General features: G+C 70.8%; 59 protein-coding genes, 1 pseudogene and 1 riboswitch (1 of these 61 only partly in view). Of the genes and pseudogenes, 33 read left to right on the top strand and 27 right to left on the bottom strand.

What is annotated here, in order from left to right:
- Both ACWIHT_RS44165 and ACWIHT_RS44170 read left to right on the top strand, forming a co-directional pair.
- Positions 1-629, top strand: a 629-nt coding sequence (locus ACWIHT_RS44165; protein WP_456174289.1) for a helix-turn-helix domain-containing protein, incomplete at its 5' end; no start/stop codon positions are given.
- Positions 630-687: 58 nt separating this feature from the next.
- Positions 688-927: pseudogene (locus ACWIHT_RS44170) on the top strand (hypothetical protein); the annotation flags it as partial.
- A gap of 25 nt (positions 928-952) precedes the next feature.
- Here the strand turns inward: ACWIHT_RS44170 and ACWIHT_RS44175 are convergent.
- Both ACWIHT_RS44175 and ACWIHT_RS44180 read right to left on the bottom strand, forming a co-directional pair.
- Entirely contained in the window at positions 953-1,522 is a 570-nt protein-coding gene (locus ACWIHT_RS44175) for a Uma2 family endonuclease (RefSeq protein WP_456174291.1), read from the bottom strand.
- A 37-nt stretch (positions 1,523-1,559) separates the two neighbouring features.
- Positions 1,560-2,486, bottom strand: a complete 927-nt coding sequence (locus ACWIHT_RS44180; RefSeq protein ID WP_456174292.1) for a DUF3027 domain-containing protein — start codon at positions 2,484-2,486, stop codon at positions 1,560-1,562.
- Positions 2,487-2,939: 453 nt separating this feature from the next.
- Between ACWIHT_RS44180 and ACWIHT_RS44185 the strand changes: the two genes are divergently transcribed.
- From ACWIHT_RS44185 to ACWIHT_RS44200, 4 genes are all read left to right on the top strand, one after another.
- Positions 2,940-4,364 carry an MFS transporter gene (locus ACWIHT_RS44185; protein ID WP_456174293.1) on the top strand — a complete coding sequence of 475 codons (1,425 nt, stop codon included), beginning with the start codon at positions 2,940-2,942 and terminating at the stop codon, positions 4,362-4,364.
- 73 nt (positions 4,365-4,437) lie between these two features.
- Positions 4,438-4,902, top strand: a complete 465-nt coding sequence (locus ACWIHT_RS44190; protein WP_399115490.1) for a DUF2771 domain-containing protein — start codon at positions 4,438-4,440, stop codon at positions 4,900-4,902.
- Positions 4,872-5,552, top strand: a complete 681-nt coding sequence (locus ACWIHT_RS44195; protein ID WP_456174383.1) for a futalosine hydrolase — start codon at positions 4,872-4,874, stop codon at positions 5,550-5,552. Before ACWIHT_RS44190 ends, ACWIHT_RS44195 begins: the two co-directional genes overlap by 31 nt.
- Entirely contained in the window at positions 5,549-6,403 is an 855-nt protein-coding gene (locus tag ACWIHT_RS44200) for a 1,4-dihydroxy-6-naphthoate synthase (protein WP_456174294.1), read from the top strand. The genes ACWIHT_RS44195 and ACWIHT_RS44200 overlap by 4 nt, the downstream gene beginning before the upstream one ends.
- Positions 6,404-6,597: 194 nt before the next feature.
- Here ACWIHT_RS44200 and ACWIHT_RS44205 read toward each other — a convergent pair whose 3' ends face one another.
- Entirely contained in the window at positions 6,598-6,981 is a 384-nt protein-coding gene (locus ACWIHT_RS44205) for a cold-shock protein (RefSeq protein ID WP_019072514.1), read from the bottom strand.
- Positions 6,982-7,119: 138 nt separating this feature from the next.
- Between ACWIHT_RS44205 and ACWIHT_RS44210 the strand changes: the two genes are divergently transcribed.
- Positions 7,120-7,368, top strand: a complete 249-nt coding sequence (locus ACWIHT_RS44210) for an SUR7/PalI family protein (protein WP_026179132.1) — start codon at positions 7,120-7,122, stop codon at positions 7,366-7,368.
- On the opposite strand, the gene ACWIHT_RS44215 is transcribed toward ACWIHT_RS44210, so the two are convergent.
- A complete protein-coding gene (locus tag ACWIHT_RS44215; protein WP_456174296.1) occupies positions 7,347-7,997 on the bottom strand; it encodes an HAD family hydrolase in 651 nt (216 codons plus the stop codon). The genes ACWIHT_RS44210 and ACWIHT_RS44215 overlap by 22 nt on opposite strands.
- A 63-nt stretch (positions 7,998-8,060) precedes the next feature.
- Complete coding sequence (locus tag ACWIHT_RS44220; RefSeq protein WP_456174297.1) at positions 8,061-9,056, bottom strand: hypothetical protein; 996 nt, start codon at positions 9,054-9,056, stop codon at positions 8,061-8,063.
- Between the two features lie 130 nt (positions 9,057-9,186).
- Here ACWIHT_RS44220 and ACWIHT_RS44225 point away from each other — a divergent pair, with 130 nt between their 5' ends.
- The gene (locus ACWIHT_RS44225; protein ID WP_456174298.1) at positions 9,187-11,865 is read left to right on the top strand and encodes a helicase-associated domain-containing protein; all 2,679 of its coding nucleotides are present in this window, start codon (positions 9,187-9,189) and stop codon (positions 11,863-11,865) included.
- A gap of 91 nt (positions 11,866-11,956) precedes the next feature.
- Here ACWIHT_RS44225 and ACWIHT_RS44230 read toward each other — a convergent pair whose 3' ends face one another.
- Positions 11,957-12,439, bottom strand: coding sequence for an NUDIX hydrolase (locus tag ACWIHT_RS44230; RefSeq protein ID WP_456174300.1), 483 nt, complete (start codon positions 12,437-12,439; stop codon positions 11,957-11,959).
- 86 nt (positions 12,440-12,525) lie between these two features.
- Here ACWIHT_RS44230 and ACWIHT_RS44235 point away from each other — a divergent pair, with 86 nt between their 5' ends.
- The gene (locus ACWIHT_RS44235; RefSeq protein ID WP_456174301.1) at positions 12,526-14,169 is read left to right on the top strand and encodes a DNA repair helicase XPB; all 1,644 of its coding nucleotides are present in this window, start codon (positions 12,526-12,528) and stop codon (positions 14,167-14,169) included.
- Positions 14,170-14,187: 18 nt separating this feature from the next.
- Here ACWIHT_RS44235 and ACWIHT_RS44240 read toward each other — a convergent pair whose 3' ends face one another.
- Entirely contained in the window at positions 14,188-14,370 is a 183-nt protein-coding gene (locus ACWIHT_RS44240) for a hypothetical protein (RefSeq protein ID WP_456174302.1), read from the bottom strand.
- Between the two features lie 265 nt (positions 14,371-14,635).
- Here ACWIHT_RS44240 and ACWIHT_RS44245 point away from each other — a divergent pair, with 265 nt between their 5' ends.
- Positions 14,636-16,723, top strand: a complete 2,088-nt coding sequence (locus ACWIHT_RS44245) for a HelD family protein (protein WP_456174303.1) — start codon at positions 14,636-14,638, stop codon at positions 16,721-16,723.
- A 13-nt stretch (positions 16,724-16,736) separates the two neighbouring features.
- Here ACWIHT_RS44245 and ACWIHT_RS44250 read toward each other — a convergent pair whose 3' ends face one another.
- Together ACWIHT_RS44250 and ACWIHT_RS44255 are read right to left on the bottom strand one after the other, a co-directional pair.
- Positions 16,737-17,429, bottom strand: a complete 693-nt coding sequence (locus ACWIHT_RS44250) for a copper homeostasis protein CutC (protein ID WP_456174305.1) — start codon at positions 17,427-17,429, stop codon at positions 16,737-16,739.
- 130 nt (positions 17,430-17,559) lie between these two features.
- Positions 17,560-18,243, bottom strand: coding sequence for a maleylpyruvate isomerase family mycothiol-dependent enzyme (locus ACWIHT_RS44255; protein ID WP_456174306.1), 684 nt, complete (start codon positions 18,241-18,243; stop codon positions 17,560-17,562).
- Positions 18,244-18,287: 44 nt separating this feature from the next.
- On the opposite strand from ACWIHT_RS44255, the gene ACWIHT_RS44260 reads away from it, so the two are divergent.
- The gene (locus tag ACWIHT_RS44260; protein ID WP_456174308.1) at positions 18,288-18,950 is read left to right on the top strand and encodes an HD domain-containing protein; all 663 of its coding nucleotides are present in this window, start codon (positions 18,288-18,290) and stop codon (positions 18,948-18,950) included.
- Here the strand turns inward: ACWIHT_RS44260 and ACWIHT_RS44265 are convergent.
- From ACWIHT_RS44265 to ACWIHT_RS44275, 3 genes are all read right to left on the bottom strand, one after another.
- Positions 18,850-20,601, bottom strand: a complete 1,752-nt coding sequence (locus ACWIHT_RS44265) for a prolyl oligopeptidase family serine peptidase (RefSeq protein ID WP_456174309.1) — start codon at positions 20,599-20,601, stop codon at positions 18,850-18,852. The two genes, ACWIHT_RS44260 and ACWIHT_RS44265, sit on opposite strands and share 101 nt — an antisense overlap.
- Before the next feature lie 202 nt (positions 20,602-20,803).
- On the bottom strand, positions 20,804-22,156 hold the full coding sequence (locus ACWIHT_RS44270) for an MATE family efflux transporter (protein WP_456174311.1): 1,353 nt from the start codon (positions 22,154-22,156) through the stop codon (positions 20,804-20,806).
- The gene (locus tag ACWIHT_RS44275; protein ID WP_456174312.1) at positions 22,153-23,190 is read right to left on the bottom strand and encodes a SagB/ThcOx family dehydrogenase; all 1,038 of its coding nucleotides are present in this window, start codon (positions 23,188-23,190) and stop codon (positions 22,153-22,155) included. Before ACWIHT_RS44275 ends, ACWIHT_RS44270 begins: the two co-directional genes overlap by 4 nt.
- A gap of 320 nt (positions 23,191-23,510) precedes the next feature.
- Between ACWIHT_RS44275 and ACWIHT_RS44280 the strand changes: the two genes are divergently transcribed.
- A complete protein-coding gene (locus ACWIHT_RS44280; protein WP_456174314.1) occupies positions 23,511-24,578 on the top strand; it encodes a GNAT family N-acetyltransferase in 1,068 nt (355 codons plus the stop codon).
- 45 nt (positions 24,579-24,623) lie between these two features.
- Here ACWIHT_RS44280 and ACWIHT_RS44285 read toward each other — a convergent pair whose 3' ends face one another.
- On the bottom strand, positions 24,624-24,890 hold the full coding sequence (locus tag ACWIHT_RS44285) for a DUF4031 domain-containing protein (RefSeq protein WP_456174315.1): 267 nt from the start codon (positions 24,888-24,890) through the stop codon (positions 24,624-24,626).
- Complete coding sequence (locus ACWIHT_RS44290) at positions 24,887-25,264, bottom strand: hypothetical protein (RefSeq protein ID WP_456174317.1); 378 nt, start codon at positions 25,262-25,264, stop codon at positions 24,887-24,889. Before ACWIHT_RS44290 ends, ACWIHT_RS44285 begins: the two co-directional genes overlap by 4 nt.
- A 55-nt stretch (positions 25,265-25,319) precedes the next feature.
- Here ACWIHT_RS44290 and ACWIHT_RS44295 point away from each other — a divergent pair, with 55 nt between their 5' ends.
- The 5 genes from ACWIHT_RS44295 (at position 25,320) to ACWIHT_RS44315 (ending at position 29,883) form a co-directional block, all read left to right on the top strand.
- A complete protein-coding gene (locus ACWIHT_RS44295) occupies positions 25,320-26,240 on the top strand; it encodes a MurR/RpiR family transcriptional regulator (protein ID WP_456174318.1) in 921 nt (306 codons plus the stop codon).
- A 124-nt stretch (positions 26,241-26,364) separates the two neighbouring features.
- A complete protein-coding gene (murQ, locus tag ACWIHT_RS44300; protein WP_456174319.1) occupies positions 26,365-27,300 on the top strand; it encodes an N-acetylmuramic acid 6-phosphate etherase in 936 nt (311 codons plus the stop codon).
- 16 nt (positions 27,301-27,316) lie between these two features.
- The gene (locus ACWIHT_RS44305; RefSeq protein ID WP_456174321.1) at positions 27,317-28,687 is read left to right on the top strand and encodes a PTS transporter subunit EIIC; all 1,371 of its coding nucleotides are present in this window, start codon (positions 27,317-27,319) and stop codon (positions 28,685-28,687) included.
- A 14-nt stretch (positions 28,688-28,701) separates the two neighbouring features.
- Positions 28,702-28,935 carry a hypothetical protein gene (locus ACWIHT_RS44310; protein WP_456174384.1) on the top strand — a complete coding sequence of 78 codons (234 nt, stop codon included), beginning with the start codon at positions 28,702-28,704 and terminating at the stop codon, positions 28,933-28,935.
- Between the two features lie 168 nt (positions 28,936-29,103).
- Positions 29,104-29,883 carry a hypothetical protein gene (locus tag ACWIHT_RS44315; RefSeq protein WP_456174322.1) on the top strand — a complete coding sequence of 260 codons (780 nt, stop codon included), beginning with the start codon at positions 29,104-29,106 and terminating at the stop codon, positions 29,881-29,883.
- Here ACWIHT_RS44315 and ACWIHT_RS44320 read toward each other — a convergent pair.
- Positions 29,880-30,272 carry a hypothetical protein gene (locus tag ACWIHT_RS44320; protein ID WP_456174324.1) on the bottom strand — a complete coding sequence of 131 codons (393 nt, stop codon included), beginning with the start codon at positions 30,270-30,272 and terminating at the stop codon, positions 29,880-29,882. The two genes, ACWIHT_RS44315 and ACWIHT_RS44320, sit on opposite strands and share 4 nt — an antisense overlap.
- Positions 30,273-30,384: 112 nt before the next feature.
- Here ACWIHT_RS44320 and ACWIHT_RS44325 point away from each other — a divergent pair, with 112 nt between their 5' ends.
- The 6 genes from ACWIHT_RS44325 (at position 30,385) to ACWIHT_RS44350 (ending at position 33,285) form a co-directional block, all read left to right on the top strand.
- Positions 30,385-31,224 (top strand): helix-turn-helix domain-containing protein, encoded by an 840-nt coding sequence (locus tag ACWIHT_RS44325; RefSeq protein WP_456174325.1) that lies wholly within the window; start codon positions 30,385-30,387, stop codon positions 31,222-31,224.
- Positions 31,208-31,471: a DUF397 domain-containing protein gene (locus tag ACWIHT_RS44330; protein ID WP_456174327.1), complete on the top strand. Its 264-nt coding sequence runs from the start codon at positions 31,208-31,210 to the stop codon at positions 31,469-31,471. The genes ACWIHT_RS44325 and ACWIHT_RS44330 overlap by 17 nt, the downstream gene beginning before the upstream one ends.
- A gap of 78 nt (positions 31,472-31,549) precedes the next feature.
- Positions 31,550-31,927: a type II toxin-antitoxin system RelE/ParE family toxin gene (locus ACWIHT_RS44335; protein WP_200716051.1), complete on the top strand. Its 378-nt coding sequence runs from the start codon at positions 31,550-31,552 to the stop codon at positions 31,925-31,927.
- The gene (locus ACWIHT_RS44340; protein ID WP_200716052.1) at positions 31,924-32,259 is read left to right on the top strand and encodes a helix-turn-helix domain-containing protein; all 336 of its coding nucleotides are present in this window, start codon (positions 31,924-31,926) and stop codon (positions 32,257-32,259) included. Before ACWIHT_RS44335 ends, ACWIHT_RS44340 begins: the two co-directional genes overlap by 4 nt.
- A 70-nt stretch (positions 32,260-32,329) precedes the next feature.
- The gene (locus ACWIHT_RS44345) at positions 32,330-32,896 is read left to right on the top strand and encodes a hypothetical protein (protein WP_456174329.1); all 567 of its coding nucleotides are present in this window, start codon (positions 32,330-32,332) and stop codon (positions 32,894-32,896) included.
- 14 nt (positions 32,897-32,910) lie between these two features.
- The gene (locus ACWIHT_RS44350) at positions 32,911-33,285 is read left to right on the top strand and encodes a hypothetical protein (protein WP_456174331.1); all 375 of its coding nucleotides are present in this window, start codon (positions 32,911-32,913) and stop codon (positions 33,283-33,285) included.
- Here ACWIHT_RS44350 and ACWIHT_RS44355 read toward each other — a convergent pair.
- Entirely contained in the window at positions 33,282-34,184 is a 903-nt protein-coding gene (locus tag ACWIHT_RS44355) for a metallophosphoesterase (protein WP_456174333.1), read from the bottom strand. The genes ACWIHT_RS44350 and ACWIHT_RS44355 overlap by 4 nt on opposite strands.
- A gap of 64 nt (positions 34,185-34,248) precedes the next feature.
- Here ACWIHT_RS44355 and ACWIHT_RS44360 point away from each other — a divergent pair, with 64 nt between their 5' ends.
- Entirely contained in the window at positions 34,249-34,635 is a 387-nt protein-coding gene (locus ACWIHT_RS44360) for a hypothetical protein (protein ID WP_456174335.1), read from the top strand.
- Positions 34,636-34,820: 185 nt separating this feature from the next.
- On the opposite strand, the gene ACWIHT_RS44365 is transcribed toward ACWIHT_RS44360, so the two are convergent.
- The 5 genes from ACWIHT_RS44365 to thrC all read right to left on the bottom strand — a co-directional run bounded on the left by ACWIHT_RS44365 (position 34,821) and on the right by thrC (position 40,418).
- Positions 34,821-35,951, bottom strand: a complete 1,131-nt coding sequence (locus ACWIHT_RS44365) for an NADH:flavin oxidoreductase (RefSeq protein WP_456174336.1) — start codon at positions 35,949-35,951, stop codon at positions 34,821-34,823.
- Between the two features lie 214 nt (positions 35,952-36,165).
- Positions 36,166-37,788, bottom strand: a complete 1,623-nt coding sequence (gene groL / locus ACWIHT_RS44370; protein ID WP_456174338.1) for a chaperonin GroEL — start codon at positions 37,786-37,788, stop codon at positions 36,166-36,168.
- Positions 37,789-38,116: 328 nt separating this feature from the next.
- The gene (locus ACWIHT_RS44375; RefSeq protein ID WP_019057200.1) at positions 38,117-38,323 is read right to left on the bottom strand and encodes a cold-shock protein; all 207 of its coding nucleotides are present in this window, start codon (positions 38,321-38,323) and stop codon (positions 38,117-38,119) included.
- 431 nt (positions 38,324-38,754) lie between these two features.
- Positions 38,755-39,030, bottom strand: coding sequence for a MoaD/ThiS family protein (locus tag ACWIHT_RS44380; RefSeq protein ID WP_318017077.1), 276 nt, complete (start codon positions 39,028-39,030; stop codon positions 38,755-38,757).
- Positions 39,031-39,080: 50 nt separating this feature from the next.
- Positions 39,081-40,418: a threonine synthase gene (thrC, locus tag ACWIHT_RS44385; RefSeq protein ID WP_456174340.1), complete on the bottom strand. Its 1,338-nt coding sequence runs from the start codon at positions 40,416-40,418 to the stop codon at positions 39,081-39,083.
- A gap of 15 nt (positions 40,419-40,433) precedes the next feature.
- Positions 40,434-40,588: riboswitch (SAM riboswitch) on the bottom strand.
- A gap of 182 nt (positions 40,589-40,770) precedes the next feature.
- On the opposite strand from thrC, the gene ACWIHT_RS44390 reads away from it, so the two are divergent.
- Positions 40,771-41,715: a glucosyl-3-phosphoglycerate synthase gene (locus ACWIHT_RS44390; protein ID WP_456174342.1), complete on the top strand. Its 945-nt coding sequence runs from the start codon at positions 40,771-40,773 to the stop codon at positions 41,713-41,715.
- 96 nt (positions 41,716-41,811) lie between these two features.
- A complete protein-coding gene (locus tag ACWIHT_RS44395; RefSeq protein WP_456174344.1) occupies positions 41,812-43,311 on the top strand; it encodes an alpha,alpha-trehalose-phosphate synthase (UDP-forming) in 1,500 nt (499 codons plus the stop codon).
- 168 nt (positions 43,312-43,479) lie between these two features.
- Here ACWIHT_RS44395 and otsB read toward each other — a convergent pair whose 3' ends face one another.
- The 3 genes from otsB to ACWIHT_RS44410 form a co-directional block, all read right to left on the bottom strand.
- The gene (gene otsB, locus ACWIHT_RS44400; RefSeq protein WP_456174346.1) at positions 43,480-44,367 is read right to left on the bottom strand and encodes a trehalose-phosphatase; all 888 of its coding nucleotides are present in this window, start codon (positions 44,365-44,367) and stop codon (positions 43,480-43,482) included.
- Between the two features lie 62 nt (positions 44,368-44,429).
- The gene (locus ACWIHT_RS44405) at positions 44,430-44,693 is read right to left on the bottom strand and encodes a DUF3263 domain-containing protein (protein WP_456174348.1); all 264 of its coding nucleotides are present in this window, start codon (positions 44,691-44,693) and stop codon (positions 44,430-44,432) included.
- Between the two features lie 55 nt (positions 44,694-44,748).
- Entirely contained in the window at positions 44,749-46,017 is a 1,269-nt protein-coding gene (locus tag ACWIHT_RS44410) for an extracellular solute-binding protein (protein WP_456174349.1), read from the bottom strand.
- A gap of 111 nt (positions 46,018-46,128) precedes the next feature.
- On the opposite strand from ACWIHT_RS44410, the gene ACWIHT_RS44415 reads away from it, so the two are divergent.
- The 3 genes from ACWIHT_RS44415 (at position 46,129) to ACWIHT_RS44425 (ending at position 49,337) form a co-directional block, all read left to right on the top strand.
- A complete protein-coding gene (locus ACWIHT_RS44415) occupies positions 46,129-47,073 on the top strand; it encodes an ROK family protein (protein WP_456174350.1) in 945 nt (314 codons plus the stop codon).
- Positions 47,073-48,284, top strand: coding sequence for an N-acetylglucosamine-6-phosphate deacetylase (gene nagA / locus ACWIHT_RS44420; protein ID WP_456174351.1), 1,212 nt, complete (start codon positions 47,073-47,075; stop codon positions 48,282-48,284). Before ACWIHT_RS44415 ends, nagA begins: the two co-directional genes overlap by 1 nt.
- A 120-nt stretch (positions 48,285-48,404) precedes the next feature.
- Complete coding sequence (locus ACWIHT_RS44425; RefSeq protein WP_456174352.1) at positions 48,405-49,337, top strand: 1-phosphofructokinase family hexose kinase; 933 nt, start codon at positions 48,405-48,407, stop codon at positions 49,335-49,337.
- Position 49,338: 1 nt separating this feature from the next.
- Here ACWIHT_RS44425 and ACWIHT_RS44430 read toward each other — a convergent pair whose 3' ends face one another.
- Both ACWIHT_RS44430 and cdgB read right to left on the bottom strand, forming a co-directional pair.
- Entirely contained in the window at positions 49,339-50,292 is a 954-nt protein-coding gene (locus tag ACWIHT_RS44430) for a carbohydrate-binding protein (protein ID WP_456174354.1), read from the bottom strand.
- A 164-nt stretch (positions 50,293-50,456) separates the two neighbouring features.
- Complete coding sequence (cdgB, locus tag ACWIHT_RS44435) at positions 50,457-52,115, bottom strand: diguanylate cyclase CdgB (RefSeq protein ID WP_456174356.1); 1,659 nt, start codon at positions 52,113-52,115, stop codon at positions 50,457-50,459.
- Positions 52,116-52,420: 305 nt separating this feature from the next.
- Here cdgB and ACWIHT_RS44440 point away from each other — a divergent pair, with 305 nt between their 5' ends.
- Positions 52,421-52,993 (top strand): flavin reductase family protein, encoded by a 573-nt coding sequence (locus ACWIHT_RS44440; RefSeq protein ID WP_456174357.1) that lies wholly within the window; start codon positions 52,421-52,423, stop codon positions 52,991-52,993.
- A gap of 48 nt (positions 52,994-53,041) precedes the next feature.
- Positions 53,042-53,527 carry a GNAT family N-acetyltransferase gene (locus ACWIHT_RS44445; protein ID WP_456174358.1) on the top strand — a complete coding sequence of 162 codons (486 nt, stop codon included), beginning with the start codon at positions 53,042-53,044 and terminating at the stop codon, positions 53,525-53,527.
- Positions 53,528-53,539: 12 nt separating this feature from the next.
- Here ACWIHT_RS44445 and arfB read toward each other — a convergent pair whose 3' ends face one another.
- A complete protein-coding gene (gene arfB / locus ACWIHT_RS44450; protein ID WP_456174359.1) occupies positions 53,540-53,977 on the bottom strand; it encodes an alternative ribosome rescue aminoacyl-tRNA hydrolase ArfB in 438 nt (145 codons plus the stop codon).
- A 176-nt stretch (positions 53,978-54,153) separates the two neighbouring features.
- Here arfB and ACWIHT_RS44455 point away from each other — a divergent pair, with 176 nt between their 5' ends.
- Together ACWIHT_RS44455 and ACWIHT_RS44460 are read left to right on the top strand one after the other, a co-directional pair.
- Positions 54,154-54,729: a TerD family protein gene (locus ACWIHT_RS44455; RefSeq protein ID WP_456174360.1), complete on the top strand. Its 576-nt coding sequence runs from the start codon at positions 54,154-54,156 to the stop codon at positions 54,727-54,729.
- 174 nt (positions 54,730-54,903) lie between these two features.
- Positions 54,904-54,996, top strand: the 5' end (the start) of a protein-coding gene (locus ACWIHT_RS44460) for a DUF1266 domain-containing protein (RefSeq protein ID WP_456174361.1). The gene runs 1,170 nt beyond the window's last position; only the first 93 of its 1,263 coding nucleotides appear in the window; it begins with the start codon at positions 54,904-54,906; its stop codon lies beyond the right edge, outside the window.

The raw sequence follows: 54,996 nt of genomic DNA on the forward strand, positions 1-54,996 counted from the left end.
CCACCCGCTTCCCCGAGGGCAAAACCCGAATCGCCGCCGCCCTACGCGAGCTGGAGACCCACGGCTACCTCCGCCGCGAACGCCACCGCATCCCCGACGGCCGCATCATCACCCGCACCATCTCGTGCAACCAGCCCGGCAGCGGACGTAGGGACCACAAAGAGTCCCAACCCCACACGCGGCCCAAAGCAGCCAAGGCCACCGCACCCCACCCCCGCAAAGCGCTGCCGCCCGTACCACGCCCCGCCTACCCCTCCCCCACCCTCATCCAACGAGCCACGGACCTCCTCACAGACCTCCGCCGCCACGACCCCCGCCTGCTCCTGTCGACCTGCGACACAACCCACCTCGCGCCGGGTGTCGCAGCCTGGCTTGAACGAGACGTCACCCCCACCGCCGTACGCCACACCCTCACCACAGACCTCCCACCCGAAGCCCTACGCCGCCCCGCAGCCCTCCTGGCCCACCGCCTGACGACCCAACTCCCGCCCCCACCACCGTTCCGCACCCCCGCCCCACCACCGCCGGTCCGCCACCCCCTCCAGAACTGCGACAACTGCGACCGAGCCTTCCGCTCCCCCACCCCAGGCCACTGCCACGACTGCCGAACCACCGTTGCCACCGCCTGAGAAAGCCGACCACGGGCACGAGTTGATCCCCCGTCCCGAGCTGACTCCCGATGCCGAGATGCAAGCCATGAAGGACGACGACGCCTTCGCCAAGGCGGTCGAGTGGCGATCCCTCAGCCCGGGGCAGAGTTGGGTCCTGATCTGGGTCAGGGACATCGAGATCGCCCGCCGCCCGGACCTGTCCAGCCGCTACGTCCAGGCGAAGAGCAACCTGGAACACGAGGATCCGGTCGTGGCGAGGGAAGCCCTGGGTGAGCTGAGCACGGTCCGCGACGAAGCGATGAAGGCCGTTCACGGGTCGGCATCCCCGTCGGCCCCGCTCGTCAGCGAGCGTCCGGCTCCGGCTCCGGCTCCGGCTCCGGAACGGGGAGTTCGTCTAGGTCGAGGGTGAAAGTGCGACCGTCGGCCAAGGGGATGGGGAGTTTGCCGGTGCCGTACTTGTGGGTGTGTGCCGCGATGTAACCCGTGCCGGTCGGCTGGGTGTGGAGGACGACTTCCCGCGCGTGGGGGTCGACGACCAGGTAGATGGGGATGCCGTAGCGGCCGTACTTGGCCGTGCAGTCGTCGTAGTCCTTGCGGACGGACGAGGTCGAGACGACCTCGGAGATCAGCAGGACGTCTTCGAAGCTGTAGCGCTTGCCTTCCCGGCGGGCGTCATCGCGGAGAATGGCCAGGTCGGGGGCGGAGTACTCGTCGGCGGGGAAGTCGATGTACACGTCGGAGGGGGTCTTCGCGTGACGCCCCAGGGACACGACCGTGTCGTACTGCATCGACTTGATCGTGCTGGAGTGCTCGAAACTCCGCGGCGTCAAAATGATCTTCCCGTCGATTCCGAAGAAAACCACATGCCCCTCGGGGAACTCGGTACGCGCAATCGTCGAGTCGATGCTCATGGCGCTGCTTCTTCCCATCCGCCGCCAGAATACGGCCCTACGAATGCCCCAGTTCCGCCGAATCCTCGTCCACGCCCACCGGAACCGAGCCCGAGTCCGCCGCAGGCCGCAGCGGGAACGGGTCGACCACCGTCTCGTCGATCACCGGGGCCGGGGGCTGGGGCGGTTTGGGCATGACGGCTGCTTCCGAGTGGCCGCCGCAGCCGTAGGACAGGGACACGACGTGGCCGTCGGCCGGGGAGAATTCGTTGGCGCAGACGCCGAAGGCTTGGCCCAGGGAGCCGCCGACGGCGACCAGGAAGCCGCAGCTGACGCACGCCGCGGGGGCCGCCTGGGCCATGGGGGTCTTGGGGCCGTAGCCGTCCTCCCAGCGGTCGGCGGCGACGTGCAGGCCGTAGCGGGAGAGGACCCGGGCTCGGCGGATGCCGAGTTCTTCGGCGACCGCGGCGATCGAGCCTCGGGTGGGGGCGACGGGCAGAGCGGAGGGCGCGCCCGCCGTCACCTCCGCGTCCTCCGCCTCGACCAGTTCCGCCATCTCCTCGGAGACCGCGGAGTTCGGCGGGGGCTCGTCCTCGCCGGTGTAGCCGGGCTCCAGGCGCAGGTCCTCCGCGTCCGTGGGGAGCAGGTCGCCGGGGCCCATGTCGCCGGGGCGGAGGCGTTCGCTCCACGGGACCCATTCGGGGGCGAGGAGGGAGTCCGGGCCGGGGAGCAGGACGACCTCGTCGAGCGTCACCAGCTTCGCCCGGGACGCCCTCGCCACCGTCACGGCCCAGCGCCAGCCCCGGTAGCCGAACTCCTTGCACTCGAAGAAGTGCGTGACCACACGGTCGCCCTCGGATTCGAAGCCCGCGTGTTCGCCGACCACGCCGGGCGCGGCGGCCTCCTCGGCTGCGGCACGGGCGAGGTCGACGGCCTCGGCGCACAGGCGGTCAGGGGTGCGGCTTCGCGTGGTCGCTGCGCTCACAGGTATCGCTTCTCTCCTACGCCGTCTCACGGGTGCGCCTGTTGCGGCGAAGGGAGCGGACGGAGCGGCTGAAAGACATGTACCAGGCCCTTGGGGGCACTGGTGGAGGGCCGCGTCGACGTCCGCGCCCGATCGCGCTCGGGCACGCCTACGCCATCCATTCTGCGGGATGGCCGAGAGGCGCGCGGCCGAGAACAATCGCCACGGCGCGCTACGCACGCTACCTTCTCCCGGGCCATGCGCCCACACCGACGGCCCCTCGGGCGGTGCGCGGCGATCAAACAGTGACCTGCGGACGCCTCTGCGGGTGGCTGTGGATACCTGCGCGGCCCCGCCCCAAGACCCGTGCACGCTCACGCAAAGAGCTGTGCAACGGCAGTGAATCCACCCCCACAGGCCGCCATACGTGCGGTAACGGCACTACTCGCGCCGTTCTCGGGGCACTATGACGGGGTGGCAGCCGCGAGGTCGCCCCAAGGTGCCACCGGTGTCGGTGGAGCCAAGGGGAACATCCGAGGTGGCGGTTCGGGCCGGGTCGGCGGTTCCGTCCGCGCGATGGGGCGTGCCCTGCACTTCCCCGTCACCGGTACCGCCCGGGGCATCCGCAAGGCGACCCACGCGCACGGCGCGGGCGAGTCGGGCCTCGGCCGGCTGATCGAGCTGCACGCGGTGAACGGTGCCGGCGATGTCATGATCACCGTCGCCCTCGCGTCGACCGTCTTCTTCTCCGTACCGACCGATGAGGCGCGGGGCCGCGTCGCCCTGTATCTCGCGATCACGATGGCGCCGTTCACCGTTCTCGCGCCGGTGATCGGGCCCCTTCTCGACAAGCTTCCGCACGGGCGCCGCGCCGCGATGGCCGCCGCGATGCTGGCCCGCGCGCTCCTCGCGCTGATCATCTCCGGCGCGGTCGCCAGCGGCAGCCTGGAGCTGTATCCGGCCGCCCTGGGCGCCCTGGTCGCCTCGAAGGCGTACGGCGTCGTCAGAAGCGCCGTGGTGCCCCGGCTGCTGCCACCCCGTATCTCCCTGGTGAAGGCGAATTCGCGCGTCACCCTCGCCGGGCTCCTCGCCACCGGCGTGGCCGCCCCGATCGCCGGCGGGCTGCACGCCATCGGCGACCCCTGGCCGCTCTACGGCGCCTTCGTGATCTTCGTCGCGGGCACGGTGCTGTGTTTCTTCCTCGACCCCAAGGTCGACTCCGCCAAGGGCGAGGACACCGCGCTGCTCGCGGCCGACGAGAACCATCTGCACGGCCCGCATCCCAAGGAGGTCAAGCGTCCTGGGCTGCGCACGGTCGGTATCGCCGTCACCCACGCGCTCGGCGCCAACGCGGCGCTGCGCTGGCTCTCCGGCTTCCTGACCTTCTTCCTCGCGTTCCTGCTGCGCGAGCATCCGATGACCGGGCAGAGCGCGGCCGTGTCGCTGGGCATAGTCGCGGTGTCGGCGGGCGTCGGCAACGCGCTCGGTACGGCGGTCGGGTCCTGGCTGCGGCAGCGGGCGCCGGAGATCATCATCGTGACCGTGGTCGCGCTGGTGCTGGGGGCGGCGATCACGGCCGCGATCTTCTTCGGTGCCGTCCTGGTGGCGTGTCTCGCCGCCATGGCCGGGTTCTGCCAGGCGCTGGCCAAGCTGTCCCTGGACGCGCTGATCCAGCGGGACGTGCCCGAACTGGTGCGGACCTCGGCGTTCGCGCGCTCGGAGACGATGCTCCAGATGGCCTGGGTGTTCGGCGGCGCGATCGGCATCGTGATGCCGCTGAACGGCGCCCTCGGCTTCACCCTCGCCGCCGCGGTCATCGCCCTGGGCTGGCTGACCACCCTGCGCGGGCTGCTCGCATCGGCACGTCACGGGACCGGCGGACGCCCGCGAGTGGCCTAACCCGCGCCACCCGGTCCGGCACGCCGTACCCCACGTGGGGGGAGGAGTGGACGGGCCCGATAGCCTTCGCCCCATGACCATGCAATCCGCTGTGCGACGCCGCCGCGCCGTCGCCGCCGCCGGCGCCGTTTCCGCCGGACTGCTCGTCCTGTCGGCGTGCGACAAGCCGACGCCGATCTCGACGATCACCGTCGGGAGGAACTCGGTCCACACGGAGGCCACCTGCTACAACGACGGCGACGCGGTGAAGACCGCGGACCTGGCGAAGTGCCTCAAGGCCTCCACGTCGATCTCGGTCGACCCGGACGAGACCGTGCGCTTCGGTGTCGACCCGAAGATCGCCGACAACGGGTGGACGATCCTGATGAACGGTCAGCCGCTGACCGACTCCAGCAAGAAGACCTACCGGACGATCCCGGGCAGCGTCTTCTTCAACACCCAGTACGGCGCGACCGGCAACTCCACCGTCGTCTCCATCAAGGAGGGCGACAAGACGGTCAAGGGCATCTGGTCCTTCAAGTTCAAGAAGGACTCCTGACCACGTCGTCCCCACGCGTCCTCGTCGCCACCGCCGTCCCGGCCGAACGGGACGCGGTGGCACGGGCGTTGACCGGTGACCGGATCACCGTCCTCGCCGTCGGGGTGGGTCCGGCCGCCGCTGCCGCCGCCACCGCGACCGCCCTCGCCCACGCCTCGTACGACCTCGTCGTATCGGCCGGGATCGGCGGCGGTTTCCAGCCCGAGGCACCCGTCGGGTCCCTGGTGGTCGCCGACGAGATCACCGTCGCCGACCTCGGCGCGGAGACCGCCGACGGGTTCCTCCCGGTCACCGACCTCGGCTTCGGCGCCATCACCCACCGTCCGCCGGCCGCACTCGTACGGGCGCTGGCGACCGCGACCGGCGCCCGCGTCGGCACCGTACTGACCGTGTCCACGGTGACCGGTACGGCCGCCCGCGCCGCGGAACTCCGCGCCCGCCACCCGCGGGCCCTCGCGGAGGCGATGGAGGGCTTCGGCGTGGCCGAGGCGGCCGTCGCGCACGGCGTCCCCGTCCTGGAACTGCGCGCGGTCTCCAACCCCGTCGGCCCGCGCGACCGCGCCGCCTGGCGCATCGGCGACGCGCTCGCGGCCCTGACCGAGGGATTCGGGAAGTGCGCGCCCGTACTGGAGAGTTGGGAACAGGTATGACCTCATCGACCGAGCCTCTGCGCATCGCCTACTCCCCCTGCCCCAACGACACCTTCGTCTTCGACGCCCTCGCCCACGGCCGGGTACCGGGCGCGCCCGCGCTCGACGTGACCTTCGCGGACATCGACATCACCAACGGCATGGCCGAACGCGGTGAGTTGGACGTGCTGAAGGTGTCGTACGCCGTGCTGCCGTACGTGCTCGACGAGTACGCGCTGCTGCCGTGCGGGGGTGCGCTGGGGCGGGGGTGCGGGCCGCTGGTCCTCACCCGGGGCTCCGGCGTGGACCTGACCGGCCGTACGGTCGCCGTGCCGAGCGAGCGGTCGACCGCGTATCTGCTGTTCCGGCTCTGGGCGGCGGACACGGTTCCGGGCGGGGTGGGCGAGATCGTCGTCATGCCGTTCCACGAGATCATGCCGGCCGTGCGGGACGGGAAGGTCGACGCGGGGCTCGTCATCCACGAGGCGCGCTTCACGTACCAGAACTACGGGCTGCACAAGCTCGCGGACATGGGCGAGCACTGGGAGGCGACCACCGGTCTGCCGATCCCGTTGGGCGCGATCATCGCCAAACGGGCCCTGGGCGGCGAGCAGTTGAACCTCCTCGCCGACTCGATCCGGACGTCCGTGCGCGCCGCCTGGGACGACCCGGAGGCCTCCCGCCCGTACGTCATGGCACACGCCCAGGAGATGGACCCGTCTGTCGCCGACCAGCACATCGGCCTGTACGTCAACGAGTTCACCGCCGACCTCGGCGAGGACGGATACGCGGCGATCCGGGGGCTGTTGACGCGCGCGGCGGCCGAAGGGCTGGTGCCCGCCCTCGGCCCCGAGGCGCTGTCATTCCCCTGAACCCCCCGCCACCGGCCGCCGGACGGAGTCCGGCACAGCCGCCCGCAGCCCGCGCAGCGGCGCAAGGACGGCAGAAGGAGGGGCCGCGGCGATCCGGGGGCCGTTGACACGCGCGGCGGCCGAGGGGCTGGTGCCGCCCCTCGGGCCGGACGCGCTTGAATTCCCGTCGGTGTAGTGGCTAGTCGGTGCAGTGGCTATACGTCCAACTGGTCGGCCACCGCGCGCAGTAGGCCCGCGATCTTGCCGCCGGAGGCCTTGTCGGGGTAGCGGCCCTTCTCCAGCATCGGGGTGATGTTTTCGAGGAGGGTCGTCAAATCCTGGACGATGGAGGCCAGTTCGTCCGGCTTCTTGCGCTGGGCCGCCGCGACCGAGGGGGTCGGGTCGAGCAGCGTGACCGAAAGTGCCTGGTCGCCGCGCTGACCGGCGACGACCCCGAACTCCACGCGTTGTCCGGGCTTCAGGGCGTCAACTCCGGCCGGCAGTACCGAGGAATGGACGAAGACGTCGCCGCCGTCGTCGCGGGAGAGAAAGCCGAAGCCCTTCTCACTGTTGAACCACTTGACCTTGCCGGTGGGCACGTCTGTCCTCGTCCTCGTACTCGTCGGAAAACTGCTCGGAAAACGCTGGGGAACTGCCGGTACCAAGGCTAATGGTCTTCAGGCCGGTGACAAGACGTCGCCGGACTGTTCCTGTGCGCAGGGAACTACCCTGGTCGAGTGCGTGACAAAACCCAAACGAATTCCGCCGTGGCCGGTGACCGACTGATCCGTGCCGGTGCCATCGTCTTCTTCGTCGGCGCGGTGGCCACACTCGTCACCGTGGTACCGCTGCTGCTCCATACGACGCCTTTTCCGACGTACATGTACCTCTTGAGCATGCTCATGGGCGTCGGATTCCTGCTCGCCGCGGCCGGTGTGCTCCAGTCCGTGGCCGCCGGGCGCCGTCAGGCGCGCGTCACGAGGTAGTCCGAAAGCCACCGGGGGAACTCGGTGAGATCGCCGAGCACGACATCCGCACCGGCCGTCCGCAACTCCTCCGCATCGCACGGCCCGGTCGTGACCGCGACCGACAGGGCGTCGGCACCGCGGGCGCCGCGCACGTCCCCGACGTGGTCGCCGACGTAGACGCTCGCGCCCTCCTCGCGCAGCGCCTCCGCCTTCCGCTCGGCCCACAGGTCGCCGATCACCGCGTCGGCGTCGATGCCGAGGTGCGCGAGGTGCAGCTTCGCGTTGGGCTCGTACTTCGCGGTGACGACGACCGCCCGCCCACCGGCCGCCCGCACGGCCGCTATCGCCTCACGGGCGCCGGGCATCGCCGGGGTCGCGGCGATGGCGATCGACGGGTACATCCCGCGGTACAGGTCGGACATCGCGGGCACCTGGTCCGCCGGGAACCAGTTGATCAACTCGTCGGCCAGCGGCGGCCCGAGCCGGGTGATCGCCAGATCGGCGTCGATGTACGTCCCCGTCCGCTCCGCCAGCGCCAGGTAGCAGGCGTGGATGCCGGGCCGGGAGTCGATGAGGGTCATGTCGAGGTCGAAGCCGACGGTCGGGGCGGGCGAGGAGTAAGAAGTCAAAGAAGTCATATGGGCCATTGTGCCCAGTCCCTACGACGACCCCACCGGACCCTCGATCGCCCCACCGGGCCCTCGATCGCCCTACCGCTGCCGTTGCGACCGCCACACCAGGTACAGCGCCGACGCCACCGCCGCGCCGCGCACCACCCACGGCCAGGTCTCGGAGATCGCGTCGTTCATGTGGCCCTGCGCGATGGGGGTGCCCCAGCGGCCCTCGTTGCGGCCCCAGAGCCAGACGATCCCGGCCGCGACGGCCGCCGTCGGCAGACCGATCACCGCCGCCTTCGTCTCGGCGTCGGTCAGCCGCTTGGAGGCGTACGCGATGAGCCAACCCAGCAGCAGCGCGAACCAGTTGCCGAGTACGGCGCCCACGACGAGCAGCGTGGCGGCGATCAGGAGGAGGGGGTTGGACCAGCCTCCGGTGGGGAGGCGGGGGACGACTCGGCGTCGGCGGGCGGGGGCTTCCGGTGCCTGCTCGACGGCCGGTGCGGTCGCCGGTTCCGGTTTCGTCGGGGGTGCCTCCGGAGGCTCTTTCGGCGGGGGCTTGAGCAGTTCCGGGATCTCCACCCCGCCGGTGAATCCGGGCACGCTGTCGCCGAGCGCGAACCCGTTGCCGTTGCCATTGCCGTTGCCCTCCACCCGCCACCAGTCGGGTTGCAGCACGCTGTTGCCGAGTTCGGCCGCGCTCGCGAGGTGCGGCGGGGCGGCGGAGTCGTCGGGTTGCGGTGCGGGGGCGGCCTTGGTGGGGCGCGGACGCGGTACGACCCGGCGCAGACCCTTGGGCCGTAGATCGTCCTCGTGGTCGCGCTGTACGGGGACGGAGGTGGACGGCGCCCGGGGGACACCGGCGCCGGTACCGGCCGCGGCGACGACCTCGTCCGGGGTGCCGAGGCCCTTCAGGATGCGCTGGACGGCGGCGGGTGTGTCGGCGGTGGCTCCGGCGCGGCGCCGGTCGATCTCGTTGCGCAGCTCCGACACCAGCCGCATGCGGGTGACCGAGGGCAGCTGGCGTTGCTGCGCGACGTCACCGACGCGGCTCAGATACTCGTAGACGACCTGGTCGCTCTCGATACCCACGAAGTCCCCTCCGGGGCGGGTGCGTTGGATACCCCGTGGTGACAGACGTTACCGCCAGCGGGCCCGGTGCCGGGAACCTCACGTCGTGCACGCTCCCCCACGGTCACACCCACCCGCTACCGTGGGTCGGATGAGCACTCCGGCCACGCCGCCCCGTTCGCTCGCGGAGGCACTCCGAACCAGGGACGACGCCTCCCTGGCCGCGCTGCTGCGCAGCCGCCCCGACCTCATCACGCCCGTGCCCACCGATCTCACCCAGCTCGCGACCAGGGCCGGAACGCGCGCTTCGGTGGTGCGGGCGCTGGAGCGGCTGGACCGTTTCACGTTGCAGACGGCGCAGGCGCTGGCCGTGGCGGCGGACCCGGCGCCGTACGACGAGCTGCTGGGGCTGATGGCGGGCGACGCGCGTGATCCGGCGGTGGTGAACGCGCTGCCGCGCGCTGTCGCGGCGCTGCGCGAGCAGGCGTTGGTGTGGGGTGGGGAGGACCGGCTGCGGCTGGTGCGGACGGCGCGTGAGCTGCTGGCGCCGGCGCCGCAGCATCCGTCGCCGACCGGTCTCGGTCCTACGGTCGCGGAGGCCACGGCGGGGATGTCGCCGGGCCGGATCCAGGAGATCGTGACGGCGGCGGGCCTGCCCTCCACGCACGACCCGGTGTCGGCGGTGGCCGCGCTCACCAAACTGTTCACGGCCCGGCGGCGGATGAAGACGCTGCTGGCCGGTGCCCCCGAGGACTCGCTGGAGGTGCTGAACCGGCTGGTGTGGGGGCCGCCGTACGGGCAGGTGACCGCCGATCCGGCGGCCCGGCTGCGCTGGCTCATCGACCGGGGGCTGTTGCTGCCGACGGCGCCCGGCACGGTCGTACTGCCGCGTGAGGTGGCCCTGTATCTGCGGGCCGGGCGGGCGCACCGGGAGACGGAGCCGGTGGCGCCGCCGGTGGAGGCGAAGGCGACGCACCGTCCACAGGTGGTGGACGCGGCGGCGGCCGGGCAGGCGTACACGGCGCTGGCGACGGTCGAGGAGTTGCTGAAGGACTGGGACGAGGGTGGGCCGACGGTGCTGCGGGCCGGTGGCCTCAGCATCCGCGACCTGAAACGGACCGCCGTCGCGCTGGACCTGGCCGAGCCGGTCGCCGCGTTCTGGGTCGAACTCGCCTACGCCGCGGGCCTGTTGGCGTCCGACGGCGAGGCGGACGAACGGTATGCGGCGACCCCGGCGTACGACGAGTGGCTGGAGCGGCCCGCCGCGCAGCGCTGGACGCATCTCGCGGAGACCTGGCTGACGGCGACCCGGACGTCCGGGCTGGTCGGCGGCCGGGACGCGAAGGAGCGCACGCTGTCGGCGCTGGGCCCCGGCCTGGACCGCTCGGCCGCCCCGGAGGTACGGCACCGGGTGCTCATGCTGCTCGCCGCGCTTCCGGAGGGCGCCTCACCGGCCACGGAGTCGGTGCTGGCCCGGCTGCGCTGGGAACGGCCGCCGCGGGGCACGGGCGGTGCGGCGCCCCAGTCCGACGACGACCTGCGCAGCCGCCTGGCCCGCTGGACCCTGGACGAGGCCGAGTTGCTGGGGGTGACGGGGCGGGGGGCCCTGTCGGGGCAGGGGCGGGCGTTGCTGGGGGCGGCGAAGGGGACGGTGGCGGGGGGACGGGCGGCGAAGGGCGCGGTGGCGGATGACGCGGCCGCGAAGGGCACGGCGGCGGGTGCCGGGCGGGCGACGGGCGGCGGCGGGTCCGGTCACGCGGCCCCCTCCGCTTCCGCGGACTTCTCCGCCTCGCGTGCCGGTGCGGGTGCCGGTGCCGGTGCCGGTGACAAGCTCCCCGTCCACCACCGCGCGCCCGCCCTCCCCGAACCGTTCTCCCCCGCCGAGCAGGCCGTGGCGAGTGCCGCCGCCGCCCGGCTGCTCGCTCCGCTGCTGCCCGAGCCCTTGGACCACGTCCTGTTGCAGGCGGATCTGACGGCGGTGGCCCCCGGCCCGTTGCAACGGCCGCTGGCCGATGTGCTGGACGTGCTCGCCGACGTGGAGTCGAAGGGCGGTGCGACGGTCTACCGCTTCACACCGGGCTCAGTGCGCCGCGCCCTGGACGCGGGCCGCTCGGCCTCCGACCTGCACGACTTCCTCACCGCGCACTCCCGTACGCCCGTCCCGCAGCCCCTCGCCTATCTGATCGACGACGTGGCCCGCAGACACGGCCATCTGCGGATCGGCGCGGCCTCGGCGTATGTGCGCTGCGACGACGACGCGGTGCTCAGCGAGATCCTCGCGGACAAGCGCTCGGCGGGCCTGCGGCTGCGCCGGCTGGCGCCGACCGTGCTGGCGGCGCAGGCGGATCCGGCGGCGCTCCTGGACGGGCTGCGCGCGATGGGCTTCGCACCGGCCGCCGAGTCCGCCGAGGGCGACGTCGTCATCACCCGCGCCCATGCCCACCGCACCCCGCCCCGCACGGCTCCGGAACCCGTGCCGGACGGTCCGCCGACCCCGGACACGACCCTCCTGTCGGCGGCGATCCGCGCGATCAGGGCGGGCGACCGCGCCTCCACCACCCCGCTGAAACCGTCGGCGACCCCGGCCCCGAACGGTGAACTCCCCCGCACCGGTTCCGCCGAGACCCTCGCCACCATGCAGGCCGCCGTCCTCACCGGCACCGCCCTCTGGATCGGCTACGTCAACGCCGAGGGCTCCGCCAGCCAGCGCGTCATCGCGCCCATCCGCGTGGAGGGCGGCTTCGTCACGGCGTACGACCACACGGCGGACGAGGTACGGACGTATCCGCTGCACCGGGTGACGGGGGTCGCGGAACTGGCGGAGGGGTAGGGGGGTGTGGGGGTACGTCTGAAAAAGTGTGTCACTTTCGCCCACAAGTGTCACACTTTTTCAACTGGGTCCCTGCCCCGGCCGCCTCGCCTCAGCCCAGATACCGGTCCAGTGCCTCGACGGAGTCCGCGACGAACGTCGGCCACCGGGCCATCTCCCGCAACTCGCCCTCCGCGACCCACGCGTGCCAGGCGATCTCGTCCGGGTCGGGGGTGATGTCCGTACGGACGACCGCCTCGTGGACGCCCATCCAGTACGGGCTGATCGCGCCCTCGCACAGGTACTTGAAGGCGAACCGGACCGGCGCCACCACCCCGAGTTCCTCCGTGAGTTCACGAGCCGCCGCCTCCTCGTAGGACTCCCCGACCTCCGCGGCGCCACCGACCAGGAAGTTGTACTGCCCCGGGAACCGGGACATGTCCGCCGCCCGCCGATGGACCAGGACCCGGCCCTCCGCGTCCCGGCAGACAGTCGTCGCGACCCGGTGCAGCCAGCGGTGCGCGATGGCCTCGCCCCGGTCCACGGTCCCGACCACCCGGTCCTGTTCGTCCACCCGTTCCACCAGTTCTCCCATGGCCCCCAGCCTCACAGAGCCGCCTGTGATCATCGGCCGGTAGTGCACACTTGACGTTTGGCCGTGCGGAAGGGATGTGTACGTACGTGAATGGCCCCCTCATCGTCCAGTCCGACAAGACCCTGCTTCTTGAGGTCGATCACGAGCGAGCCGACGACTGTCGGCGCGCCATCGCGCCGTTCGCCGAGCTGGAGCGGGCGCCCGAGCACATCCACACCTACCGGGTGACACCGCTGGGGCTGTGGAACGCGCGGGCCGCCGGGCACGACGCCGAGCAGGTCGTGGACGCGCTGGTCGAGTACAGCCGGTACCCCGTGCCGCACGCGCTGCTGGTCGACATCGCCGAGACCATGGACCGCTACGGCAGGCTCACCCTGTCCAAGCACCCCGCGCACGGGCTCGTCCTCACCACCACCGACCGGCCGGTGCTGGAGGAGATCCTGCGTTCGAAGCGGATCGCCCCGCTGGTCGGCGCCCGGCTCGACCCCGACACCGTGGCCGTGCACCCCTCCGAGCGCGGGCAGATCAAGCAGGTGCTGCTGAAGCTGGGCTGGCCGGCCGAGGACCTCGCCGGGTACGTCGACGGCGAGGCGCACCCGATCGAGCTGGACGAGAACGGCTGGGCGCTGCGGCCCTACCAGAAGCAGGCCGTGGAGAACTTCTGGCACGGCGGCAGCGGTGTCGTCGTGCTGCCCTGCGGGGCCGGGAAGACCCTCGTCGGCGCGGGGGCGATGGCGCAGGCCAAGTCGACCACGCTCATCCTCGTCACCAACACCGTCTCCGCCCGGCAGTGGAAGCACGAGCTGATCAAGCGGACCTCCCTGACGGAGGAGGAGATCGGCGAGTACAGCGGGACCCGGAAGGAGATCCGGCCCGTCACCATCGCGACCTACCAGGTGCTGACGACCAGGCGGAAGGGCATCTATCCCCACCTGGAACTCTTCGACTCCCGCGACTGGGGCCTGATCCTCTACGACGAGGTGCACCTCCTGCCCGCGCCCGTCTTCAAGTTCACCGCCGACCTCCAGGCCCGGCGCCGCCTCGGTCTGACGGCGACCCTCGTCCGCGAGGACGGCCGTGAGTCGGACGTGTTCTCCCTCATCGGGCCGAAGCGGTTCGACGCGCCCTGGAAGGAGATCGAGGCGCAGGGCTACATCGCGCCCGCCGACTGTGTGGAGGTGCGCGTCAACCTCACGGAATCCGAGCGGCTCGCGTACGCCACCGCGGAGACCGAGGAGAAGTACCGCTTCTGTGCGACGACCGCGACGAAGCGGAAGGTCACGGAGGCGATCGTGCGCCGGTTCGCGGGCCAGCAGATCCTCGTCATCGGGCAGTACATCGACCAACTCGACGAGCTGGGCGAGCACTTGAACGCGCCGGTGATCAAGGGCGAGACGTCCAACGCGCAGCGCGAGAAGCTCTTCGGCGCCTTCCGCGAGGGCGAGATCAGCGTCCTCGTCGTCTCCAAGGTCGCCAACTTCTCCATCGACCTGCCCGAGGCGACCGTGGCCATCCAGGTCTCCGGCACCTTCGGCTCCCGCCAGGAGGAGGCCCAGCGCCTCGGCCGCGTCCTGCGACCCAAGGCGGACGGTCACAAGGCCCACTTCTACTCGGTCGTCGCCCGCGACACGATCGACCAGGACTTCGCCGCCCACCGCCAGCGCTTCCTGGCGGAACAGGGTTACGCGTACCGGATCATGGACGCGGACGAGATCCTCGCGGAGAACTGAACCCCGGCACGACCTACGTCACTTACGGCGTATGCCCGCTTCCTCACCGTACTCACCGAGGACGACCACGCTGAACGCGGCGCCCGCGAACACTTTTATGGCGCGAAGGGCATTGCCCAGGCGATGGGGGCGGGTGCCGCCGGTGACCGGTGTGGCACCGGACGGGCGGACGGGGACCGGGTGGATGGTTGCTGCGCTCATGAATCCATGGTGCGTCTTGGGACATAAGGTCGGCATCGGTCCAGAGAGCCAACCTCGAAGCCGCCCGCGTACGCCTCCGGGCTGACCCGTTCCCCCGCCGGGTGGAGGGGTCGTCCCCTAGGGGACGGAAACTCATTCGCCCCCGCCACTCCCCCTGACCTAGAATCTCCGCTCTTGCCCGCCTCCCCGCAGGGAGTGCCACCGCCCGGACGGAAACCGGCCGGTATCCCACTCAGGTCTTCTCAGGTCTTCCGGAGGCACCCCCTTGTCCACGCCCGCCACCGACCCCCTCGACGACCCCGCCACCGACCCCGTCGGCGACCCCCTCGGCAACCCTCTCGCCCGCGAGCGCACCCACCTCGCCTCCTCCCGTTCCGCCCTGCGCGCCATGCGCGAGGACGTCGAGTCCCTCGACATCAAGGACGTCACGGCGAACTGGGTCAACGCCGAGGTCCTGGCCCGCCAGATCGACGAGCGCATCAAGGCACTGGCCGACCTCAGCGACACCCCGCTGTTCTTCGGCCGCCTCAACTACCTGCACGCTCCCGGCGCCGAGCAGGCGGAGGGCGCGGAGGGAGAGCAGTTCTACATCGGGCGTCGGCATGTGCACGACGGTGACGGCGACCCGATGGTGATCGACTGGCGGGCGCCGGTCTCGCAGCCGTTCTACCGGGCGTCGAAGAAGGACCCGCAGGACATCTCGCTGCGCCGCCGTTTCGGCTACACGGGCGGCGACCTCACGGCGTACGAGGACGAGCACCTCATGGACCCGGCCGAGGCCGCCGCCACCAGCAAACTGCTCCAGCAGGAGATCGAACGGCCCCGCGTCGGCCCGATGCGCGACATCGTCGCCACCATCCAGCCCGAGCAGGACGAGATCGTCCGCAGCGGGCTGGGCGGCACGGTGTGCGTACAGGGCGGACCCGGCACCGGGAAGACCGCCGTCGGCCTGCACCGCGTCGCCTACCTCCTCTACGCCCACCGCGAGCGGCTGGCCCGCACCGGCACCCTCGTCATCGGACCGAACAAGTCCTTCCTCCACTACATCGAGCAAGTCCTGCCCGCACTGGGTGAGTTGACGGTCCGTCAGGGCACGGTGGACGACCTGGTCGCCCATGTCGAGGTGCGCGGCACGGACGAGGCACCGGCCGCCGTCATCAAGGGCGACGCGCGGATGGCGGAGGTCCTCCGCAGGGCCGTCTACTCGCACGTGAGCATCCCGACCGAGCCGGTGATGGTGGTGCGCGGCTCGCGCCGCTGGCGGGTTCCGGCGTACGAACTCGAAGCCATCGTGCGGGAGTTGCTCGACCGCGACATCCGCTACGGCGCGGCCCGCGAGGCCCTCCCGCAGCGCATCGCGCACGCCGTGCTGGTGCAGATGGAGCGGTCCGGGGAGGCGCCGGACGACCGGGTGCAGGACGCCGTGGCGCGCAACGCGGCGGTGAAGGCGGCCGTAAAGGCGGTGTGGCCGCCGGTCGAACCGGAGAAGCTGGTGCTGCGGCTGCTCACGGACGCGGAGTTCCTCGCCGCCCACGCGGACGGGATCCTGGACGAGGACGAGCAGAAGACGATCATCTGGAAGAAGCCCGTCCGAAGCGTGAAGGCCGCCAAGTGGGCCGCCGCGGACGCCGTGTTGATCGACGAGGCGACCGACATCGTCCAGCGGACGCACTCGCTCGGGCATGTGGTGCTCGACGAGGCGCAGGACCTCTCCCCGATGCAGTACCGGGCGGTGGGCCGCCGCTGCACGACCGGTTCCGCGACCGTCCTCGGGGACCTGGCGCAGGGCACCACGCCCTGGGCGACGCGGAGTTGGGACGAGGCGCTGGCCCATCTCGGCAAGTCGGACGGTGTGATCGAGGAGTTGACGGCCGGTTTCCGCGTACCGACGGACGTCATCACCTACGCCTCCCGCCTCCTCCCCCATATCGCGCCGGGTCTGACCCCGGTCGCCTCGGTCCGTGAGAACCCCGGCTTCTTCGACCTCCGCGAGACCGAGGGAACGGCGCAAGTCGTCGCCGCCTGCGAGGAGTTGCTGCGCAACGAGGGCTCGACGGGCCTGATCGCGGCGGACGCCCGCGTCCCCGAACTGGCGCGGGCCCTGACGGCGGCGGGCATCGGCTACATCGACCCGGGCGAGGAGACGACCGCGGCCACCCGTCTGACCCTGGTCCCGGCGTCACTCGCGAAGGGCCTGGAGTACGACTACGTGGTCCTCGACGAGCCGCGGGCCGTGGTCGACGGCGAACCGGACGAACGCACCGGCCTGCGCCGCCTGTACGTCGCCCTGACCCGAGCGGTATCGGGCCTGATCGTGACACACACGGCCCCGTTGCCGCCCCAACTCGCCTGAGCGGAGAGGCCGTTCAGGCTCGGTCCAGTACGGACCGCCACTCCCCCACCGCCGCCGCCGAAACCGGCCGCCCCCAGCCCTCCGGCCGGGCGGCCCCGCCGATGTGGAAGGCGTCGACCCCGGCGGCGCGCAGGGTGGGTACGTGGTCGAGGCGCAGGCCGCCGCCGACGAGGACGCGCTGTTCGTAGCCGGGTTCGCCGTGCAGGGCCGCCTCGCGGAGCAGTGCGGGGAGGCCGTCGTCGACGCCGTCGGCCGAACCGGCGGTGAGGTAGGTGTCGAGGCCGGGCAGGTCGGCGAGCTGCTTGCGGAGGGCGTCGCGGTCGGCGGCGCGGTCGATCGCGCGGTGGAACGTCCAGGCGCAGCCGTCCAGTTCGGCGACGACGCGTTCCACCGCGTCCAGGTCGACCCCGCCGTCCGGGTCGAGGAACCCGAGCACGAACTGGTCGGCGCCGGCGGCCCGCAGCTCGCCCGCGACCCGTACCAGCCGGTGCACGTCGCCCGCGGCGAAGCCGTCCGCGAGGCGGATCATCACGCGCAGGTCGACGTCCACGGCGGCGCGGATCGCGGCGAAGGTCTCGACCGGCGGGGTGAGTCCGTCGGCCGCGATGTCGGTGACCACTTCGAGGCGGTCCGCGCCTCCGGCCTGGGCGGCGATCGCGTCCTCGGCGCCGAGGGCGATCACCTCCAGGACTGCACGCGTGCTCATAGGACCCCTTCCGTCGTGTTCCCTGGAGCGGCTACAGGTCTAGTCCAATCTCAGGGTACGCGGGCGGGTCGGGGGCCGCGAGATCACCCCCGTGAACGGCGAACACATGACGGAAAACAGCGCCTTACGGCTACGCGCCGAAGAGGTTCAGCTCCGCGGGCTCCGCCCCCGCCAGCTCGTACGCCGTCCCGTCCGGCACCGGACGCCCCGCGTACAGCCGTACGAGCGTGGGCGCGTCGCCGATGTACCGGGCCGGGGTGCGCTCGCCCGACACATCGCCCAGCCGCAGCGGATCGTCCAGGTCGTCGAGGTCGGCGTGGAGCGGCAGATGGCCTCTCTGACGGGTCACAAAGCCGAGAAGGGTTAGAGCGGACCCCAGCCTTTCGCCCCCATAGGCCCCGGGCTCGCCGAGCGTGTCCCGTACGTCACCGGCGTGCACCCACTCGCCGAGCGCGACCGCGTCCAGCGCCCCGCCCGCGCGGGCGATCACCGCACCGGCCTCGGTCATCCCGCGCTCCAGTTCGTCGAGGACCCGCGCGTTGCTCCAGTCGGCGCGCTCGGCGATGTCCCGGTCGTTGGCCTCAGGCGAGAACACCCCCTCCTCGAACCGGCGCTCCACCACCCGCATCAGCGCGGAGGAGCAGTGCGCGAGCACGTCCCGCACGGTCCACCCCGGACACGCGGCGGTCGCCAGCGCGAAATCCTCCTCGGCACGGGAACGCAGCAGCGGAATCAGCACGTCACGCTCCCCGGCGAGCAGCCGTCCGGGCAGTTCGGGATCGCGTACGTCGTGTGTCGTATCGGCGTAAGTCATGGTCCCCACGCTAGGGGCGGGGCCACAGGAGGAAAATAAGCACCATGGCCGATCTCGACGCGCTTCGCGCCCGCTGGACCCGCGCTCTCGAAGGAGCCCGGGCGCCGGGCGGCGGACCCGACCCGCTGCCGTACGCGGACAATCTCCTCGCCCGCTGGCAGGAGCCGCAACGCCACTACCACACGCTCACCCACCTCACGGCGGTCCTGGACCACATCGACGTGCTGGCGGAGTACGCCGACGACCCGGACGTCGTACGGCTCGCGGCCTGGTTCCATGACGCGGTCTATCTTCCCGACCGTTCCGAGAACGAGGACCGGTCGGCGCGGCTGGCCGAGCGTGCGCTGCGCGAGGCCGGGGTGCCGGACGCGAGGACGGCCGAGGTCGCCCGCCTGGTCCGCCTCACCGTCACGCACGCCCCCGCCGCCGACGACCGCGACGGCATGGTCCTGTGCGACGCGGACCTGGCGATCCTGGCCGCACCGCCGTCGGCGTACGCCGCGTACACGGCCGCCGTCCGCGAGGAGTACCACTTCGTCCCCAACGACGCGTTCAGGGAGGGCCGTTCGGCGATCCTGCGCCAACTCCTGTCCCTGCCACGGCTGTTCAGGACTCCGCACGGGGTGGCCGAGTGGGAGGCGACGGCACGCTACAACCTGACGGGAGAACTGGCGCTGCTGGGCTCGGCGGACCCAAGTGCCGGGTGAGGAAAGCGAGTAGGGCCTCCCGGAGGACTTCCTGCCCGGCCGCGCTGCGTACGGCGTGCCCGTCGTCCGCGAGGACCACCTCCTCCACCTCCCCGCCCGCCGCGCGCCTGGCCCGGACGAACTCCTCGATACCGGCCGCGTCGATACGAGGGTCATGCGCGCCGCGCACCACGAGCGCCGGACCGCGCATGTCCGCGACCCGGTGCAGCGGCGACCGGCGCCTCAACTCCCCATCCCCCAACCGGCTCCAGCCGATCTGCTTGTCCCACAGGGCGCGCATCCGCCGCCAGTAGGGCCCGTCCGCCCACTCGGAGGAGACAAGATCGACCAGCGGATTCACGGCGACGGCACAGCGGAAACGGGAGTCGGTGAGGGCGAGCAGGGAGGCGTAGCCGCCGTAGGAACCCCCGTACGCGGCAACGCGGTTCGGATCACACCACCCCCGCTCGGCCACGGCGTCCACCGCGTCGTGGAGATCCTGCTGCATCCGCCCGCCCCACTCGCCGTCACCGAGATCACGGAAGGCGCGCCCATAGCCGCTGGAACCGCGGTAGTTGACCCGCAGCACGGCCATTCCGGCGGCGGCGAGCCAGGCCGCCTCCGGGTCGTGCCGCCACCGGTCACGGGCCCACGGCCCGCCGTGCACACGCAGGACCAGGGGCGGGGCGACGGCGTCCGGGGGGAGGGTGAGGTAGGCGGTGAGGGGCTGCCCGTCGGAGGCGGTCAGGGTGAGATCGATGGTGCGCGGCCCGTCGGAGCCGGAGTCGGGCTGGAGCGCTACGGCCGTCCGCGCCGCCCGGTCGTAGACGTAGTGGCGGACCGGTCGGGCGGGATCGTGGGCGGCGAGGAGCCAGCGGGTGTCGGCGCTGTCGTGGCCGAGGAGTTCGAGGTCGCCGGGGATACCGGTGGCGGTGAGATCACGGGCGTAGGCCGGGTCGGCGCAGGTGTACCGGCGGCGGGCCGCGTGGTGGAGGGCGGCGCGGGGGGTGCCGTCCGGGGCGAGCCAGGCGGTGGTGAGGTCGTACGGGGGTGCGGCGAGGAGGGTGCGGGGGTGCCCGGTGCGGGGGTGGAGGGCGGCGAGCCGGACGGCGTCCGCCCGGTACGCGGTGAGGAGCAGTATCTCGCCGGAGGCGGGGTGCATGCCGAGGAGCCGGGTGTCCGCGGCGTCGTCGACGGGAAGGTCGACGACCGGCTGCCAGTCGTGGCCGTCGGTCGTCGTGAGCAGCCGCAGGGTGCCGTCGGGGCGGCCCACCAGGCAGGCCCGGCAGGCGAGTTGATCGTCGAAGGCCCAGTCGCGGGTACCGTCCGGGCAGTGGGCGAGGGGGTGGGCGGGGCCGGTGGAGGGGTCGAGGGGGAGGTACCAGGGGTGCAGCGCGCGGTCACCGCGCCGACGGACGGCGGTGACCATCGCGTGCGGGCGGGCGGGTGAGGTCCACAGCCCGCGCACCTGGAGAGTCCCCTCGGGGGCCAGGGGCAGCAGCGCGCCGTCCGACAGCCGCAGGGCGTACGGGATGAAGCGTTCGCGGCCGGTGCGCTCGGTGATGAGCAGCAAGTGGCGGCCGTCCGGGGCCCATTGGAGGGCGTGGACGCTGCCGTCCGCGTCGAGGTACGCCACGTGGCGCCCGTCCGGGGAGAGAACCGGGGAGATCATGGTCGCGGCCGCCTAAGGGCTCGGGGGTTCTGTTGTGTGGCGACTGCGGGCAGTCCGTGGTTGCCCGCGCAGTTCCCCGCGCCCCTTCGAAACGCACGCTCACTTCCAGGGGCGCGGGGCTCTGTCGATGTGCGGCTCCGCCGCGTGGGCGCGACCAGCCACAACGCACCCGCACTCGCCACACAACGGAACCCCCGGGCCACTAGGCGCACATCAGCCGCCGAACCGCCCACTCCGTCACCCCCGCCCGAACCACCCAGTACCCCAACACCCCACCGAACGCCCCCGTCAGCCCCCACCCCCCACGCACCGCCAGCCACGCCAGGGGAAGTTGGACCGCCCAGGACGCGACCGTGTTCGCGACCATGTCCGCCCGCGTGTTCCGCAGCGCGCGCAACGCCGCCGTGTTGCTGACCGTCACCGCGACCAGCGGCAGGCTCGCCGCGACCACGAGCGTCGCTCCGACGGCCGCGGCGACGACGGCCGGATCGTCGGTGAACAGCCGCAGCACCGGCCGTACGGCAACCGCCAGCGCACCCGCCGCCACCGTGAGCGCGCCGGTGACCAGCAGCCGGTTGGCCCGCCAGTGGACACGGACCGCGTCCGGACAACCCCCGCCCGCCGCCCGGGACATGAGCACCCCCGCCGCCGACGAGAACGCGTTGGACAGCATGAAGACCAGCAGCACCAGCTGGAACACCACGCGGGAGGCGGCGAGTTCAGTGAGCGACAGCAGTCCGATCGCGGCGAAGAACGCGAAGGACGCCAGATAGTCGACGCCCATCGACACCATCGCGGGCCACGCCAACTCCCAGCTCCCCCGCACCGCTTGGCGGTCCAACGGCGTCCCCCGCCACGTGCCGAGCCAGTCCCACAGCCCCGCCCTCCGCAGCAGAACGACCTGAAGGACACCCGCGCAGAGCAGGGAGAGCGTGACTCCGAGGCCGTTCCCGGCGGCGCCCAACGCGGGCAGTGGCCCGACGCCGTAGGTCAGCGCCCAGCTCACCGCCACATTGACCGGCATGGTGACGCAGTTGGTGAGCAGGGTGAGCAGGGTCCGCCCGGCCGCCTGGAGGGTGATCGTGCCGAGCGCGGAGAGGACCGCGAGCGGGAGACCGAAAGCCCGGGCGCGGAGATAGGCCGCACCGGCCGCGACAGCCACCGGATCGTGCACGGTGAGCGCGACCAACGGCCGAGCCGCACACGCCAGCACCACCGCGGCCACCACCGCCAGCGCCCCGACCGGACGCAACGAGGCATGCAACGCCCGTACGGCGAGAGCCCGTTCACCGGCGCCGAGGTACCGAGCACACAACACCTGATAGCCCGTCACCCCGGCCGGCAGCACCCCCGACACCAGCTCTACGACGACGATCGCCCCGGCGACCCCGGCCAGCGCGGCCGAGCCGTAGTGCCCGGTCAGCGCGAGGCCGATCAGGTCACCGGCCCGCGACACGGCGGTGGCGAGCACCGCGGGCAGCGCCAACTCCAGGAGCGGGCGGGCCTGTTCGCGGGCCCAGGAGACCGGGGCCCGCGTGTCCGGTGCGGCGCTCATCCCACCCGCGTCCGGCTGCCGTGCCGCGGATCGGGACCCATGGTCAGCGTGTAGATCGTCGCCTGGCGGACGGGGTCGAGTCCGAGCAGTTCCTCGATCAGACCGTCCCGTACCGCCGGTGTGACCAACGTGCCCAGCCCGTGTGTGTCGGCGAGCAGCAGCAGCCGTTGCGCTAGGTGACCGGACTCGATGTACAGGTTGCGCAGGGCGCGTTCGTGCCGGTACCGGAACTGGTACTGCTCGAAGTCCGCGACCATGACCAGCGTGAACGCGGCGGTCAGCGGCCAGGGGGAGCCGTAGAACACGTCCCGCATGGCGCCGCGGTGGTCGCCGGGGCGGATCTCGGTCAACTCCGGTTCGGCGGGGGCGAGATCGAGATGCCAGGCGCCGGGGTCGATGCCGTCGACGTTGTACGCCAGGACGTAGAAGTCGAAGGCGGTGCCGAAGGAGCGGAGGAGTTCGCGTGGGTCGTCCTCGCCGGTACGGCGCTGGTTGGCGGCGACGGTGGCGAGGCCGGTGCGCAGGACGTGGGAGAGCGCGCCGGCCGGGGTGGGCCGGGGCAGATAGCTGCGCACCGAGCGGCGGCTGAGCAGCGCGGTACCGAGGCCACGGTCGGGGTCGCCGGGCACCGGGGCGGGCAGCGGCACGCGGCGGCCCTCCGGCCGTATCCGGGGCGGCAGTTGGGCGCCGCACCCGTATTCGGCGAGGACCTCCCGGCGGGTGTCGACGGCGTCGGGGCCGGAGTCGGCGTAGGGCAGGTCGCGGGAGAGGAGGTGGTATTCGAGGGAGGGCCGCCAGCGGCGCCGGTGCCAGAACTCGACCGGTTCCGGGGCGGGTTGGTCGGCGGCCCCGGCGTCGGCCAGCCAGGCGGCGAGGGCGCCGGAGCCGTCCGGCGGGGTGCCCGCGGCGATCGTACGGGCCAGGGTGCGCCGGTCGACGTAGCCGCGGCGGCGGCCGGCCAGGTCCTGGACGTGCACACCGTCACGCGGACCGAGCCCGCCGCCGATGCGCAGCAGGGGCGGAAGAGTGGACATGGGGAGGCTGCTCCTTTCAGGGACGGGACGAACTCAACCTGGCGGCACGGCAAGGCGGTTCAGCCTGACGGCACGGCAGGGCGGTTCAACCCGGCGGCACGGCACGGCGGTTTCTCCATGGGGAACCTCCTGGATTTGGATCTTCCCGCGCTCTCTCCTGACCTCGCCCCCATGCCCGTCGCTGGGAGGGGAAAGGCTGGCGCATGGCGGCCGAATACTCGGTGAAGCCAAAGCGCCTGAATGATCAAATCGCCGTCATATGCCGTTGGTGAATGCTTTAATCGCGGCGGGTCGTGGTCGTGGCCCGTATGCTCCCCGGCATGGGGACCACGGGCGCACCACAACTGGAAGAGGCCGTAGCGAGCTGTATCGCGCTGCTGAGCACGGCGACGGACCGGGACTGGGACGGCGTGCGGGCCGACCGTCTGGAGTGGAGCTGCCGGTACACGGCCGAGCACATCGCCGGTGATCTCATCGCGTACGCGGGCCAGTTGGCCGGTCGCGCACAGCACGCCTACGTCCCCTTCGACATCACCCTCGACGAAGGCACCGACAACTCCGGTGTCCTGGACGTGATCGGGGCGACCGGCGCCCTGCTCGCCGCCGCCGTCCGCATCACCCCGCGCGAGGTGCGCGCCTTCCACCCGTACCCGTTCCGCAGCGCCAACCGCGAGGGCTTCGCCGCGATGGGCACCGCGGAAGTGTTGCTGCACACCCAGGACATCGCCCAGGCCCTGGAACTGGACTACCAACCGGCCCGGAAACTCCCCGAGTTCGTCCTCACCCGGATCTTCCCGCACGTCCGCCCCGGCGCCGACCCCTGGCGCACCCTGCTCTGGGCGACCGGCCGCGGCGACCTCCCCGCCCGCGCCCCCGTCACCGAGTGGCGCTGGCACAACAACCTCGTCCTCCCCACCGAACGCCTCACCCTGGACGGCGTCCACCCGGCGGCCGCCGCCGACCTGGCCGCGGGCGGCGAAGGCGGCTTCGAGTGGCTCGACGGCGGCCCCTTCGAGGGCACCCGGGAGGCCGCGACCTTCATGACGAAGGCGTACCAAGCAGGCCTACACCGGCCGGAGTTCGGGGTGTTCGCCCTGGTCCGCCACGAGGACGGCCGCGCGATCGGCGGTATGGGCTTCCACGCCGTACCCGACGAGGAGGGCCGCACCGAGGTCGGCTACGACCTGGTGGAGGGCGCGCGCGGACAGGGCTACGCGACGGAGGCGCTGCGCGCGCTGACCGGCTGGGCCCTGGCACGGGACGACGTACGCACGGTCCTCGCGACCGTCGAACGCGACAACCTGGCCTCCCAGGCGGTGGTTTCCCGCGTGGGCTTCAAGCAAGTGGGCGAGGACGTCGACGAGTTGAGCTACGAGTTGGGCGACTGACCTACGGACGAGGCGACCGACCCGCCCAACGGGGTTCCAACTGGGCTACAGTTCCCGCCCCTTGGGCCTGCGCAGCCCCGCCGCCGTCAGCAGCCGCACCACCTCCCGGCTCCTGACCTCCACCGCCCCGGCGGCCACCGCGTCCGCGTAACGATGCGACGGGATGTCGTAGTGATCCCGCTCGAAGGCCCGGCGCGGCACGCCCAACTCATCGGCGAACAGGTGGAGTTCGTCGTAGGAGACATCGCTGACGAGGTGGGACCAGAGGCGGCCGTGACCCGGCCAGGTCGGCGGGTCGATGTACACGGTCACAGGGAACCCAGGTTTCCCACCGCCGCGACCTTCACACCCGCCTGGTGGCAGACCCAGTGCGGGTCGGGTCCCAGCTCCGGTTCGACCTCCAGGGCGTGCGGGTCCCCGGCCGAGCAGACCGGGCAGAGCGGCCAGCGGCCGTACGCCTCCAGCAGCGCGTCCTGCACGTCCTGCGCGACCAGCCCGGCCACGTAGTCGACGCCCTCCGGCCACTGCTCCACCCACCACCGCCGCTGGACGACGGACTCCTCCACCATCGACACCACGTCCGCCGCGACGACCTCGCGCGCGGCGAGGTCGGCGAGCACGAGCGCGCGAGCGGCGTGCAGCGCCTGCTCCAGGGGACTGACGGGGTCGCTGGTCGGTTCTTCCATGCACCCATTGTGCGCACTCTTGACCACAACCCGGATCCGAAAATATCTTTCAGGAGTGACCCAGGACGTGAAAGAAATTTTCGGAAGCGCCTCCGGGAGCACCGGGAGCACACCACCCGCGGCCCTGGCCGCCAAGGTGCGCACCCTCGTCCCCTCCATGACCCGCTCCATGCAGCGCGTCGCCGAGACCGTCGCCGCCGACCCGGCGGGCTGCGCGGCCCTCACCGTCACCGGCCTCGCCGAACGCACCGGCACCAGCGAGGCCACCGTCGTCCGCACCGCCCGCATCCTCGGCTACCCCGGCTACCGCGATCTGCGCCTGGCCCTCGCCGGGCTCGCCGCGCAGCAGCAGTCCGGGCGGGCGCCCGCCCTCACCACCGACATCGCGGTCGACGACCCGATCGCCGACGTCGTCGCGAAACTCGCCTACGACGAGCAGCAGACCCTCGCCGACACGGCCGCCGGCCTCGACACCGTGCAGCTCGGCGCGGCCGTCAGCGCGCTCGCGGGCGCCCGCCGCACCGACGTCTACGGCGTCGGCGCGTCCGGGCTCGTCGCCCAGGACCTCACCCAGAAACTCCTGCGCATAGGGCTCATAGCCCACGCCCACAGCGACCCGCACCTCGCCGTCACGAACGCCGTGCAGCTGAAGGCCGGTGACGTGGCCATCGCGATCACCCACTCCGGTTCCACAGGTGACGTCATCGAACCGCTGCGCGTCGCCTTCGAGCACGGGGCCACGACCGTGGCGATCACCGGGCGCCCGGACGGCGCGGTGACGCAGTACGCCGATCACATTCTTACGACGTCCACGGCTCGGGAGAGTGAGCTTCGCCCGGCGGCGATGTCGTCCCGGACCAGTCAGTTGCTGGTGGTGGACTGTTTGTTCATCGGGGTGGCGCAGCGGACGTATGAACAGGCTGCGCCCGCGTTGTCGGCGTCCTACGAGGCGTTGGCGCACCGACATAGGCGTTAGAGGCGCGTCGTTTTCTGCGGGTGCGTTGTGGCTGGTCGCGCCCACGCGGCGGAGCCGCACATAGATACAGCCCCGCGCCCCTGGGTAAGACATCTCACCGCACGATTGAAAGAGCCGCTTCTCCATGACCTCTACGTCCAACCCCCGTGATCTCCGTGCCGAGTTGGAGTCACTCACCACCGAAGCCTTCCGGCCCGAACTCGCCGGGATCGATCAACTCCCCACCCTCGACATCGCCCGCCTCATGAACACCGAGGACGCCACCGTCGCCGCCGCGGTGGCGCAGCGGCTCCCCGAGATCTCCGCCGCGATCGACGCCGTAGCGGAACGGATGGAGCGTGGCGGCCGCCTGATCTACATGGGCGCCGGAACCGCCGGACGGCTGGGCGTTCTCGACGCCTCCGAATGTCCGCCGACCTTCAACACCGACCCCTCCCAGGTGGTCGGACTGATCGCGGGCGGCCCGACCGCCTTGGTCACGTCCGTCGAAGGGGCCGAGGACTCACGGGAGTTGGCACAGGCCGACCTCGACGCGCTCACGCTCACCGCCGACGACACGGTGGTCGGCGTCTCCGCCTCGGGACGCACCCCGTACGCGATCGCGGCCGTAGAACACGCGCGGAGCGAAGGCGCGCTGACCATCGGCCTGTCCTGCAACGAGCACAGCGCGCTCGCGGCAGCCGCCGAGCACGGCATCGAGGTCGTCGTAGGCCCCGAACTCCTCACCGGATCAACGAGGTTGAAGGCGGGCACGGCCCAGAAGCTGGTCCTCAACATGCTGTCCACGATCACGATGATCCGGCTCGGCAAGACGTACGGGAACCTCATGGTCGACGTCCGCGCCTCGAACGAGAAGCTGCGCGCCCGTTCCCGCCGTATCGTCGCGCTCGCGACCGGCGCGGACGACCCGGAGATCGAGCGGGCCCTCGCGGCGACCGACGGCGAGGTGAAGAACGCGATCCTGGTGGTCCTCGCCGAGGTCGACGGCCCGACGGCCGCCCGCCTTCTGGAGGAGTCCGGGGGCCGGTTGCGCGCGGCACTGACGGCCGCGGGCGGCTGACCAGCACGCTCAGGGCGTGGATACCGACACTCCTACTCCGTACGACATCGCCGCCGCGCTCCTCCCCCTGGTCGGCGGCCCCGCGAACGTCACCTCCGTGGCCCACTGCATGACCCGCCTACGGCTCGGCCTGGCCGACCGGTCGTTGGTGGACGAGGACGGGCTCCGGGCGCTGCCCGGCGTGCTCGGGATCGTGGACGACGACACGTACCAGATCGTGCTGGGGCCGGGGGTGGTGGCCCGAGTGACCCCGGAGTTCGAGAAGTTGGCGACTACGGGCGGCGAACCGGCCGCACGCAACGCGACTCCCGCCAAACTCCTCCTCCGCCGGATCGCGAACATCTTCGTCCCGCTCATCCCCGCCCTGATCGGCTGCGGGGTACTGGCCGGCCTCAACGGCCTCCTGATCAACATGAGTTGGCTACCGGGCCTGACCCCGGCCCTGGCCGCCGTGGCCTCCGCGTTCCTCGCCCTCATCTCGGTCTTCGTCGGCTACAACACGGCGAAGGAGTTCGGCGGAACGCCCGTGCTGGGCGGGGCGGTGGCGGCAGTGGTCGTATACCCCGGGGTCGCGAAGGTGACGGCGTTCGGGGTCGCCCTCTCCCCCGGCCAGGGCGGGGTGCTGGGCGCGCTGGCCGCCGCGTTGCTCGGCACGTACGTCGAGAAGTGGTGCCGTACCTGGGTCCCCGCGACCCTCGACGTCCTCGTCACGCCCACCCTGACGGTCCTGGTCTCGGGCCTGGCGACGCTCTACGGCCTCATGTACGCGGCCGGCGAGATCTCCACGGCGATCGGCAGCGCGGCGAACTGGCTCCTCACCACCACGGGCCCCTTCGCGGGCCTGATCCTGGGCGGCCTGTTCCTCCCCCTGGTGATGCTGGGCCTGCACCAGGCCCTCATCCCCATCCACACCACCCTCATCCAACAGCAGGGCTACACCGTCCTGTTGCCCATCCTCGCGATGGCGGGTGCGGGCCAGGTCGGCGCGGCGGTGGCGGTCTACTTCCGTCTGCGCCACGACACTTCACTCCGCACGACCATCAAGTCGGCCCTCCCGGCGGGGTTGTTGGGCATCGGCGAGCCGCTGGTCTACGGCGTCTCACTGCCGTTGGGCCGCCCGTTCCTGACCGCGTGTGCGGGCGGTGCGGCGGGGGGTGCGTTCGTCGGCTTCTTCGCGACCCTCGGCGACAAGGTGGGCGCGACGGCGATCGGCCCGTCGGGCTGGGCCCTGTTCCCGCTGCTGGCGGGGAACCGGGGGCTGGGGACGACGGCGGCGATCTACGGGGGCGGCCTGCTGACGGGGTACGCGGTGGGCTTCGTGGCGACCTATTGGGTGGGGCTGAGCGGGGTAAGGCCGCGCGAGGCCGGTGACGCTTCCCGGGCATGATCGTTCCCCCGGTCATGAAGAAGACACTGATGGCCGTGGCCTGCGCCGCCGCCGCTCTCGCCATGGCTACGCCGGCTCACGCGGACAACGACTCGAACTTCGGCAGCGGGGTGAACGCGGCGAGCAACTGGGCCTTCTCGGCCGCCGCTGTGTGCTTCCAGGAACTCGCCGTGGTCCCCGTCGGCGGTGCCTGGAACGGCAACACCGTCAACCACTGCGTGAACGGCAACGTCCTCAACCACGCCTGATCCGAATGAACATGTGGTCCCCCTTCCGCGTCGAAGCTGTGCAAGCGGCGAACCGTCGTCGGCAACGTCCAGGGGGACCACATGAACACGCAAGCGAACCGCCTCACCGGCCTGCTACTCGCACCACTTCTCGGTGCCTGCGTCCTTGCCGGTTGCGGCGATGGGGGAATGCAGAGCCAATCACCCAAGACGCAGGAGAAGCGCGCTCGTGAAGTCGCCGACGCCTGGCCGGGTTCCGCGGCCGCCGCTGCGTGGAGCAAGGGCTACTACCCGATGGCCGACGGGACGCAACCCCCGGAATCGGGCTGGCACAGTGACGCGGACAAGCGGGCCTGGGAAGCCAGGACCATCGTCCGGCGCGGCCAGTTGCCGACCACCGCGATCGCGCAGGGGACGGTGAAGTGGAAGAGCGGAAGCACGCTGAGCCGTCCGGTGATGGATCCGAACTGGGTGTATCAATCGTTCGCCCACTACCGCAACAAGGGCCCCAGGCTCACCGTGACGGGGGTGAAGCTCGGCGAAACGACGATCACCACGACCCGGGGAACGGCGACAGTTCCCGCCTGGCTGTTCACACTTGACGGCTACGACACCCCGCTCAAACTGGTCGCCGTCATCCCGTCGAAGCCTCCCAAGCCGCCGATCGGACGGGCCGGGCGCGGATCGGCCGACGGCCTCTGGCAGGTCGCCCGGCTGACCGGGACCTCGGCGAACGGCCGCTCCCTCACCGTGCGGTCGGGCCACGGAGCCTGCGACGACGGCCCCGTCGTCAAGGTGCTGGAGACGGACGAGAGCGTCGTGCTGTACGGCTCCGTCAAGGGTGCGCGCGGCGGCCCCTGCACCGCCCAGATGCTCCAACCGAAGGTGAAGGTCGAGTTGCGGCAGCCGCTCGGCCACCGCGTCGTCCTCGACGCCCTCACCGCTCAACCGGTGCCGTACGGAACCTAAGGAAGACGAGCCTCCCGGTTCCGTTCCCGTACCCGGGCCCGCAGCACCTCCTCCTGTGCAGCGGGCCCCGTCGACTCCGGCGGGCAGTCCCACTCGCGGCCTCCGGCGACCGGCCTCAACTGCACGTTCCCGCCCACGTGTCCCATCACCTCGCCGATCCGCCCGTCCCGTACGTCCACGGCGTGCGCCCCGACCGGCGGCCGTTCGCCGCGCAGCACGGACGCCAGCTTCTCGGCGGTACGTACGTTGCAACGCCCCAGCGTCACCAACGCGAACGGTTCCTCACTCACACCGGTCACCGGGTCCACCCCCAGGGACGGCAGGGCGACACCCACACCAGTGAGCGCGTCCCGCAGCAGAACGACGACTTCTTCCGTCGACCGCAGCATTCCTTCACCTCCACGCAGAGTTCGCTGTTCGCAACACAGCGTGGCCTCTACGTGTCTAACCTGGCCATACGCGAAGTCCCAACAAACTCGGCTGTTAGGGCAGGGAGTTGCTGTGGCAGGACAGAAGGACCTCGACCCGTCGTCGTCACCACGAGCCCTGCTCGGCGCCGAACTCCGCCACGCCCGCGAGAAGGCAGGCCTCAGTCAGGAGGAGTTGGGGCAACGGTTGTTCGTGAGCGGTTCGTTCATCGGCCAGTTGGAGGCGGGCACGCGGCGGATGCTGCCGGAGTACGCGCGGATGCTGGACGTCGAGTTGGGGACGGGGGACTTCTTCACGCGGAACTGTGGAGCGGCGGCGAAGTCCCAATATCCGGAGCACTTTGCGGAGGCAGCGGATGCGGAGGCCCGAGCAACGGCGATCAGGCAGTACGCGTCGATGTTGATCCCGGGGCTACTTCAGACACCCGCGTACGCGAGGGCCGTCTGCCGGGCCTACCAGCCGACTGCAACCGACGAGGAGATCGACACGTTGGTGGAACAGCGGATGACGCGGGCCCACATCCTCGACGACCCAACAAGGCCCTTGTTGTGGGCGGTGATTGACGAATCCGCGCTGCGTCGGGTGACGGGTGGGCCCGAGGTCATGGCGGAGAACCTGCGCCACATCGCCGAACTTGCCCGCCGGAGCCGGGTCATCGTGCAGGTACTGCCGTTCGATGCAGGAGCGCACCCCGCGATGCAGGGCTGCATCAAGCTGATGGACTTCGCCGGTGCCCCTCCGCTGATCTACCTGGAAGGCGTAGGCACAGGCCAGTTGGACGACGACCCCAGCGTCGTCGCGGAGTACAGGCTCTACTACGAGTTCCTCTCAGCCTGTGCCCTCGCACCAGAGAAGTCTCTGGTCTTGATCGAGAGGATGGCGCAGGATTACGCCCATGAGGAACTTTCGTGACTGCGACCTGAGCTCTGTTACCTGGCACAAGTCGAGCTACAGCGGCGGCAGCGGAGACAACTGCCTGGAAGTCGCCCGCTGGCGCAAGTCGACGTATAGCGGCGGCAGCGGCGACGACTGCCTCGAAGTCGCCGACGGCCACCCCGCCCTCGTCCCCGTCCGCGACTCCAAGAACCCCCTCGGCCCGAAACTCGTCTTCCGGGCCGAGGCGTGGGCCACGTTCGTAGAAGACCTCAAGCACGTCTGACCTCGGCACATCACTCCATGCGGTGACCTTTTCCCAATACCACGAGTATGCTGTTGTCGACATACTACGGTCCGCCGCATGGACAACCTGTACGTGATCGAGCTGGAGCCAGAGGTGCGGTCCTGGCTGGAACTCCTGCCCGACAACCACCACCGCAAAGTGGAGGAGTACGCCGAACTGTTGGCCGCTTCGGGGACACAGACCCCCATGCCCTTCGCCCGCCCGCTCGAAGGGGGCGTCTACGAACTGCGCCCCACACTCGGCGGTGTGGACACCCGGATCACCTACTGGTTCGCACCGGATCGCCGCATCGTGCTCCTCACGGTCTTCCGCAAGACCCGTATGCATGAGGCGGCGCAGGTCGCGCGAGCAGTCGCCGCCCGCAAGGTGTGCGCCGCCGAGCACGGGCCCGCTCACACCACCTACAGTCGCGGCGAAAAAGGAGACACGCGATGAGCCACACCCGCTGGAAGCTGGCCCGGGAAAAGAGGCTGGCCGAGGAGTGCGCCGAATCCCCCGAGGTCGCTGCCGAGCGTGCGGAGATCCGGCTGGCCATGGCTTTCGCCAAGGCCGTGTACGACCGCCGCGTGGAGCTGGGGCTGACGCAGACGCAGCTCGCGGAGCGGGCCGGGCTCACCCAAGCGAAGATCTCCCGCGTCGAAGGTGCCGACACCGTGCCGACCCTCCCCCTGCTGCGGCGCCTGACCCTGGCCTTGAACGCTTCCCTGAACATCGCGCTGGACGACGACCACGAGGAAGTCACGTTCACCGCCCACCCGGCGGCCTGAGGGACGGCGGGGGTCGGCCCTTCCGCGGGGCCATCAGCCCGCGGCAAACCCGACTATCGTCGGCAGGACCATGAACCACGCCCAGCAGACCGCCCTAGGTCGCGCCCTCCGGCTCCTCGGCGAGCACGGTGAGGCGCTGACGTCCGACACCCCCGACGCCCGCCTGCACGAGGTCAAGGCGGATATCAAGCGCGCCCTGGACCTGCTGGACGACACCGTCAGCGGCGGCGCGCCGACCACGCGCTGCCCGGAGCACCCCAACGGCCCGGTCGACGCCGACGCCCCGGACCTGTGCCTGCTCTGCGAGACCCGGCGCCGCGCGGCCCGCCGCTCCGAGATCAACGGCCCCGACGTGCGCAGGCCGGCCGACACCACACCGTCGCGCTACGGCGTGCGCGAGGACCGCCCGCAGGCGCAGCAGCGCTGGCTGCCCGAGCTGTGGAACGGTCAGGCCTGGCAGCTGTGCGGCACCCCGCGCCGCGACCGCCACGAGGCCGAGCTGTATCTCGCGGCCCAGCGTCGCGGCTCGCGCGCCGCGATGGCGTACCGGCTGGTGCACGAGTTCACGGACTACGAGGTGCTGCGCGTGTGGGGCACACCGGTGCACGTCGACATCGAGCCGCTGGGCAACCTTTGAGCACGTTCAAGGGCTTGAACTGGTGGCAGCGGGTGGTGTTCGTCACATGTCTGTGCGCGCTCGCGCTGCCGCTGTGGTTCGCCGCGAGGAACGTCCACCGCTTCGTCGACGGCGACCGGACGATCACCGAGGGATACGTCCACTGCGAGTCGAACGACCACTGCAAGGGCGCCTGGCGCCTGCCCGACGGACACCAAGGGCGGGGAAAAATAGCGGGGTTGGCCTTCGAGTACGACGAGGAACAGGTGACGGGCATACGGCTCTTCGCCGGCCGCGACTGGGCCGTGACCGAACGCTCCGACCTGGCGTACCACGCGGCCTACGAGTTCGCCGCCGCAGCGATCGGCGCGGCCCTGGTACTCACGGTGGCTTGGTTCAAGGCCAACTAACTCTCGCGCTCACTCTCACGTTCACTCTCGCGTTCGATGACCAACCGGGTCCGCTCCGCGTCCAGTTGGTACACCGTCTCGTGCGCCCGTGGATCGCGCGCGTGAAGGGTGTGGAACAACGGTCCGCTCACACCGCCCAGTTCGACCCGCGAGGCCGAGGCGCCACGCACCGCCCGCTCGGTGCCGTACGCGGTCGTCAGGTCGATGCGGTTGACGACACCCGGCGTGACCCACACCGGCGTCGCCTCCAGGAAGCCGAACAGCTGGAGGTGGAAGTGCCCGGTGAGGACGACTCGTACGTCACTCCCCCGGATCGCGTCCGCCAGCTCCCCGGGATTCCGCAGCCCGAAGGCCTGCTGGCTCGGTACGTCGAGGGCGATCGGCGGATGATGGAAGGCGAGGACGGTCCCGTTCCCGAACGGTGTGCTCAACTCCTCCTTCAGCCAGTCCAGTTGGGCCCCGCTCAGCCGCCCGTACACCTTCCCCGGCACCAGCGAGTCGAGCGTGATGAACCGATACCCGCCCACGTCACTCACGGCCGCGCACGCGAACTCCACGGGAAACACGGCGGACACGACCCGATCGGTGCCGTCCGCCGCCAGGTGCCCGCTCCCCAACACCTTGCCGAACGCCTCGCGTTCGTCGTGGTTCCCGGTCGTGTAGAAGACCGGCACTCCACCCATCGACCGCGCGAAGCCGCCCACCAGCTCCCGTACGGCCGAATACGCCTCCACCGCACCGTCGTTGGCGAGGTCCCCGGTGACGACGATCGCGTCCACACCGCGCTGGTGACGGAGTTCGGCGAGCATCAGCCGCAGCGAGTCGGTCGCGTTGACGCCGTTCCGGTTGGGGGCGTCGGTGCGCTCCAGGTGGGTGTCGGACAGATGGAGAATCCTCATGTTCCGGCACGCTAGCCCGAGCTGGAACCCTTACCAAGAGCCACGGCAGAGCGGAGAAGACATCGTGGGGTTCCCGAGAGACCCGGACACCGGCGCCATGTGGGCCGTACTGCTGGTGGCGGCAGGCCTGCCCACACTCCTGTACGCGGCCATCGCCCGGTTCACCGGACACGGGCGCAAAGGCGGCCCGGTCTGGCGTCCGTTGGACGACCGCCTCAACCTGGTCTGCGCCCTCCTCGCCGTCGTCGGCCACGCGGGCGCCTCGGTCGTGATCGAGAGCTGGGGGGACGTGTTCGGATTCACCCCGAGCGCGGTCATGAGCGGCAGCTTCTCCAGCGCCCTCGCCTACACCGCCGGCGGCGACCAGAAGGGCCGCGCCCTCCGCCCCATGCTCCTACTGCTGGCGCCGTACTCGATAGCCCTCGGCTTCTTCGCCCGCATCGCAGGCTGAGCGGCTGGCGAAATCAGCCCGTTGGGGGTCCCCCCTCTGGGGGAGTTTGAGGACGAGGCCCCTTCAGGGCCGATGGGGGTCTGGGGGCGCAGCCCCCAGTGACGGGACGGGAAGGGGCGGCGGGGGCGAAAAACCCTCAGCCGCACCCCCACCGACCGCACAACAAAACCCCAGCTCAACTCAGCTCAGCTCAGCGAGCGCAGCGCCGCCGCATCGTAAGGCGCCAACTCCTCCACCCGCCCCGCGAGAACCTTCGCCGCCCACTCCGGATCCTGAAGCAGCGCCCGCCCCACCGCGACCATGTCGAACTCGTCGCGCTCAAGGCTGTCGAGCAGATCGTCGATCCCCTTGACCGGCGCGCCCTCCCCACGGAACCCCTTGAGGAAGTCCCCGTCGAGGCCGACCGACCCAACCGTGATGGTCGGCTTGCCGGTGAGCTTCTTCGTCCAGCCCGCAAGGTTGAGTTCGGACCCGGTCTCCTCGAACTCGGGGAGCCAGTAACGGCGGGTGGACGCGTGGAAGACGTCGACACCGGCCGCGGCGATCGGCGTGAGGATCGCCTCCAGCTCCTCCGGAGTCTCGGCGAGCCGCGCACCGTAGACGTCCTGCTTCCACTGCGAGTAGCGGAAGATGATCGGGAACTCCGGCGAGACCGTCTCCCGTACGGCGGCCACGATCTCCGCCGCGAACTTGGTGCGGGCGACCGCGTCACCGCCGTAGGCGTCCGTACGGCGGTTGGTGCCCGCGTACAGGAACTGGTCGAGGAGATAGCCGTGCGCGCCGTGCAGTTCGACGCCGTCGAAGCCGATGCGCTCGGCGGCGGCCGCGGCCTCGGCGAAGGCGCCGATGACGTCGTCCAGGTCCCGCTGCGTCATGGCCGTACCGGTGACCTCGTCGCTGCCGATGCGCAGCCCGGACGGGCCGACCGCGGGGGCGTCGGCGTACGGCGGCTGGCCCTGCTCGCGGACCATGCCGATGTGCCACAGCTGCGGCACGATCGTGCCGCCCGCCGCGTGCACGCCCTCGGCGACCTTCGCCCAGCCCGCGAGCTGCTCCTCGCCGTGGAAGCGCGGGACGCGGTCGCTCTGCCCGGCCGAGTCGTGGCCGACGTACGTGCCCTCGGTGACGATGAGACCGACGCCCGCGGCGGCCCGGCGGGAGTAGTACCCGACCACGTCCTCACCGGGAATGCCGCCCGGCGAGAACTGCCGGGTCATCGGCGCCATCACGATCCGGTTCGGGACGGTCAGGCCGTTGAGGACGATCGGGCGGGCGAGCACTTCGGCCGCTCGGGAGGCGGGGGCGGTCGTAGACACGTGTGGGGGCTCCTCGGACTACAAGGCACTGGGTACCGGACGGTATGTGCGTATGCATCGATCATGCGTCAACGACAACCCCCGAGCCAAGCCCGTCATTCCACCCGCCGCACCCGACAGCCTGTGATCCCGGACACGCCCGAGGGCGGTACCCCCCGCCAGAAGCAGGAAGTACCGCCCTCGGTAAGACCGTTGATCAACCGGGAGGGGTCGATCAGAAGTCCATGTCACCGCCCGGCATGCCGCCGCCGGCCGGCGCGGACGCCTTCTCCGGCTTGTCGGCGATGACGGCCTCGGTGGTGAGGAAGAGCGCGGCGATGGAGGCCGCGTTCTGCAGCGCGGAGCGCGTGACCTTCGCCGGGTCGATGATGCCCTCGGCGATGAGGTCCACGTACTCGCCGGTCGCGGCGTTGAGGCCGTGACCCGGGGTGAGGTTGCGGACCTTCTCCACCACGACGCCGCCCTCAAGGCCGGCGTTGACGGCGATCTGCTTCAGCGGGGCCTCAAGGGCCAGCTTCACGATCGCGGCACCGGTGGCCTCGTCGCCTTCGAGCTCCAGCTTCTCGAAGACGTGACCCGCCTGGATGAGCGCGACGCCGCCACCGGCGACGATGCCCTCCTCGACGGCCGCCTTCGCGTTGCGAACGGCGTCCTCGATGCGGTGCTTGCGCTCCTTCAGCTCGACCTCGGTGGCCGCGCCCGCCTTGATGACGGCGACGCCACCCGCGAGCTTGGCCAGGCGCTCCTGGAGCTTCTCGCGGTCGTAGTCCGAGTCGCTGTTCTCGATCTCGGCGCGGATCTGGTTGACCCGGCCGGCGACCTGGTCGGCGGAGCCGGAGCCGTCGACGATGGTGGTCTCGTCCTTGGTGATGACGACCTTGCGGGCGCGGCCGAGGAGGTCCACGGTCGCGTTCTCCAGCTTGAGGCCGACCTCCTCGGAGATGACCTCGCCGCCCGTGAGGATCGCGATGTCGCCGAGCATGGCCTTGCGGCGGTCGCCGAAGCCCGGAGCCTTGACGGCGACGGACTTGAAGGTGCCGCGGATCTTGTTGACGACCAGCGTGGACAGGGCCTCGCCCTCGACGTCCTCGGCGATGATCAGCAGCGGCTTGCCCGACTGCATGACCTTCTCCAGGAGCGGGAGCAGGTCCTTGACGTTGGCGATCTTGGAGTTGGCGATCAGGATGTACGGGTCGTCGAGGACGGCCTCCATACGCTCCATGTCGGTCGCGAAGTACGCCGAGATGTAGCCCTTGTCGAAGCGCATGCCCTCGGTGAGCTCCAGCTCAAGACCGAAGGTCTGCGACTCCTCGACGGTGATGACGCCTTCCTTGCCGACCTTGTCCATCGCCTCGGCGATGAGCTCGCCGATCTGGGTGTCGGCGGCGGAGATGGAGGCCGTAGAAGCGATCTGCTCCTTGGTCTCCACGTCCTTGGCCTGCTCAAGGAGGGCACCGGAGACAGCCTCGACGGCCTTCTCGATACCGCGCTTGAGGGCCATCGGGTTGGCGCCCGCGGCTACGTTGCGGAGGCCTTCCTTGACGAGGGCCTGGGCGAGCACGGTCGCGGTGGTCGTACCGTCACCGGCGACGTCGTCCGTCTTCTTGGCGACTTCCTTGACCAGCTCGGCGCCGATCTTCTCGTACGGGTCCTCCAGCTCGATCTCCTTGGCGATGGAGACACCATCGTTGGTGATCGTGGGGGCGCCCCACTTCTTCTCAAGGACGACGTTGCGGCCCTTGGGGCCGAGGGTGACCTTGACGGCGTCGGCGAGCTGGTTCATGCCGCGCTCAAGGCCTCGCCGCGCCTCCTCGTCGAACGCGATGATCTTGGCCATGTGAAGTGGTCCTCCCGGACTGGGGTGGATTGCTCCGGACCGCGCTGGCGCCCGCGACGGACGGCTCGCCTGCCCTGTAGCTCCTTGCGCCACCTGGCCTGCGGGCCTCACCGACCCGATCCTTCGTTATCACTCTCACCTTCAGAGTGCTAACGCCAATGATTAGCACTCGGCATGGTCGAGTGCAAGCGGCTCCCGCGGACTGACCGGTACCCGGACGGTGGCTCCGGGCATGCCGAAGGGCCCGTACCCCAGGAGGTGACCCCCCAGGAGTACGAGCCCTTCGGTGAGGAACGAAGAACGTCGCTGCTGTTCGTCGGCGCGTGCTTCAGCTGGTCGCGAGCCGGACCATGTCCGCCTGCGGCCCCTTCTGACCCTGCGAGATCTCGAAATCGACCCGCTGACCCTCTTCCAGGGTGCGGTAGCCGTCCATTTGAATCGCGCTGTAGTGGACGAAAACATCCGCACCACCGTCGACCGCGATGAAGCCGTACCCCTTCTCCGCGTTGAACCATTTGACGGTGCCCTGAGCCATGCCTAACTCCCCTATTACTGGCCCTTGCACGGATCCACACTTCGCGGATCCGGGTCAGACCTCACCCCCCACAGGATTGGGGGCGTGCGCCGGAACGCGTCGACCGCGGCCGAATGTATCCGTCCAACTGCCGTCTGCAACAGGTCAATCCGACGAGAATTCCGGGCAGGACCGGTCGGGAATTTACGGAGAATTCGCCCGACTTCAGGGCAAGTCGGGCCGGATAAAGGGCACATAAGGCGCAAAATACCTGCACACTTTGGCTACTTCTCATCGCACGCGGAGCCGGTACTCATATGCGTTCGGCATGCCGAGTGGAGCGCGTTCCCCAACTGTACCCCGCTCAACCATAGAGAATTGCCCCCTCCGCTTCTCTCGCGGAGGGGGCAATTCGATGAACTCTCGGTAATCGGCATTACCTAGGGTAACGATCAGCCTCCGGCGACGGCCGGGATGATCGAGACGCCGGCGCCGTCCGGAGTCGCCGTCTCCAGCCCCTGCTCGAACCGCACGTCGTCGTCGTTGACGTACACGTTGACGAACCGACGCAGCTTCCCCTGGTCGTCGAGGACCCGGGCGGAGATCCCCGTGTGGTTCTTCTCCAGGTCGCTGATGACCTCGGCGAGGGTGGTGCCTTCGGCGGTCACTTCGGCCTGCCCGCCGGTGTAGGTGCGCAGGATGGTGGGGATGCGGACGGAAACGCTCATGCTCAGGACCTCCGGTCAGGTACGGCTTTGTCTTTTGGGGGCGCGGGCCGTCAGGACGCGAGCCCGGCTTCCCTGAACGACTCAAGGCTCGGGCGGATCGTCGCGGTCAGCCCGGTACCGGCAACCGCGTCCAGCGTCTTCAGACCGTCACCCGTGTTCAGCACGACAGTCGTCAGCGTCGGGTCCAGCAGACCGTTCTCGATCAGCTTCCTCGTCACGCCGACGGTCACCCCGCCCGCGGTCTCCGCGAAGATCCCCTCGGTCCGCGCCAGCAGCTTGATCGCGTCCACACACTGCTCGTCGGTGACGTCCTCCACCGCACCGCCCGTGCGACGCGCGATGTCGAGGACGTACGGCCCGTCCGCCGGGTTGCCGATGGCCAGGGACTTGGCGATGGTGTTCGGCTTCTGGGGGCGGACCACGTCGTGCCCGGCCTTGTAGGCCACGGACACCGGCGAGCAGCCCTCCGCCTGCGCGCCGAAGATCTTGTACGGCTTGTCCTCGACGAGACCGAGCTTGATCAGCTCCTGGAGACCCTTGTCGATCTTCGTGAGCTGCGAGCCGGAGGCGATCGGCACGACCAGCTGGTCCGGGAGCCGCCAGCCGAGCTGCTCGCAGATCTCGTACGCCAGGGTCTTGGAGCCCTCCGCGTAGTACGGCCGCAGGTTGACGTTGACGAAGCCCCAGCCCTCGCCGGCCGGGTCGCCGATCAGCTCGGAGCAGAAGCGGTTCACGTCGTCGTAGTTGCCCTCGATGCCGACCAGCTCGCCGCCGTAGACCGCGGCCATGACGACCTTGCCCTGCTCCAGGTCGTGCGGGATGAACACGCAGGAGCGGAAGCCGGCCCGGGCCGCGGCGGCGCCGACCGCGCCCGCGAGGTTGCCGGTGGAGGAGCAGGAGAGGGTGGTGAAGTCGAAGGCGCGCGCCGCCTCGATGGCCTGCGCCACGACCCGGTCCTTGAAGGAGTGCGTCGGGTTGCCGGAGTCGTCCTTCACGAACAACTTGCCCGCGTCCACGCCGAGTTCGCGGGCGAGGTTGTCGGCCTGGACGAGCTTGGTCCAGCCGGGGTTGATGTTCGGCTTGGTCGCCACGTCCGCGGGGACGGGCAGCAGGGGCGCGTAACGCCAGATGTTCGCGGGGCCCGCTTCGATCCGCTTGCGAAGCTCTTCGGTGTCGTAGGCCGAGAAGTCGTAGGCGATCTCCAGCGGGCCGAAACACTCCTCGCAGGCGAAGACCGGGCCGAGCGGGACGCGGTGGCCGCACTCGCGGCAGGAGAGCGCGGTGGCGGGGCCGAGATCAACGGCGTTCGCGGAAGTGGTGTTCGGGTCCGCGGCGGTCGTGTCCGTCTTCGCGGGGTTCGTGGTGCTTGCAACAGTCTGCGCAGCCATGGAGGCGAGGCCCTTTCCTCATCTTCCTCACGACGCGTTTCGCCATGAGACGGATTTGGCACCTTCCCAAGCCGGGAGCCTCGGCACATGTACGTGTACATGCGACAAGACCGGCTGGAGGGTTGCCGGGGCTTCAACGGGCCGTATCCCTCTGCCCCTCTGGATGAGCGGTGTTCAGTTGTGTATGCAATTGTCTCGCCGACGGCCCCCGACATGCGATGGTCATCAGCGTTGTTCAAGACTGTAACCGAAGGCCAGGACAGTTGAGTGAGCCGTCCGAACCGCGAGATGGATCACTTACTCACTGTCTGTGACCAGCCCTCGCCGAGAGAACGCAGAGGAGCCGCGCAACGTGCTGAAGGAAGTCGAGCACTGGCTGAGCACCCGCTCCTGGTCCCTGACCGATCGGCCGCTCCACAAGATCCTGGCCGCGAAGCACCGTACGGGCCAGTCGGTCTCCGTCGTGCTGCCCGCGCTCAACGAGGAAGCGACGGTCGGTGACATCGTCGCGATCATCCGTCACGACCTCATGCAGCAGGTCCCGCTCGTCGACGAGATCGTCGTAGTCGACTCCGGGTCTACCGACCGCACCTCCGAGGTGGCCGCCGCGGCGGGCGCCCGGGTCGTGCACCGGGACGACATCCTGCCCCGCATCCCCGCCGTGCCCGGCAAGGGCGAGGTGCTGTGGCGTTCGCTGCTGGTGACGAGCGGCGACATCGTCTGTTTCATCGACGCCGACCTGAAGGAGTTCTCCTCGGACTTCGTCACCGGGATCGTGGGGCCGCTGCTCACCGACCCCGGTGTCGACCTCGTCAAGGCGATGTACGACCGCCCGCTGGGCGGCGCGGCCGGACAGGGCGGCCGGGTCACCGAGCTGATGGCCCGCCCGCTGCTGAACATGCACTGGCCTCAACTGGCCGGATTCGTCCAGCCGTTGGGCGGCGAGTACGCGGCCCGCCGCTCGCTCCTTGAGCAGCTCCCGTTCCCCGTCGGCTACGGCGTCGAGCTGGGCATGCTCGTCGACGCGCTGCACCTGGTGGGCCTGGACGCGCTCGCCCAGGTGGACGTGGGTGTGCGCAAGCACCGGCACCAGGACGGGCAGGCGCTGGGGCGGATGGCCGCGCAGATCTACCGCACGGCCCAGCTGAGGCTGGCCCGCGGGCATCTGATCCGGCCGTCGCTGACCCAGTTCGAGCGGGGTCCGGACGGTTTCGAGCCGCGCACGTACTCCGTGGACACGGAGGAACGGCCGCCGATGGTGGACATCACCGAGTACCAGTCGCGCAAGGTGGCGTAGCCGGGGCGGTCATGGACGGCCGTATACGGACCCGTCCGGTCCGTTGTGACCCGTCCGTACGTTTGAGCGTTTCCGGGCCGGGCTAGGTTGTGCCGTATGGCTTCCACGTCGTCCCCCTCGTCCCCGTCCGGTGCTGCTCAGGTGCTCGTCGCGTCCAATCGCGGGCCGGTCTCGTACGAGGTGGGCGACGACGGTTCGCTGCGCGCCCGGCGCGGGGGCGGCGGGCTGGTGTCCGGTCTTTCGGCGATCGGGCCGGACGCGGGGGCGCTGTGGGTGTGCTCGGCGCTGTCGGAGGGCGACCGGGAGGCGGTACGGCGCGGGGTCGGCGAGGACGGTGTGCGGATGCTCGCCATTCCGGCCGACGTGCACGCCGACGCGTACAACGGCATCGCCAACTCCGTGCTGTGGTTCGTCCACCACATGCTGTACCAGACCCCGCTGGAGCCGGTCTTCGACGCGGAGTTCCGGCGCCAGTGGGCGTCGTACGAGACGTACAACCGGGCGTTCGCCGAGGCGCTGGCCCAGGAGGCGGCCGAGGGCGCGGCGGTGCTGGTGCAGGACTACCACCTGTGTCTGGTGCCGGGGATGCTGCGGGAGCTGCGGCCGGATCTCAGGATCGGGCACTTCTCGCACACGCCGTGGGCTCCGTACGAGTACTTCGCGATGCTTCCGGACGACATCCGGGTGCGGTTGATGGAGGGGCTGCTCGGGGCGGACCGGCTGGGGTTCCTGACCTGGCCATGGGCGACGGCGTTCGAGACCTGCGTGCAGGGGCTCGATCCCTATCGGTGGCTCCCTCTGTGGCCGACGGGTTCTCCCCGTGGCGTCGAGCACGTGCGGCGCGATCCGGACACCGGCCGCGAGCGGATCACCCGCAAGACAATCATCGGCGTCCACAGTCTCGGTGCCGACGCCGAGTTCCTGCACTCCCGTTCCCACGAGGCGGACGTCGAGGAGCGCATGGCCGCCCTGCGCGAGGAGATCGGCGAAGGCCGCAAGACCATCGTCCGCGTCGACCGCACCGAGCTGTCGAAGAACATCGTGCGCGGGCTGCTGGCGTACCGGCAGTTGCTCGACGACCACCCCGAGTGGCGGGAGCGGGTCGTGCACGTCGCCTTCGCCTACCCGTCCCGACAGGACCTCGCCGTGTACCGGGACTACACCGCCGAGGTGCAGCGCCTCGCGGACGAGATCAACTCGCGGTACGGGACGCCCGGTTGGACCCCGGTGGTACTCCACGTCAAGGACGACTTCGCCCGCTCCCTGGCCGCGTACCGCCTCGCCGACGTGGCCCTCGTCAACCCCATCCGGGACGGCATGAACCTCGTCGCCAAGGAGGTCCCGGTCGTCTCCGACGAGGGCTGCGCACTGGTCCTTTCCCGGGAGGCAGGCGCGTTCCAGGAGTTGGGCAAGGACGCGATCGCCATCAACCCGTACGACGTGATCGCTACGGCCGGCGCCCTCCACGAGGCCCTGACCATGCCGACCGAGGAACGCGCCGAGCGGACAAAGAGGTTGGCCGCGGCGGCCACGGCCCTCCCCCCGGCCCAGTGGTTCCTGGACCAGCTGAACGCCCTGCGCGATCAGGCGAGTTGAGCCGTCGGCGTCGACAGCAGGGCTACGATCCCGCCGGGCCACGTCCGCCACGTCGTCGCGGCGGGCCCGGCACGTCGCTGCCGGCGCGGGGCTGCCGGCGCGGGGCTGCCGGCGCGAGGTGCGGGGCCGGAAACCCTGCCCGACCCCCTCCGTCAACACCCGCCCCGATCAGCCCAGTTGAGCGGCGAGAGCCGACAGCAGGCCCACCACCCCCGCCGCGCCGTCCACCACCAGGTCCGCCCGCTCCCGCAGTTCCGTGACCTCGTCGTTGCCGCTGCACACGAGGAGGCCGGGGAGGCCGTCGGAGCGGAGTTTCTCCACGGCGGCGAAGGCGGGGAGGTCGCCGAGGTCGTCGCCGGCGTAGAGGACGGACTCGGCGTTCGTCTCGCGGAGGTAGTCGGCCAGCGCCACGCCCTTGTCCATGCCCGGTGGGCGCAACTCCAGGACCAGGCGGCCCGGTTCGACGATCAGGCCGTGCCGGGTGGCGAGGTCGGTGAGGGGGGCGCGGAGGGCCTCGAAGGCGGCCTGGGGGTCCGTGGCGCGGCGGGTGTGGACGGCGAGGGCGCGGCCCTTCTCCTCGATCCAGGTGCCCTGCCAGGCGCCGAACCGGTCGAGAAAGCCCGGGAGTTCGGCGCGGACGGCGGCCACACCCGGGTGCTGGGCGGGGGCGCTGACGGTGCTGGTGACCGCGTCCCAGCGTTCCGTGCCGTAGTGGCCGAGGACGACCAGGTGTTCCAGGCCCGGTACGCCCGCGAAGCCGCCGTTGCGCACCGCCACGCCCGCCGGGCGGCCGGTGATCACGGCGACGGAGGCGACCTTCGGGGCGAGGGCGGCCAGCGCGGGCACCGCGCCCGGGTGCGCGCGGGCCTGCTCGGGGTCCGCGACGATCGGTGCGAGCGTGCCGTCGAAGTCGAGCCCGATCACCGCGGCGGAGGGGCGCGCGAGAATCGCTTCCAGGCCCTCACGCCCCGCACCGGTACGAGGGATCGGCAGTACGTCCGTCGGCGGTACATCCGGGGAATGGACGGGATCGGTGGAGTCCTTAGGGCTGCCCATACGACGACCCTATCCGCGCGGAGCCGACCGCACCCCTCGCCCATCACCCCTCGGCCGGACCCTCACCGTTCCGAACGCCGCGTCTCACGGACCCGTCTCAGCCTGTTCACCGTGACCGGGTCGTGGGCGAGCGCCCGCTCGTCGTCCAGCAGGGCGTTGAGCAGCTGGTAGTAGCGCACGGGGGCCAGGCCCAGCTCCTCCCGGATCGCGCGCTCCTTCGCGCCGGGGCCCGGGAAGCCGCGGCGCTCCAGCGCGAGGATGTCCTGTTCCCTCCGGTGGAGGGGAGGAAGCCGCGAGGGGCGGTCCGGGGGGCGGTCCTTGTCCATGCCCTGCACCGTAACCCCCACCACTGACAGCGGCCCCGGCCCCCACCCCGGCCTCCTACTTGCCGCTCTCCGCCAGCGTCGCCGCCGCTTGCAGCTGCCCCAGCACCGCGCCCGGGCTGCCGTTCGCGGTGACCGCCTGCCCTATGCGCTTCTTGATGTCGGCGCTGACCGTGGCCCAGGAGGTGTTGCCGACCGGGTAGAGCGTGGAGAGGGGGAGTTCCTCCAGGAAGGGGCGGAGGTCCTGGTCCTGCTTCGACGCCTCCATCACCTTGGACGCGGAGTTGGTCACCGGCAGCAGGTCGTACGCGCGGGAGAAGGCGAGGACGTTCTTCTCGCTGTAGACGTAGTCGAGGAAGTCGCCGATCTGGTCGCGGTGGCCGTTCTGCTTGAACGCGGCCATCCAGTCGGCGACGCCCATCGTGGTCTTGGCCTTGCCGGTGCGCCCCGGCATCGCGACCGTGCCGAACTCGACGCCCTTCTTGGCCGCCTGCTGGATGAGGGTCGGGTGGCCGTTGAGCATGCCTACGTCACCGTCGGCGAAGGCGGCGAACGCGTCCGCGCGGTTGAGTTCGGCGGGTGCGACGGGTCCGGTCAGGCCCTTGCCGACGAGTTTGTCGCGCAGCCAGGTGAAGGTGGAGATGTTCTCCGCGGAGTCGAGGGTGTAGGTGCTGCCGAGGTCGTCGGTGTAGCCGCCGCCCCCGCCGAGCAGCCACTGCATGGTCTCGGCCTGCGCCTCCTCGGAACCGAGCGGCAGCGCGAACGGGTACTTCACGCCCCGCTCCTTCAACGCCTCGGCGTCGGCGGCCAGTTCGCTCCAGTCCTTGGGCGGGGTCAGTCCGGCCTCGGCGAAGAGGGTCTTGTTGTAGAAGAGGACGCGCGTGGACGCGGCGAACGGAATGCCGTACTGGATGTGGTCGACCTCCCCCGCGTCCGCGAGCGGTTCCAGGAAGTCGGCTTCTACGGGGATGGAGAGCAGGTCGGCGGTGGAGTACAGCCTGCCCTCGTCGGCGTAGTCGGCGTACGCGCCGATCTGTGCCATGTCCGGGGCCTTCCCCGCGTCGACCATCGCCTTGACCTTGGCGTCGACCTCGTTCCACGAGTACACGCTGACGTCGACCTTCACGCCGGGGTGCTTCGCCTCGTACGCCTTGACGAGCGCGTCCCAGTACTTCCGCGAACTGTTGGACGCGGAGTCGCCGTAGTCGGCGGCGACGAGTCTCAGGGTGACATCACCGGAGTCCCCGCCGAGGCCGCAGCCACCGAGGACCGCCGTCATGCCCAGTACGGACATCGCCGCGATCATTCCTGTCCTGCGCCGCTGCACTGCTGACTCCCCAAAGCTTTGCTGTCGTGACGTTCGCTCCGCGAACCCATAAGGTCTACACCACGTAAGTGGACTAGACCTCTCGCGGGTAGACGGGCCACACTGTCCCCCGTGAGACATGTCATCGCCCTCGACGTGGGCGGCACCGGGATGAAAGCCGCCCTCGTGGGCGCCGACGGCGAGCTGCTGCACCGGGCCCGCCGGGCGACCGGCCGCGAGCGCGGACCGGACGCGGTCGTCGAGCACATCCTCGGCTTCGCCGCCGAACTGCGCGCGTACGGCGAGGAGCGGTACGGCGAGCCCGCGTCCGCCGCCGGAGTCGCCGTCCCCGGCATCGTCGACGCCGAGCGGGGCATCGCCGCCTACTCGGCCAACCTCGGCTGGCGCGACGTACCCCTGCGCGACCTGCTGGCCGCCCGGCTCGGCGGTGTCCCGGTCGCCCTCGGCCACGACGTCCGCACCGGCGGCCTCGCCGAGGGCCGGATCGGCGCGGGCAAGGGCGCCGACCGCTTCCTGTTCGTGCCGCTGGGCACCGGCATAGCGGGCGCGATCGGCATCGACGGCCGGGTGGAGGCGGGCGCGCACGGCTTCGCGGGCGAGATCGGCCACATCGTCGTACGACCCGGCGGCGCCCCCTGCCCCTGCGGCCAGACCGGCTGCCTGGAGCGGTACGCGTCCGCGGCGGCGGTGACGGAGGCGTGGGCGGCCGTTTCCGGCGCCCCGGAGGCGGACGCGGCGGACTGCGCGAAGGCGGTCGCCTCCGGGGACCCCCGCGCGGAAAAGGTCTGGCAGGAAGCCGTCGACGCCCTCGCCGACGGCCTCGTCACCGCCCTCACCCTCCTGGACCCCCGCACGATCATCATCGGTGGCGGCCTGGCGGAGGCGGGAGAAACCTTGTTCACACCGCTGAGGGAGGCGGTCGAGGGCCGGATCACCTTCCAGAAACTCCCGACGATCGTCCCCGCGGCCCTGGGGGACACGGCCGGATGCCTCGGTGCCGGCCTCCTGGCCTGGGACCTCCTGACCACAACCGACCGCATGGAGGTAACCCCCTAATGGCAACCCACCCAGGGGCGCGGGGAACTGCGCGACCAGCCACAACGAGCCCGCACTCCGCGACGGTCAATGCGCCCCTCATCCTGTCCGGCGCCAACGTGGTCCTCCCGACAGGCATCGTGCGCGAAGGCCGCCTCGTCGTCGACGGCACCCGAATCGCCGGCGCCGCCCCCGACAACGCCCAGGTCCTCGACGTCACCGGCCACTGGCTGGTCCCCGGATTCGTCGACCTCCACAACCACGGCGGCGGCGGAGCCTCCTTCACCTCCGGCACCGTCGACGACGTCCTCAAGGGCATCCACACCCACCGCCTGCACGGCACCACCACCCTCGTCGCCTCCACCGTCACCGGCGAGATGGACTTCCTGACCCACCGCGCCGGCCTCCTCTCCGAACTGGCCGAGCAGGGCGACCTCGCCGGGATCCACTTCGAGGGCCCGTTCATCTCCCCGTGCCGCAAGGGCGCCCACTCCGAGGCCCTGCTGCGCGAGCCCGACCCCGCGGACGTGCGCAAGCTGGTCGACGCGGCGCGCGGCAGCGCCAGGATGGTCACCCTCGCGACCGAACTCCCGGGCGGCCTCGACTCCGTACGGCTGCTCGTCGAGCACGGCGTCATCGCGGCGATCGGGCACACGGACGCGTCGTACGAGCAGACGGTGGAGGCGATCGACGCGGGCGCGACGGTCGCCACGCATCTGTTCAACGCGATGCCGCCGCTCGGTCACCGCGAGCCCGGTCCGATCGCGGCGCTCCTCGAAGACGAGCGCGTCACCGTCGAGTTGATCAACGACGGTACGCATCTCCACCCGGCGGCCCTGGAGTTGGCGTTCCATCACGCGCGCGCGGGCCGGGTGGCGTTCATCACGGACGCGATGGACGCGGCGGGCTTCGGCGACGGCCGGTACATGCTCGGCCCGTTGGAGGTCGAGGTGAGCGAGGGTGTGGCGCGACTGGTGGAGGGCGGTTCGATCGCCGGGTCGACGCTGACCCTGGACCGGGCCTTCAAGCGTGCGGTGACGGTCGACCGGCTGCCGGTCGAGGACGTGGTCGCCGCGATCTCCGCCAACCCGGCGCGCCTGCTCGGGAGTTACGACGAGATCGGCTCGCTGGAGCCCGGCAAGTACGCCGACCTGGTGCTGCTGGACTCCGACTTCGATCTCAAGGGCGTGATGCGGCGCGGCACTTGGGTGGTCGAGCCGCAACTGGGCTGATATGTGACGTGGTTGACGGCGGCGGTTGTCCCGGGGGACTGGGAGGACCGCCTCCCGTTTGACATCATCGAGCCTCCGGAGCAAGCGCGTTCACGCGAAAGTCGGGGGAGGTCGACGCGGGTGATTCTCACGGTCACACTCAACACCGCGCTCGACATCACCTACCGGGTACGGGAGTTGCGGCCGCACGGCACGCACCGCGTCTCCGAGGTGACCGAGCGGCCCGGCGGCAAGGGGCTGAACGTGGCCCGGGTGCTGGCCGCCCTCGGCCACGAGGTGACGGTGACCGGGTTCACGGGCGGCGCGACGGGGCGGGTCGTACAGGAGCAACTCGCGGGTACGCCAGGTGTGTTGGACGCGCTGGTCCCGGTCGCCGGGGCCACCCGCCGTACGACGGCGATCGTGGACGAGCTGACTGGTGACACGACTCAACTCAACGAGCCCGGCCCGACGGTCACTTCGGCGGAGTGGTCGGCGTTCCAGGAGGCGTACGAGGGCCTGTTGGGCGGTGGAGTGTCGGCGGTGGCGCTGTGCGGGAGTCTGCCGCCGGGGGTGCCGGTGGGCGCGTATGCCGGGCTGGTCCGCACGGCACGGGCGGCCGGAGTGCCCGTGTTGCTGGACACCAGCGGTGAACCGCTCCGTCGCGGAGTCGCCGCCCGCCCCGACATCGTCAAGCCCAACGCCGACGAACTGGCCGAACTCACCGGCTCCCACGACCCGTTGCGGGCCACGCGGGACGCGCGACGCCGGGGTGCCCGTACGGTCGTCGCCTCGCTGGGTGCCCGGGGTCTGCTGGCGGCGACCCCGGAGGGCGACTGGCACGCGGCGCCTCCGGCACGGGTGCACGGCAATCCGACCGGCGCGGGCGACTCGGTGGTCGCGGGCCTGCTGTCGGGACTGGTCGAACGCCTGCCCTGGCCGGACCGGCTGGCACGGGCCGTGGCCCTGTCGGCGGCGACCGTACTGGCGCCGGTGGCGGGCGAGTTCGACCGCCCGGCGTACGAGGAGTTGCTGGGGAGGGTCGCGGTGACGGGGGACGCCGACGCGGCCTAGGTCAGCCGTTCACCAGGTACAGCTGGTCGAAGTTGACGTCGCACTGGTCGCCCTGCTCGCAGGAGATCTTGATGCTGTTGGTGCCCTTGTTGAGCTGGACGGACGCCCAGGTCTCCGTCCAGCCCTTCTCGTAGTCGCCCTCGGCGGCCTTCGCGAAGTTGCCCAGGTTCAGCGGGCGGGACTGGGCCGTGCCGTTGACCGTGAGGGTGGCGGTGGCGTCCTTGCCGGGTACGCCGTAGTTGACGTACAGGCGGTAACCGCCGCTCTTCGTGATGCCGCTCACGTTCCATGTCAGGGTCGCGCCGACCGCGTTGAAGCCGGACACATAGACACCGCCGTCGGCTTCGGCGCCGTCGACGTCGGATGCCGTGGTGGCGCCGCCGCCCAGCAGAAGGACCTTGGCGTCGACCTTCGGCAGTTCCGCCGCGCTCGACGCGCTGTTGCTCGGCGACGGGCTCGACGAGGCGCTCGTCGAAGCCGAAGGCGTCGACCCCGCCTGGTCGCCCGTCTTGGTGTCGTCGTTGCCGTTCATCATCGCCACGCTGATGCCGATGACCACCGCGGCGACGACCGCGATCGCGCCGATCAGCAGGCCCTTGGTGTTGGGGCCGCGGCCCCGGCCGCCGCCCCGGCCGCCGTCGTAGGACGGGGGCTGCTGGGTCGGCGGGGCGCCGAAGGACTCGGGGGCCTGGTAGTGCGCGTTCGGCTGGGCACCGTAGGCCTGCTGCTGCGGGACGGTCTGGCCGTACGGCTGCTGCTGGTACTGGGCGGTGGGGGCGGCGGGCTGGCCGCCGTACTGGCGCTCACCGACCGCGCGCACCCGGTTGACGGAGCCCGGGTAGCCGTAACCGCCGCCGGACGGCGGCTGGGCTCCGGCGGCCTGGCCGTCCTCGTACAGGTAGCCGAACGGGTCGTCGTCCTCGGGCGTGCTCGCGCCGTTGTTGCCGGGCGTCATCCCTAGGTACTCCTCAACAGGTGCGGGTGCGGTACGTCAGCTTCAGACGCGTCTTCGATTACGTCTTCGATCGCGTCTTCGATACGTCTGGAGAACTGCGAGCCTACCCGCTCCGCGTAGTCCAAACGGGTGACTCGGACGGCATCACAACGCTGACCTGGAGATCATCCCGCGCGTCTGTGCTGTTTGGGACGAGATCGTTTCTCGATGTACATCCGTTCGTCGGCGGACTTCAACACCTCGTCCGCCGTCATGCCGCAGTGCGCCCACCCGATGCCGAAACTGGCCCCGACCCGCATGGCCCGGCCGTCGACCCGGATGGGCTGGATGATCTCGTTCCGCAGGCGTACGGCGAGGTCGGCGGCGTCGGCCTTGCCGAGGCCGTCGGCGAGGACCACGAACTCGTCGCCGCCGAGCCGGGCCACCGTGTCGCCGTCACGCACGGCCCGGCCGAGCCGCCGGGCGACCTCGATGAGGACCGCGTCGCCCGCGTTGTGCCCGAACCGGTCGTTGATCGACTTGAAGCCGTCGAGGTCGCAGAAGAGGACCGCGAGCCCCTTGGTGCCGTCGTCGCGCTCGCCCTCGGGGGCGATGGTGTGGACGTGGTGGTCGTAGGCGCCCAGGAGGTCGGCGCCCGGGGGATAGTCGAAGCCGTGGCCGTTCGCGTCGTAGGCCGGATGTCCGTACGCGGCGTCGATCGACTCGACCTCGCCGGGGAACGCGGACTGCGGGCGCTGGCAGAGGCGCGAGGAGAGGCGGGTGCGCAGCTCGGCCGAGTTCGGCAGGCCGGTGAGCGCGTCGTGCGCGGCGCGGTGGGCGAGTTGCAGCTCGCGGCGCTTGCGGTCCTCTATGTCCTCGACGTGGGAGAGGAGGAAGCGCGGCCCGTCGGCGGCGTCGGCGACGACGGAGTTGCGGAGCGAGACCCAGACGTAGGTGCCGTCCCGGCGGCCCAGGCGGAGTTCCGCGCGGCCGCCCTCCGCCGAGGTTCTCAGCAGGGTGCCTATGTCCTCGGGGTGGACGAGGTCCGAGAAGGAGTAGCGGCGCATCGCGGAGGCGGGGCGGCCCAGGAGGCGGCACAGGGCGTCGTTGCTGCGGAGTATTCGGCCGTGCTGGTCGCCGCCCATCTCGGCTATCGCCATGCCGGAGGGGGCGTACTCGAAGGCCTGCCGGAAGCTCTCCTCGCTTGCGCGCAGGGCCTGTTGCTCGCGTTCGAGTCTGACAAGTGCGCGTTGCATATTCGCACGTAGACGCGCGTTGCTGATCGCGATGGCGGCCTGGAAGGCGTACATCTGGAGCGCTTCGCGCCCCCATGCGCCGGGCCGGCGGCCGTTGCGCGGGCGGTCCACGGACAGGACGCCGATCAGTTCGCCGCACGAGCCGCCGGAGACGCCGGGCGTGTACATGGGCGCGAACAGCCGGTCGGAGGGGTGCCACTCGTCCTCGAAGCGGGGCGCGGGGCCGTCGGTGTACCACTGCGGTACGTCGTCCTCGTCGAGGACCCAGCCCTCGGTGTGCGGTATGAACCGCAGGTCGCCCCAGTCCTCGCCCATGCCGAGTCGGCGCTCCCAGGAGGCGCGGGAGCCGACGCGGCCGGTGATGAGCGCCTCGGCGGCGGAGTTCCCGGAGAACGCGGCGACCACGAGGTCGCCGTCGGGGCGCACGAGGTTGACGCACGCCAGCTCGTACCCGAGGCCGTTGACCACGCCGTCGGCGACGGTTTGCAGGGTGTCCGCCAGGCTGCGGGCGGTGTTCATGTCCGCCATGACCGTATGCAGTTGCCGCAGGTTCTCAAGACGGACGTAGGGTTCCGACTCGGTCTCCATACTCGCCCTCCCCCCGAGACCTCGCAGCGAATCAAGGGTCTTCTTCCCCGCCACTGAATCACAGCGCGCTGCCCACTCGGTACACAGGGTCAACAATTACTACCCCTTGTGACTCAAGTCACAGCAGAAGATGAACAATTGAGTGGAGTTTCTGCATTTTCCCTGTGCGTTTACTGAACGCAAACTTTGTGGGTGTGTGGACATGATGCACGACGATGTTCCGTCGCGTGGGCCATTGGTCCTAGGACCCGTCCGGGACCGAAGTCCGATGCGCGGCGCGGCACTCGGAGATTAGCGTTCCCGGCGTGCTGAACACCGCGTCGATCACCGAGTCCCTCCCCTCCGGGCATGCTGTGGGGGTGAGCAACGACGAGTTCCGCGCCGCCCTCGCCCGGCTGGCCGCGGGCGTGGTCCTGGTGACCGCGCACGAGGAGCCGTACGACCCGGACGACCCGCACGCCCCGGTCGGCGAGGACGTCGGCATGACCGCGACCGCCTTCATGTCGGTGTCCCTGGACCCGCCGCTGGTCCTGGTCAGCCTCCGCAACGGCTCCCGCATGGACGACCTCCTCGACGAACAGCCCCTGTGGGCCGTCTCCGTCCTCGCCGAGAGCCAGCGCCACATCGCGGGCCGCTTCGCGATGAAGGGCCGCATCAGCGATCGTCTCCTCTTCGACGACATCCCCTACGTCCACGGCGCGGCATCCGGCGCGCCCCTGGTCCGCGGCGCCCTCGCCACCCTCGAATGCCGCACGGAGCAACGGGTGTCGGCCGGCGACCACACCCTCGTCATCGGCCGCGTACTGACGGCGGAGGCGACCGGCACGGACGGCGGCCCGCTGACCTACTTCCGGGGCAGGTACCGGCAGTTGGGGTGACCGTGAATCCGATCGCCCACCGGTGAGCGGTCCGCCTACCGTGCACCCATGACGACCATCACCACCGGGCCCGGGCCCGGTCCCCGCCTCGAAGAGATCACCCCGGCCAACTTCCAAGCAGCCGTGGGCATTCGGGTCCGCCCCGACCAGGAGTTCGCGGTCTCCCCCGTCGTGAAATCCCTCGCCGAGGCCTACGTCCACCCCGGCACCGCCTGGCCCCGCCTGATCGTCGACGAGGACCGACCCGTCGGCTTCCTCATGGCGTTCTTCGACATCGACTGGAACCTGGACGGCTCCGTCATCCGTTCCGGCCTGTGGCGCCTGAACATCGCGGCGGACCAACAGGGCCGCGGCTACGGCCGGTTTGCCGTGGAGTCCGTCGCCGCCGAGATCCGCCGCCGGGGCGGCAAGGAGCTCTACGTCACCTGGCACGAGGGCACGGCCGGACCGGCCGGGTTCTACGCGGGGCTGGGTTTCCGGCCCAACGGCGAGCTGAGCGAGGGCGAGACGGTCGGCGTGCTGGAACTGCCGTAGTCCCGAAAGGGATTACCCCCAGTCGCGCCCGGTCCGCCCCCGCTTGGTGTCGGAGCGGGCCTTCTTCTCGCGCAGTCGGCGCTCGTTGATGCCCCGGGGAATCCGGGTGGGCCTGCGCGGCTTCGGCGGCGGCGCGGTGGCCTCGGCGAGCAGCGCCGCGAGGCGTACGGCGGCGGTCTCGCGGTTGCGCCACTGGGAGCGGTGCTCGGAGGACCGTACGGTCACGACGCCGTCGACGAGCCGGGAGGCGAGGCGGTCCAGCGCGCGGGCCTTCCACACCTCGGGCAGGGCCTCGGTCTTCGCCAGGTCGAAGCGGAGTTCCACCTGGGAGTCGCTGGTGTTGACGTGCTGCCCGCCCGGCCCCGACGACCGCGAGAAACGCCACATGAGCTCGGCCTCGGGCAGGGAGACGGAGCCGCGGATGAGATAGGGACCGGACATGTCCCCCATGGTCCCCTGCCTGTCCGGTCCACGTCACGCCAATTACCCCAGACGTTCCGAAAGGCACGGGTAAAGAAAGTAAAGCCACGTGGAACCTTCGATACCCCTCTTGGCGTTCATACAGGTACCGGTAGCTTCGTCCTCAGTACGAAGCCCGCACCGCAACGAGGGAAGGACTCCCAACAATGGCTGTAAGCCTGTCCAAGGGTGGCAACGTCTCGCTCACCAAGGAGGCCCCGGGCCTGACCGCCGTCACCGTAGGCCTTGGCTGGGACGTCCGCACCACCACCGGCACGGACTTCGACCTCGACGCCTCGGCGATCGCGGTCAACCCCGAGGGCAAGGTCTACTCGGAGGGTCACTTCATCTTCTTCAACAACAAGTCGACCCCGGACCAGACCATCGTCCACACCGGCGACAACCGCACGGGCGAGGGCGCGGGCGACGACGAGGCGATCAACGTCAACCTGGCCGGCCTCCCGGCGGACATCGAGAAGATCGTCTTCCCGGTCTCGATCTACGACGCGGAGACCCGCTCGCAGAACTTCGGCCAGGTCCGCAACGCCTACATCCGCATCCTGAACCAGGCGGGCGGCGCCGAGATCGCCCGCTACGACCTCTCCGAGGACGCGGCGACGGAGACGGCCATGGTCTTCGGCGAGCTGTACCGCAACGGCGCGGAGTGGAAGTTCCGCGCGGTGGGCCAGGGTTACGCCTCGGGCCTGGTCGGCATCGCCCAGGACTTCGGCGTCAACGTCTGACGGACGACCCGCCCGCAGTGCGCCTCACCTGTGCGAGGCCCCTGGCCGCATGATCGCGGCCGGGGGCCTCGGGCACAGGGAATGGGGTTTCCGGGGGTCCACAGGGGTGTCTCAGTCCCGTGTGGCAGTGTGCCGGGGTCAGCAGCGGCTGGACCCTGGAAGGACAGAGCACCCATGTCGTTCGGACCGCCCTCCGCCGGTTTCGGGCCTCCCCCGCCCGCCGGTCCGCCCGCCTGGACCCCGCCGACCGAGACCGAGCGGGACCTC

Source organism: Streptomyces sp. NPDC002276 (assembly GCF_053891435.1).

Bases quoted from the DNA above. Each gene is read 5' to 3' on its own strand.
- ACWIHT_RS44175 (WP_456174291.1), bottom strand. From the start codon at position 1,522: ATGAGCATCGACTCGACGATTGCGCGTACCGAGTTCCCCGAGGGGCAT.
- ACWIHT_RS44190 (WP_399115490.1), top strand. From the start codon at position 4,438: ATGACCATGCAATCCGCTGTGCGACGCCGCCGCGCCGTCGCCGCCGCC.
- ACWIHT_RS44200 (WP_456174294.1), top strand. From the start codon at position 5,549: ATGACCTCATCGACCGAGCCTCTGCGCATCGCCTACTCCCCCTGCCCC.
- ACWIHT_RS44215 (WP_456174296.1), bottom strand. From the start codon at position 7,997: ATGGCCCATATGACTTCTTTGACTTCTTACTCCTCGCCCGCCCCGACC.
- ACWIHT_RS44225 (WP_456174298.1), top strand. From the start codon at position 9,187: ATGAGCACTCCGGCCACGCCGCCCCGTTCGCTCGCGGAGGCACTCCGA.
- ACWIHT_RS44230 (WP_456174300.1), bottom strand. From the start codon at position 12,439: ATGGGAGAACTGGTGGAACGGGTGGACGAACAGGACCGGGTGGTCGGG.
- ACWIHT_RS44240 (WP_456174302.1), bottom strand. From the start codon at position 14,370: ATGAGCGCAGCAACCATCCACCCGGTCCCCGTCCGCCCGTCCGGTGCC.
- ACWIHT_RS44250 (WP_456174305.1), bottom strand. From the start codon at position 17,429: ATGAGCACGCGTGCAGTCCTGGAGGTGATCGCCCTCGGCGCCGAGGAC.
- ACWIHT_RS44255 (WP_456174306.1), bottom strand. From the start codon at position 18,243: ATGACTTACGCCGATACGACACACGACGTACGCGATCCCGAACTGCCC.
- ACWIHT_RS44260 (WP_456174308.1), top strand. From the start codon at position 18,288: ATGGCCGATCTCGACGCGCTTCGCGCCCGCTGGACCCGCGCTCTCGAA.
- ACWIHT_RS44265 (WP_456174309.1), bottom strand. From the start codon at position 20,601: ATGATCTCCCCGGTTCTCTCCCCGGACGGGCGCCACGTGGCGTACCTC.
- ACWIHT_RS44270 (WP_456174311.1), bottom strand. From the start codon at position 22,156: ATGAGCGCCGCACCGGACACGCGGGCCCCGGTCTCCTGGGCCCGCGAA.
- ACWIHT_RS44275 (WP_456174312.1), bottom strand. From the start codon at position 23,190: ATGTCCACTCTTCCGCCCCTGCTGCGCATCGGCGGCGGGCTCGGTCCG.
- ACWIHT_RS44280 (WP_456174314.1), top strand. From the start codon at position 23,511: ATGGGGACCACGGGCGCACCACAACTGGAAGAGGCCGTAGCGAGCTGT.
- ACWIHT_RS44290 (WP_456174317.1), bottom strand. From the start codon at position 25,264: ATGGAAGAACCGACCAGCGACCCCGTCAGTCCCCTGGAGCAGGCGCTG.
- murQ (WP_456174319.1), top strand. From the start codon at position 26,365: ATGACCTCTACGTCCAACCCCCGTGATCTCCGTGCCGAGTTGGAGTCA.
- ACWIHT_RS44310 (WP_456174384.1), top strand. From the start codon at position 28,702: ATGAAGAAGACACTGATGGCCGTGGCCTGCGCCGCCGCCGCTCTCGCC.
- ACWIHT_RS44315 (WP_456174322.1), top strand. From the start codon at position 29,104: ATGCAGAGCCAATCACCCAAGACGCAGGAGAAGCGCGCTCGTGAAGTC.
- ACWIHT_RS44320 (WP_456174324.1), bottom strand. From the start codon at position 30,272: ATGCTGCGGTCGACGGAAGAAGTCGTCGTTCTGCTGCGGGACGCGCTC.
- ACWIHT_RS44330 (WP_456174327.1), top strand. From the start codon at position 31,208: ATGAGGAACTTTCGTGACTGCGACCTGAGCTCTGTTACCTGGCACAAG.
- ACWIHT_RS44335 (WP_200716051.1), top strand. From the start codon at position 31,550: ATGGACAACCTGTACGTGATCGAGCTGGAGCCAGAGGTGCGGTCCTGG.
- ACWIHT_RS44340 (WP_200716052.1), top strand. From the start codon at position 31,924: ATGAGCCACACCCGCTGGAAGCTGGCCCGGGAAAAGAGGCTGGCCGAG.
- ACWIHT_RS44345 (WP_456174329.1), top strand. From the start codon at position 32,330: ATGAACCACGCCCAGCAGACCGCCCTAGGTCGCGCCCTCCGGCTCCTC.
- ACWIHT_RS44355 (WP_456174333.1), bottom strand. From the start codon at position 34,184: ATGAGGATTCTCCATCTGTCCGACACCCACCTGGAGCGCACCGACGCC.
- groL (WP_456174338.1), bottom strand. From the start codon at position 37,788: ATGGCCAAGATCATCGCGTTCGACGAGGAGGCGCGGCGAGGCCTTGAG.
- ACWIHT_RS44375 (WP_019057200.1), bottom strand. From the start codon at position 38,323: ATGGCTCAGGGCACCGTCAAATGGTTCAACGCGGAGAAGGGGTACGGC.
- ACWIHT_RS44380 (WP_318017077.1), bottom strand. From the start codon at position 39,030: ATGAGCGTTTCCGTCCGCATCCCCACCATCCTGCGCACCTACACCGGC.
- thrC (WP_456174340.1), bottom strand. From the start codon at position 40,418: ATGGCTGCGCAGACTGTTGCAAGCACCACGAACCCCGCGAAGACGGAC.
- ACWIHT_RS44395 (WP_456174344.1), top strand. From the start codon at position 41,812: ATGGCTTCCACGTCGTCCCCCTCGTCCCCGTCCGGTGCTGCTCAGGTG.
- otsB (WP_456174346.1), bottom strand. From the start codon at position 44,367: ATGGGCAGCCCTAAGGACTCCACCGATCCCGTCCATTCCCCGGATGTA.
- ACWIHT_RS44405 (WP_456174348.1), bottom strand. From the start codon at position 44,693: ATGGACAAGGACCGCCCCCCGGACCGCCCCTCGCGGCTTCCTCCCCTC.
- nagA (WP_456174351.1), top strand. From the start codon at position 47,073: ATGGCAACCCACCCAGGGGCGCGGGGAACTGCGCGACCAGCCACAACG.
- ACWIHT_RS44430 (WP_456174354.1), bottom strand. From the start codon at position 50,292: ATGACGCCCGGCAACAACGGCGCGAGCACGCCCGAGGACGACGACCCG.
- cdgB (WP_456174356.1), bottom strand. From the start codon at position 52,115: ATGGAGACCGAGTCGGAACCCTACGTCCGTCTTGAGAACCTGCGGCAA.
- ACWIHT_RS44445 (WP_456174358.1), top strand. From the start codon at position 53,042: ATGACGACCATCACCACCGGGCCCGGGCCCGGTCCCCGCCTCGAAGAG.
- arfB (WP_456174359.1), bottom strand. From the start codon at position 53,977: ATGGGGGACATGTCCGGTCCCTATCTCATCCGCGGCTCCGTCTCCCTG.
- ACWIHT_RS44455 (WP_456174360.1), top strand. From the start codon at position 54,154: ATGGCTGTAAGCCTGTCCAAGGGTGGCAACGTCTCGCTCACCAAGGAG.